This window comes from Rhodococcus sp. USK10, from assembly GCF_019378875.1.
Taxonomy (GTDB): Bacteria; Actinomycetota; Actinomycetes; order Mycobacteriales; family Mycobacteriaceae; genus Rhodococcus_F; species Rhodococcus_F pseudokoreensis.
Genome location: NZ_CP076048.1, coordinates 627,401 through 684,389, shown reverse-complemented (window position 1 = coordinate 684,389; position 56,989 = coordinate 627,401). Strand labels below are relative to the sequence as shown.

Genomic DNA, 56,989 nt, shown 5'->3' with positions numbered 1-56,989 from the left:
GGAGGGCAGTCGTGGTCGAGGACCGGAAGCGGAGACGGCGGGACAGCGCAGTACCCGACGCGGATACCGGGGTGTGCTGTGGTCGAACCGCCCTCGGATCCTGAACGTGTCAACTTCGCCGTCGTCGGCTCGCAGGAGTACGACAACCCGAAGTATCCGTGGTTCTCCAGGGCGAAGGCGGCAGCGATGACACAAGCCGTCGTCAGTGCGTTGCCGGACTCGGTGGACTTGGTCTTCGCCAGTCCACGCGAGTCTCTGGAGTTCGAACCGATCGCCGATTACGACGCGTCCGCCTTCCCCCGGGAGGGGGATGCGGACCTGTTCAGCGGATCGACCGCCGCCCGCGGCTCGCTGATCCGGGACGGGCACGTCGGAACGTTGACGGTCGATGTCCGGGCCTGGGACCGTCCCGTCCCGCCGTGCGTGGCAGGGGCGTTGGATCGACGCGACACCCTCCCGGACGGAACGGTGCTCGATTCGCTGGACAGCTGGTTCGAGATCAACGGGGTTCGCACCCTCGAGCGCACCGTCGTCGCCTACCTTCCCGACGGCACCCGGGTCGTCGCCACGTCCGGCGACGCCGACAACACCGATCCGAGGGTGGGCACCAAGCCCAGCGGACACATTCCCTTGACCCTCGACGAGTTGACCGCGATCGCCACCATCATGCCGCTGAGGGCGACGGCGCAGGTCGTCCCGGCCGTGCCGCTGATGCCGTCCTGCGGGGCGGACACCGATGGGAACGGGCCGGAGTTGACCCGCGAGACGGTGGATCGGCTCGACCGGGCGCCCGAAGCGCGGTGGGCGGATATGCCGAGCAACAGCGATCTCACCCTTGACCGACCGATCGGATCACTGACCGACCGATCGGATCACTCCGGTTGACCGACTTCGGTAAGGACAACGTCTGCGAGCTGGTCACCGTGGAATCTCCCGCCGGGGCCGGGCGCCTGGATATTGCCGTCGTCAGCGGCCGATCCGCGCCTTCTCCGCAGGACGAGTACCTGAACGGGATCGATCCGGATCGCGCCATTACCAGGTTGCCCGACGGATCCACTGTCACCCTTCGCGGTCTACCCATCCAACGGCGGCAGCGCCTACTTCTCCATCACCCTTCCCACCACCCAATAGATCATCATCAGCACCACCCCCATCGGGGGTTCCACCGTGCCGGTGACGTTGGAGCAGATCGAATACCTGGCCACCGCGCCCGAACTCGACTTGGGCTGAACGCCGACGAAGACCATCCGTCACATGCTGTCGAAGATGCGTTCTTCCGGGACTCCGGCGTTCTGTGCTGAGGTGACGGCGTCGAGGAGGTCGTCGGTGAGTTGCTCGAAGGTGGCGGTGCGGACCCGTTCCGGGGGCCGGTCGCTCGGGCGGGTGGTCAGGAAGCAGTGCAGCATCGCGCACGTGTCGCGCACGTGTTCGAGAGCCCGGCGTTGGTCGTCGTTCATTGCAGGTCCGATTGGCGGTCGACGCTCGGCGCCCGCGTGTCGTGCGGTTCCCTGTGGGGACAGGCGTGGTCGACCGCCCGCAGCAGTTCGTGGGTGAGTCGTCGGTAGGTGGAGAGCCATCGGTGGTCGACGGGTTCGTCGCGCAGGTATGCAGTCAAGGTGGCGGTGTTCTCGCCGGTATCCAACCATCGGCGTAGGTCGGTGGTGCGATCCTGGACGTGCTGCAACAAAGAGTGTGGCGAAACGGGCATCGAGTCTCCTCTGGTGCGGAATTCCCTTCGGCGATAATGAATTTCACATGGCGGCGAGCTTCCCGAGCCATTGTTGCCTATACCGGTGTCGGATGCTGGTGTTTCCCGGTCTGTGCCGCCGCTGTCGGGAGTCGGAAAACTTGCCCAACTTCGGTTCCGTCGCGGTGGGACCGGGCGGACAATCGATGGGTACGACATCAAGCCCATGACCGAGAAGGAGTGGAGCCGTGAACCGGACAGACCTCCCACAGACACTGCGGAGATCATCGAAGGAGGTGCAGGCCGCTTTCGCTACGGCACACGAGACTGCCGTTCGGCGGTACGGCGAGGGCGAGGAGGCTCAACGAGCGGCGTACGGGGAGCTCAAACAATCGTTCGAACTCGTGACGGACCACTGGGTGCCCAAGCAGGACTGATGTCGCACCCGTGAGTACTTGTCAACCGCCGGACGTTGACAAGTACTCACGGGTGGAGGTCAGACGACGGCAGACCAGATTTCGTCGACGGACCGATCGGACGCCTCGGTGCGGAGAGCCTGTGCGACGAGCAGGCGTCCGGTGTTTTCGAGGTGCCTGCGCATCGCGGCTTCGGCCTCGTCGGGTTGACCGGCGATGATCGCGTCGATGACAGGTGTGTGCTCGTCGTCGATGTCGGTGAGGGTTCTGGTCTTGTCGGCGGTGTTGGCCCCGAGCAGCCGGGTGGTCTCGCGCAGTGTCTTGACGATCGCGCGGGCCCGGCTGTTGTCGGCGGCGTCGAGGATCAGGTCGTGAAGCCCGAGGTCGTGGTGGGCGAACTCGTGTTCGTCGCCGACAGCCGCTGCGTCCCGCATCAGGCGCTGCTGGTGGAGCAGCGCGTCCGACAAGGCGGGGTCTGATGCGGTCGCGGCCTTGCGGACGGCGGGAAGTTCCAGCGCCAATCGGACTGCGAAGATCTCGGCGATCTCCTTGGGCTGGGGGAGCAGAATGCGGAACCCCTGCCGAGCCTCGAATTTGATGAGTCCCACTTCTTCGAGACGGAGCAGCGCGTCGCGCACGGGGGTGCGGGAGATGCCCAGGCCCTCGGCGAGTTGGTAGACCGAGTACTTCACTCCCGGCTTCATGCGGCCGTCGTCGATGGCGGCCCGCACGGCCGCGATCGCCTGCTCCATCCGTCGTCCCGGGAATGGGGTGAGCGGTTCGAGTTCGAGCGCTTCGTCTGCCACCGGATCACTGTAACAACACGGGACTGTTCGTAGCATGCTAGAAGTTGTAGCATGCTACGAATGATCACCGCTGAATCACTGGCCGCTGAGCTGCGCAGTTCTGGAGTGAGCGATGTTCTCTCCGACGGAACGACCCGCGCCGCCTATTCGTCCGACGCGTCCCTGTACCGGGTGCGGCCGCTGGTCGTCGCGCGGCCACGGCACGCCGACGAGGTCGCGGCGGCGCTCGCGGTGTGCCGCCGGGAGGGCGTGCCGCTGACCAGTCGTGGAGGCGGCACCTCGGTGGCGGGCAACGCGGTCGGGACGGGACTGATCCTGGACTTCAGCCGGCACATGAACCGGGTGCTCTCGATCGACACGGACGCACAGACCGCGACGGTGGAGCCGGGCACGATCCAGACGGTGCTGCAGCAGGCGGTGGCACCGCACGGCCTGCGATTCGGGCCCGACCCGTCGACCTCCACCCGCTGCACGATCGGCGGGATGATCGGCAACAACGCGTGCGGGTCCCGCACTCTCGGTTACGGCCGGACCTCGGACAACGTGACGGGTCTAGACGTGCTCGCCGGAACCGGGGAGTCGCTGCAACTGGGCGGTGCCGGCGAGGTGACGGCATCCCCGGCACTGACTGCATTGCAGCACGTCACCCGCGGCGGCCTGGCGACCATCCGCACCGAACTAGGCCAGTTCGGCCGTCAGGTGTCGGGCTATGCCCTCGAACATCTCCTGCCGGAGAACCGGTTCGACGTGACCCGCATGCTGGTCGGCACCGAGGGCACGCTCGCGGTGGCGACCCGGGCCACGGTTCGGCTGGTGTCCGAGCCCGCCCACCGCGTTCTGGTCGTCCTGGGATACGCCGACATCGCGTCGGCGGGTGACGCGACCCCGCTGGTGCTGAAGTTCGATCCGACGGCCTGCGAGGGGATCGATTCCCGGATTGTCGACGTCGTGCGCGAGCGTCGCGGCCCGGGCGCGGTTCCGCCGCTGCCAGCAGGAGCGGCGTGGTTGTTCGTCGAGGTGGTCGGCGAAGACGTCGACGAGACGATCGCTCGGGCTCAGCAGGTCGGACGCGACTGCGGCGCCATGGACAGCCTCGTGGTCACCGACGCCGCCCGCACCGCCGAGTTGTGGCGGATCCGGGCCGACGGAGCCGGGCTCGCCGGGCGCAGCCCCGCCGGGCTGCCCGCGCACGCGGGGTGGGAGGACGCGGCCGTGCCACCGGCAATGCTGGGCGACTACCTCCGCGACTTCGATGCGCTGATGAACGACTACAACGTCACCGGCCTGCCGTACGGGCATTTCGGCGACGGATGCCTGCACGTGCGCATCGACTGGCCGCTCGACCAGCCCGGCGGCAGCGGCATCTTCCGGGAGTTCCTGTTTGCGGCAAGCAAACTGGTCGCCGGCTACGGCGGTTCCCTCTCCGGTGAGCACGGTGACGGCCGCGCCCGCAGCGAACTCCTGCCACTGATGTACTCACAGGACGCGATGACCCTTTTCGGGGCCGTCAAGCACGTCTTCGACCCCGACAACATTCTCAACCCGGGTGTCGTCGTCGACCCCCGCCCCGTCGACGCGGATCTGCGGGTGCCGGCCGCCCCGCTCGTGCGCCGCCAACTCGCGATGGCCTATCACCACGACGACGGCGACTTCACCCAGGCCGTGCACCGCTGCACCGGCGTCGGGAAGTGCCGGGCCGACAACACCGCCACCGGCGGAGTGATGTGCCCGTCGTATCAGGCGACGCGGGAGGAGAAGGACTCCACCCGCGGCCGTGCACGCGTCCTGCAGGAAATGATCAACGGCACCGCCATCGACGGAGGCTGGCGTTCGCCGGAGGTCCACGACGCCCTCGAGCTGTGCCTGTCCTGCAAGGGATGTTCCTCGGACTGCCCGACCGGGGTCGACATGGCCGCGTTCAAATCCGAAGTGCTGCACCAGAGCTACCAGGGTCGCATCCGCCCCGCCTCCCACTACTCGCTGGGGTGGCTCCCGCGCTGGGCGAAGATCGCCAGCCGCGCCCCCGGTCCGGTCAACGCCCTGATGCGCGTTCCCGGCATCGGACCGCTGGCGTTGTCGTCGGCCGGAGTGGACAGGCGCCGCACCATCCCCCCGTTCGCGAAACAGACGTTCCGATCCTGGTTCAAGGCCACCGAGAACGACCGCGCCACCACCGGCGACCCAGTGCTGCTGTTCGTGGACTCGTTCACCAACTACTTCACCCCCGAGGTCGGGCACGCCACCGTGCGGGTACTCGAGGCCGCAGGGTACCGACCGCAGTTGACCGACAAACAGCAGTGCTGCGGACTGACCTGGATCTCGACCGGGCAGCTCACCGCGGCGAAGAAGATCCTCGGACGTACCGTGGACGCGCTGTCCGGAAGCGCCGCGGCCGGAATCCCGATCGTCGGGATGGAGCCGTCCTGCACCGGGGTCCTGCGCTCGGACGCCGCGGAACTGCTCGGGAGGGCGGCCGCCGATCCGGTCGCCGAGGCCACCCGCACCCTGGCGGAACTGTTGACGGACCGAGGGTGGGAACCGCCGTCCCTCGAGGGCAAATCCGTTGTCGCGCAGCCACACTGCCACCACCATTCGGTGATGGGGTGGAGTCCGGACGCGCAGCTCCTGGAGAAGGCCGGTGCGCAGGTGCAGCGGCTGGGTGGATGTTGCGGTCTGGCAGGGAACTTCGGCGTCGAGAAGGGACACTACGAGGTGTCCGTCGCAGTCGCCGAACAGCAGCTTCTCCCTGCCGTGGCCGGAGCTGACGCCGACACCACCATCCTGGCGGACGGATACTCGTGCCGGACCCAGCTCGCGGATCTGACCGATCGCCGCGGTGACCACCTGGCGCAGCTTCTCGCCGCGCAGCTCGACGCGGACCGTGCGCGGGACTGAACCTCGGGTGCGCGCACGACAAGGGGCGGCGGCAGGAGACGGTGTGTCTCGCATGCCGCCGCCCCGGGTGCTAGTTCGTGACGGGTGCGGGGTGGTTGGTGACGGGTGGGTTGAGTCGTCGGCGGAGTCGGTAGGCGATCAGAGTTGCGATCAGGGCCGCGACGCTGAGGGAGATCTGGGATCGGGTTGTCTCGACGTAGAACATCGAGACCAGGACGGCGACGATGCTGCCGGCGGCGAGAATCGACAGGTACGGGAACAGCCACATTTTCAGGCGGAGCCGGGCGACTTCGTCGGGGATCATCAGGCCGCGGAGTTTGATCTGCGACATTGCGATCATGAGGTAGACCATGAGGATGGTGGCGCCGGAGGCGTTGAGGAGAAACGCGAAGACGGTGTCGGGGGAGAGGTAGTCCAGGCCGATGCAGGCGAAACCGACGAGGGTGGCCAGGAGCAGCGAGTTGCGGGGGACGCCGTGTCTGTCGAGTTTGGCGATGCCGTGCGGGGCGTCGCCCTTGTGGGCGAGGGTGAAGAGCATTCGGGAGGAGGTGTAGAGCCCGGAGTTGAGGCAGGACAGTACGGCGACGAGGATGACGGCATTCATGATGTCGGGTCCGCCGGGAATGCCCATGTGGGCGAGGGCGTCGACGAAGGGGGATTGGCCGATCTCGACGTCGGTCCAGGGAACGATGATGGCGAGCAACAGCACCGAGCCGATGTAGAAGAATCCGATGCGGGCGATGACGGAGTTGGTGGCTTTGGCGACGGCTTTTTCGGGTTCGGCGGATTCGGCTGCGGCGATCGTCGCGATTTCCGGGCCGACCATGGAGAACACGGCGACGACGACGCCGGAGAGAATGACCGTCCAGCCGTTGGGGGCGAAGCCGCCGAGGTCGGTGAGGTTGCTGAAGTCGGCGGTGTGGCCGGGCCAGAGGCCGAAGACGTAGGCCGCGCCGAGACCGAGGAACAGCAGGATCGCGGCGACTTTGATTCCCGCGAACCAGTATTCGAATTCGCCGAAGTTGCGGACCGAACGGAGATTGGTGGCGACCATGGCAAGCAGCAGGACGGTGGCCATCGTCCAGGAGGGCAGGTCGATCCAGCGTTGGAGGAGTTTGCCGCCGATGACGGCTTCGGCGCCGACGGCGACGACCCAGAAGAACCAGTAGAGCCAGCCGGTGGTGAAACCGGCCCAGCCGCCGAAGGCCTTGCGGGCGTAGCCGGCGAACGATCCGGTCGACGGATTGGTGGTGGCCATTTCGCCGAGCATGCGCATCACGAGGACGATGACGACGCCGGTGACGCCGTAGGAGATGAAGGCTGCGGGTCCGGAGGTGTGCAGCAGGGCGCTCGAGCCCACGAAGAGGCCTGCGCCGACGACGCCCCCGATCGCGATCATTGTCAGGTGGCGTTGCTTCAGAGACTTCTGCAACGTCTCGGGCGGTTGTTCGTGAGTGGACATCACACGCTCCAAAGGTCGAGTCGGACACGAGGGCGATCGGGCGCGATCCGTTCTGCGGTGGTCGGACGCTCCGACAGAGGAAGTGCCGAGGCCGGGGCCTGGCGAGATGGCGAACTTCCGTTCGTGTGTGACCAACGTAACGGCGCAACACGTAGCATGCTAGGGACAGCTGCCAGAATTTTCGGCCCCGGCGCTCAGACACTTGTATGGCCGACTCGGAATGATCGCAGTAAGTATTGCCCACGAAATATGCCGTTCACGGAGATGGTGAAGTGACTCTCGATGAAGTGGTCGCCGAGGTGGCCGAACGACTGTCGGCGTCGGTGGTGCTGGTCGATCGGGCCTTTTCGCTGATGGCCTACAGCACCCAGTCGCCGGGCGTCGACAGGGACCGGGTGCAGTCGATCCTCACCCGGAGTTGTCCGCCGGAAGCGCGGGCATGGTACGAGAGTTTCGGCATCGCCGACAGCATGCGCCCGGTCACCACGCCCGAGAATCCGCAGATCGAGGCGTCGTCACGGATCTGCCTCCCGGCCCGCTACGCCGGTTCGGCGTACGGGTATCTGTTCGTCCTACCGGACGAGAACAGCGCGGTGCCCGATCGTGATCTGACTGCCGCGATGTCCCTGGCCGGTCAGGCGGGAGCTCACCTCGCGCATACTTCGCGGGGCCGCGACGATCTGGCGGTCGCCGTCGCCGACCTCCTGGAAGGGGACAGGAAGGCGTTCGCCCGTGCGCTTGCCCGCATCGAAGACTCCGGACTCTTTCCCGACGGCGGCGCGCTGACCGTGCTGGCCGTCGACGGTCTCCTGCCCTCCCCCGGCACGCGCAGTCTGCTGGCGCCGATCGGATCGCTGACCGCCGTCGTGGTGCCTGCGGCGGATGGCGCCGTCGACCCTGTCCGGTCCATCGCCGAAAGCGGTGCGGGCGCCGGAGCGCTGGTCGGAGTGGGAGGGTCTTGTCGAGGACTGCGTTCGGCCCGGCGGAGCTGGCAGCAAGCCAAGCTGGGTGCCCGGGTCGCCCGGCACGACGAGTCGACGGGACCGATCGCCTACTGGGAAGAGCTCGGCATCTACCGGCTGGCGTCGTGCGGGCCCACCGGCGTCCTCGCCGATGCAGTCCTCACGCCGTCGGTGCGGGCCCTGCTCGACCACCGCAACATCGACCTGCTCGCCACCGCCCAGACCTATCTCGACCAGGCCGGCGATACCGGCGCCACCGCCGCGATCCTCGGCATCCACCGTCAGACCCTGTACTACCGGCTTGCGAAGATCGAGGAGGTCACCGGTCTCGACCTGTCTTTGGGCGCGCAGCGACTCGAGTTACACGTCGGCCTCACACTGGGACGCTTCATCGCCGAGCACCAGGGTGCACGGGACACCTCCACCGGCCAGGAGAACTGACTTTCCCTCGGTAGAGTCCTCATCGCGTCTCGGCCGTGGTCACGACGGCACGCACGATTTCGGTGACGGCCCGCACGGTGGGCCGGATCTCCGAGCCGGCGAGCCGCAGGAGCACGATCCGCCTGCCGATCTCCTGGGCGAGGTCGACCCGGACGATCGGTACCGAGCTGTTGAGCCTGATCATCATGTCCGTTACCGGAGCCGCGCCCAGCCCCTCCGCGGCCAGTGCCAGGGAAACGGCGGTGTCGACGATCGCGTGCCGTGCGATCGGTTCGAATCCTTCCTGCCGGCAGGCGATTCGGATGGCGCGACCGAACTGGGTTTCCGCGGGCGGCAGGATCCAGTTCCAGTCCGCGGCCTCGCGCAGATCGATCGTGCACTCGGTGCGGATGCCGTATGCCCCGGAGGAGACGGCGAGTCCGAATCGCTCGCTGCGCAGGGTGATCATCTCGATATCCGGAGTGCGGGGCATCGGCGCATTGGGGTAGTCCAGCCCGAAAGCGACGTCGACCTGTCCGCGCTGGACCGCGGTGGCGGCGTCGTCGACGTCGAGTTCGCGGCTGCTGAGGGCGAGGTGCGGGTACTCGCGCTGCGCGGCGGCCACCACCGGCGGCAGCAGCGCAGCGGCGGTACTGCCGAAGGTGCCGAGCAGAAGGGGCGCAGCAACGTCGTCGTGGACTGCGCGGAGCGCGTCGAGGGCGGTCTGTTCCGCGCTCAGGATTTTCAGGGCGTGTTCGGCCAGGACGACCCCGGAATCGGTGAGGACGACGTTGCGTCCCACCTTGGTGACGAGTTGCGAGCCGACGGCCTTCTCCAACGCTGCGATCTGCTGCGATACGGCGCCCGCGGTGTATCCGAGTTCTTCGGCGACCGCGACCATCGTTCCGCGCCGAGCCAGTTCCCGGAGCGTGACGAGGTGGGCCAGACTCATGTTCATATAGGGATCCTAAACGGTTCTGGCTAGTTTTCTTCGCTGGTGCTATTCAATCCGGCACGCCACGATGAACGAGCGGGAACGAAACGTCGAACTGCCGCACCGTTCGAAAACCCTCCGGCACACCACGACTTCGCCCTCACCCGACCCCATCGACCCTGGAGTTGCACGCATGCCGATCACCCAGCAGTGGGAACTGCGCGCCGAGTTCGCTCGCCGCCTCTCGCACATGTACGGGAAGGAAGTTCCCGCCTACACCACGTTGCTCGAGGTCTCGCAGGCCGTCAACGACGCCGTGCTGTCGCGTCCCGGTGCCGATGCCGAACGGCTGGGCTCGATCGCCCGGGTCACCGCCGAACGCCACGGAGCGATCCGTGTGGGCACCCCACAGGAGATGGCGCAGGTGGCACGCGTGTTCGCGGCCATGGGCATGTACCCGGTCGGGTTCTACGACCTGCGCGAGGCGGCTGCCAGTTCCGTCCCGGTCGTCTCGACCGCCTTCCGGCCCACGGACCCGGACGAACTGGCGCGCAACCCCTTCCGAGTGTTCACCTCGATGCTCGTCCCCTCGGACCGCCGCTTCTTCAGCGAAGATCTGCAGCGGCGAGTCGAGAGTTTCCTCGCCAGGCGCACGCTGTTCACCACCGAACTGCTGGTGCTCGCCGACCGGGCGAGCGAGTACCGGGGGCTGAATTCCGGTGACGCCGAGATGTTCCTGACCCTCGCGACGGCCGCGTTCAAGCTCTCCACCGAGGCCGTCGACCGCACCTGGTACCGCGAGCTCGAACAGGTGTCGTCGGTGGCCGCCGACATCGGCGGCGTCACCAGCACCCACGTCAACCACCTGACCCCGCGGGTCCTGGACATCGACGATCTCTACGCCCGCATGGAGCGTCGCGGCATCGACATGATCGACACGATCCAGGGACCGCCCCGGTGGGCCGGCCCGGATCTGCTGCTGCGTCAGACCTCGTTCCGCGCCCTCGCCGAACCACGGGTGTTCCGCGAGGCGGACGGCAGCGTCGAGAAGGGGTCGCTGCGAGTGCGTTTCGGTGAGGTCGAAGCCCGCGGCATCGCCGCCACCGTCCGCGGCCGGGAGGTCTACGACCGGTTGACCGTCGAGACCGAGCAGGCGGTGCGGGAGGCTGCCGCCGCCGCACCGGTGTCGGCCGAGGCGCGCAACGCGATCGCCGCGGAACTGTGGAATGAGCGGATGCCTGCCACCGAGCAGGGATTGGCCCTGCACGACCTCGCCTACTTCACGTACACGCTGAACACCGGCAAGCTGCCCAACGGGCACGCGCCGTCCCGGTCGCTGCCGGATCTGATCGACCAGGGCTGGGTCCGCCCCGAGCCGATCGTCTACGAGGACTTCCTGCCGAAGTCCGCGGCGGGGATCTTCCAGTCGAACCTGACGTCGGACGGTCGCAAGGACACCACCCAGTCGACGGCCGCTGTCGACGCCGACTGGATGGAGGGAGTCCTGGGCCGTCCCCTGCACGACCCGTATGCGCTCTACGACGGGATCCGCAGCGCATCCCTCGCTCGTGTGGCCACCGAACTGCACATCCGCGGACCCATCGACGTACCTGCACCCATCGCTACCCCACCCATCGCTACCCAGGGAGTCAAGTAAATGAGCACCGCTGTCGCCGACACCATCGCCCTGCCCACCACCGACGAACTGCGCACCCTCGCACGCACCAGCCTGCAACGATGCGGGGTCGACCCGGCCGTGCTCGACACCGCCGGGGTGACGAACACCGTCACCGCCCGCACCCCGGTCACCGGGGACGCCCTGTTCGACTACCCGGCCGCAGGCGCCGCCGACGTCGAGGCCGCGATCGACGCCGCCCACGACGCGTTCCTGCAATGGCGCACCGTTCCCGGACCGGTCCGCGGATTCCTGATCAAGCGCCTCGGCGAACTGCTCACCGAGCACAAGGAAGACGTCGCCAACCTGATCGGCATCGAGGTCGGCAAGATCCGCTCGGAGGCCCTCGGCGAGGTCCAGGAAATGATCGACATCTGCGACTTCGCGGTCGGACTGTCCCGCCAGCTCGACGGCCGCACCATGCCCTCGGAGCGCCCCGGCCACCGCCTGATGGAGACCTGGCACCCGCTCGGCGTCGTCGGTGTCGTCTCCGCGTTCAACTTCCCGGCCGCGGTGTGGTCCTGGAATCTCGCCCTGGCCATCGTCTGCGGTGACGCGGTGATCTGGAAGCCCGCCCAGCTGACCACCCTGACCGCCGCCGCCTGCTCCGCGCTGTTCGACCGCGCCGCAGAGGAATCGGGCGCACCGGCCAACCTGAACGTCCTCGTCTCGGCGAGTGCCGCCGACACCCAGGCACTGATCGACAGTCCAAAGGTGCCGCTGATCTCCGCCACCGGCTCCGAGCGGATGGGGGAGCAGATCGCCCCGCGCGTCGCCGTTCGCTTCGGCCGCGCCATCCTCGAACTCGGCGGCAACAACGCCGCGGTCGTCACCCCGTCCGCGGACCTCGAGCTCGCCACCCGCGGCATCGTCTTCGCCGCCGCGGGCACCGCAGGTCAGCGGTGCACCTCGATGCGCCGCATCATCGTTCACCAGGACATCGCCGACGAGCTGATCGACCGGATCTCCCAGGTCTACCGGCACCTCCCGATCGGCGACCCGTTCGCCGACGGCACCCTCGTGGGCCCGCTGATCGACGGCAAGTCCCACGCCAACATGACCGAAGCCCTCGAGCAGGCCGTCGCGCAGGGCGGGCAGATCCTCGTCGGTGGTCGGCGCAGGCCCAGCAGCGACAATTCGTACTACGTCGAGCCCGCGATCGTGCGGATGCCGACCCAGAGCGAGATCGTCAAGGACGAAACCTTCGCCCCGATCCTCTACGTCCTGACCTACGACACGTTCGAGGAGGCGATCGCTCTGCACAACGACGTCCCGCAGGGTCTGTCGTCGTCGATCTTCACCACCGACCAGCGCGAGGCCGAGCGGTTCATCGCCGCTGACGGTTCGGACTGCGGCATCGTCAACGTCAATATCGGCACGTCCGGCGCCGAGATCGGTGGCGCATTCGGCGGGGAGAAGACCACCGGCGGCGGCCGCGAATCCGGCTCCGACGCCTGGCGCGCCTACATGCGCCGCGCCACGAACACCGTCAACTACTCCCGTGAGCTGCCCCTGGCTCAGGGCGTCAACTTCGCCTGACATCCCCCTTTCGACTCGCACGAGGAGCAACGACGATGTTCGAACTGATCGACGAATGGGGCCCGGAGAAGGTCGTGTGTGTCTCCGACGCGCGCACCGGCATGCGCGGCGTTCTGGTCATCGACAACACCGCCCGCGGAATGGGCAAGGGCGGCACCCGCATGTCCACCACCGTCAGTGTCGGCGAGGTCGTCCGGCTGGCCCGGAACATGACCTGGAAATGGGCCGGGGTCGACCTCTTCTACGGCGGCGCCAAGGCCGGGATCTGGGCCGACCCGAACGCCGAGTCGAAGGAAGCGGTCCTGCGGGCGTTCGTGCGGGCCCTGCGCAACGAGGTCCCCGAGGAATACGTTTTCGGGCTCGACGTCGGACTGACCGAGAAGGACGCCGCGATCATGCTCGACGAGGTCGGTGGCCGGGGCGGCGCCGTCGGCACCCCACACGCGCTCGGCGGACTCCCGTACGACCAGCTCGGGGTCACCGGCCACGGAGTCGCGGAGTCGGCCGACGCCGCCGCGCAGGCGATCGGCCTGTCCACCGGTTCGCTGAGCGTATCCATCCAGGGCTTCGGAGCGGTCGGCGCGGCGAGCGCGAAACGCCTCGCCGAACTGGGCGCCACCGTCGTCGCCGTCTCGACGTCGCGAGGTGGCATCCACAACCCGGACGGCCTCGACGTCGCCACCCTGCTCGACCTGCGCGAACGATACGGTGACGGACTGGTCGACGAGTACTCCGACGCCAAGCCGCTCGCCGCCGGGGAAGAACTCTCGGTGACGGCGGACGTCCTGATCCCGGCCGCATTGCAGGACGTCATCGACGCCGATCTCGCCCGGACATTGCCCGCCAGGATCGTCGTCGAAGGTGCGAACCTGCCGAGCAGCCCCGAGGCGCAGACGGTGCTGCGCGGCCGCGGCGTGACCGTCGTCCCGGACTTCATCGCCAACGCCGGCGGCGTGGTGGCCGCAGCCGTGGCCATGGACGCCCGTTACTCCGGTATCCGTCCCGAACCCGCTGCGGTGTTCGCCAACATCTCGAACAAGCTGCGCGCCAGCACCATCGACACCCTGGAAGCGTCGCAGGCTCAGGGACGTACCACCCACGAGGTGGCGCGCAGCACCGCCCAGGACCGCGTGCGCGAAGCCATGGTGTTGCGTGGACGGGCTCCGCGGAACGCGGCGTTCTAGAAGACGGTCCGGCATAACATAATCACTCTTCAGGAAAGTAGAAGCGACATGAGCAAGGAACTCCCCGAACAGGCGTCCGTCGTCGTGATCGGCGGTGGCGTCATCGGCGCCAGTATCGCGTTCCACCTTGCCGAATCCGGGGTCTCCGATGTCGTCCTCCTGGAAAAGGACGAGTTGGCCTGCGGCTCGACCTGTAAGGCCGCCGGCGGTGTCCGTGCGTCGTTCAGTAACGAGGCCAACATCGCGATCGGACTGCGCGGCCTCGAGGTGTATTCGCGGTTCGCCCAGGACTACGGCCAGGAGATCGACTTCGGCCGCGACGGCTACCTCTACCTCCTCTCGGACCAGACCAACGTCGACATCTTCACCGAAAGCGTGGCGCTGCAGAACCGGCACGGTGTGCCGAGCCGGATGATCACGCCCGACGACGCGAAGAAGATCTCGCCGCTCATCAGCACCGACGGGCTCCTCGCCGCCTCCTGGTCCCCCGAAGACGGCAAGGCCACGCCGGAATCGGTGGTGATGGGGTACGCCGCGGCCGCCCGTCGCCACGGTGCCCGCATCATCCGGCACTGCGCGGTCACCGACATCGAGAGCACGGGCGGCGCCATCACCGCCGTGGTCACCGAACACGGACGTATCGCGACGCGCACCGTGGTCTGCGCCGCCGGGGCGTGGTCTGCGGAGATCGGGACCATGGTCGGGGTGGATATCCCCGTGGTCCCCGTCCGCCGGCAGATCGCGTTCACCGAGCCGCTGTCCGAGTTGCCGGAGTTCTCGCCGTCGCTGACCATCGACTTTCCCTCGAACTTCTATTTCCATCCCGAAGGCAAAGGTCTGTTGCTGGGCTGGTCCGACCCGGACGAGCCCGAGGGATTCAACCTCAGGTTCGAACTCGAGGATTGGCTGATGGGTCTCGGCGCGATCGCCGAGACCCGGGTGCCGGCCGTGCTGGACTACGGCATCAGCACCGGCTGGGCCGGACTCTACGAGGTCACTCCCGACCGCAACCAGATCATCGACCGATCCACCGAGGTGGACGGCCTGCTCATCGCGACCGGTTACTCCGGCCACGGCTTCCTGATGGGACCGGCGACCGGTGAGATCGTGCGCGACCTGTACCACGGTAGAGAGCCCGGGTACGACATCGGTTCGTTCGCCCTGCGCCGCTTCGCGAAGACCGGTATCGGCGCAGGCGAGACGAACATCGTCTGACCCGACGCACCACCGGGACGCCCGTTCCATCCCTCGAGGAAGACTGGGACCCGACCTGCCCGAGCACGAACCGACACCTGGAGCAGTTGTGCCGACCCTCGATCCCGGACCGCCGGCCGAACCATCACCCGCCCGGGCATTCGCCGGCATCGAGGTGTTCGACGCCCGCGAACACAACCTCGCCCACGTCGACGTGTTCATTCCCCGGGATTGCATCGTCGCGTTCACCGGGGTGTCGGGATCGGGCAAGTCGTCGTTGGCCTTCGGCACCATCTACGCCGAAGCGCAACGACGCTTTCTCGAGTCCGTCACCCCGTACGCGCGCCGATTGATGGATCAGGTCGGCGCACCCAGGGTGGGGGACATCACGGGGCTTCCCCCGGCGGTCGCGTTGCAGCAGGCCCGCGGTCACACGTCCGCCAGATCGTCGGTCGGTACCCTCACCCACATCTCCAACGTGCTCCGCATGCTGTTCTCCCGGGCCGGCACCTACCCGCCGGACGCCGACATCCTCGACTCGAACGCCTTCTCGCCCAACACCCCGGAAGGGGGATGCCCGACCTGCCACGGACTCGGACGCACCCACGACGTCGACGTCGACGCCCTGGTCCCGGACCCGAGCCGCTGTATCCGCGACGGCGCCGTCGCCGCCTGGCCCGGTGCGTGGCTGGGGAAGAACTACCGCGACATCCTCGACACCCTCGGGATCGATGTGGACCGCCCCTGGTCGGAACTCCCTGCAGACCAACGTGAGTGGATCCTCACCACCGAGGAGCAGCCCACGGTGACGGTGTCACCGATCCGCGACCCGGGCAAGATGGTGCGCGACTACGAGGGAACGTTCTCGAGCGCCCGCACCTACGTCCTGCACACCTTCGCGACGACGAAGAGCGCAACCCAGCGGGCGAAGGTCTCGCGATACCTGGTCTCCCGCCCCTGCAGCGCGTGCGATGGTAAGCGGCTGCGCCCGGAGGCACTGGCGGTGCGGTTCGCCGGCCTCGACATCGCCGACGCGACCGAACTGCCACTGGCCGATCTGGCCACGGTCCTCGAAGCCGCCGTCGCATCCCGCGATGCCTCCGCAGGCGACGCTACCGACCGAGCATCGGAGGCGTTGGTGGACAACCTACTCGGAGGTCTCCGGGGGTTGTCCGAGCTCGGACTGGGATACCTGAGTCTCGGCCGATCGACTACAACCCTGTCGCCGGGGGAGCTTCAGCGCCTGCGGCTGGCCACCCAGCTGCAGTCGGGCCTGTTCGGAGTGCTGTACGTCCTGGACGAGCCGTCCGCGGGCCTGCACCCCGCCGACACCGAGGCGCTGGTCGCTGCCGTGCGGCGGCTTCGCGCGGCAGGCAACTCCGTCTTCGTCATCGAACACAACCTCGACGTCGTCCGGGCGGCGGACTGGATCGTCGATGTCGGCCCCGATGCCGGGGAGCACGGTGGGCGGGTCCTCTACAGCGGCCCGGTGGACGGTCTCGCGGCGATCGCCGAATCCGTCACCCGCCGATACCTTTTCGAACAATCGGGCATTTACCAGGAGCCCGCACAGCCGAGCACGTGGATCGAACTCTCCGGCATCACGATGCACAATCTGCGGGATCTGAGCGTGCGGATCCCGCTCGGGGTGCTCACCGCGGTCACCGGCGTGTCCGGCTCGGGCAAATCCACGCTCGTCAGCCGTGTGCTCACGGACGTCGTCGCCCGGCACCTCGGCGTCGACGACGAACCCGGACCCGACACCGTCAGCGACGACGCCGACGACGCCGACGACTCCACGGCCGTGATGGCCGACGGCCGCGACACCGCCGAACCGACGGTGGTGTCGTCTCACGGGCTCGGACACATCGACCGGCTGGTGCGGGTGGACCAGACCCCGATCGGGCGGACTCCGCGCTCGAATCTCGCGACGTACACCGGACTGTTCGACGTGATCCGGAAGCGTTTCGCTGCACACCCCACCGCTCGCGAGCGCGGATACAGTCCCGGCCGATTCTCGTTCAACGTCACCGGTGGCCGATGCGACGAGTGCGAGGGCGCCGGTGTGATCACCATCGGCATGCTGTTCCTGCCCGAGGCCTCGGCGCCGTGCCCGGTCTGCGCCGGCGCACGTTACAACGCCGAGACCCTCGAGATCCTGGTCGACGGCCGGTCGATCGCCGACGTCCTCGGGATGACCGTCGACGATGCCCGGGACTTCCTGAACCACGTCCCGGCCGCGAAGAAGAGCCTGGACATGCTGGTGGAGGTGGGTCTCGGATATCTGCGGCTCGGCCAATCGGCCACCACGCTGTCGGGTGGGGAGGCGCAACGCGTCAAGCTGGCCGGCGAACTGCAGCGCGTCCGATCCGGGCACACGCTCTACGTGCTCGACGAACCCACCACCGGACTGCACCCCGCCGACGTGGATCGACTCATGGTGGTGCTGCGCCGTCTCGTCGCGGCGGAAAACACCGTCGTCCTGGTCGAACACGACATGTCGGTCATCGCCTCGGCGGACTGGATGATCGATCTCGGACCCGGCGGCGGAGACAACGGCGGCCGCATCATCGCCTCGGGTCAGCCGGCGATCGTCGCAGAGACGGCTGGCTCCGCCACCGCCGCCTATCTCGGTCGGCACCTCGCACCGTCCGCGGTGTAGGTCTGGGGGAGGGTTCGCTCCATCGGTACCCCGCCCGCCTGGCCATGGTCGGCGAGTGTGGGCCGGTCGATGGGCGCCTGCGGCCGGGTTTCCGAACCTCGGTGCGGACGGAGTTCTGCAACCATCTGCTGTTGCCAGTAGGCTCCGATCGTGGCTGTGAGGACCGCGATGTGCTCATGCGGTCGCCTCCCCGGAAACAAGGCGTGCCTAGAGGAAAAGTGTTCGTTCCCCGAAAGATCGCGCTGGAGTGGATTGGTGTAACTCGCGGCCCCCGACAGCGACGAGCAAGTGTCTCATTTGTAGTCGATCAGGCGGCCGATGTCACGGACCGACCGGTTCCCCCGAACCGGTTTCACCGCCGAGGGCGGATCTATCCGGGATCAGGTTCACTTCTGGCGTGGTGCGGGTTCGCGTTTGCTGCCCGATCCGTCGAGCAGCTCGCTGAGCGTTTCGCCCACCCCCTCGAGTACGCCCTTCGTCTTGGACTTCGTGCTGCCGCTGCCCTTGACGTCGGAAACGAGATCGGTCAGGCCCTTGGGTTCGCTGCCGATCGCGAGCCGGTTCGCCGCTTCGGCGAAGCGCAAGTAGGTGTCAACGCTGGCCACCACCACGCGGGCGTCGATGGTGAGCAGTTCGATCCCGACCAGCGAGACCCGTACGTAGGCGTCGATGACCAGGCCCTTGTCCAGAATGGTGTCGATGACGTCGGCCAGGCTGCTCGAGCTCGGGCCCCCTCCTGCTGTGGTCATCGTTGTCGACTCCCTTCACCCGGACGGCGATCGTCGCTCGACGCACACCGCACCGATCCCGACTACCCCCAACGACGGATCTTCAATCGGTCAAAAGCCCGAAGTGACTGGGTGATTCGGTGCGTGATCGTGCGACGAAACAGGCCGACCGGTCGCTCCACGCTGCTCGATCGCACGAACCCCCGTCGATCGCGCCGGGCGCGAGTTCCTCTTTCGCGGGGAAAAGAAAAGAACAGCCCGATTTTGCCGACGCGGGAAGTATTTTGCCGACGCGGGAAGTATTTTGGCGACGCGGGAAGTTCAGGCGATCGCGCTCAAAGTTGCTCACGCGACGGTCGAATTATTCCGACGCGCAGTGATAGTGAATTTCGAATTATTTGCGTCCGATTCCTTCGGCGGCATGACTTGCCGACGAAATATTCGCACATCGCGATCGGAATGATGGCCAGGCCGTCCCCAGGAGAGCCTGGCCACCGCTTATCGGACCTTTTTGCTGGTCAGCCCAGTCCGATTCCGCCGCCGAAGGTGAGGCTCAGTCACTTCAGGAACGCCTCGAATGCGACGTCGAAGTCGATTCCCGCAGAACCCATCGGAATTCACTCCTCTGCTGGTGATGAAAATTCACGGGATCGTCGATCGCCGCTTACTTCATTTATCGCGTTCGCGATCTCGCAGTGTTTCATCAATTCGGAATATTCTCACATATTGAAATTTGACAACCGTCCATTTTCATCTGAACAATGGATCGAGAGATGGGCGCCATTTCAGGTGAAGGGTTTGTTTCTGGGCCGCGCGACGGACGTCGGCCAATGCCCCCCACGGGATCGGAACGGACCGCGCATGCGGGTGTTCGGGGTCGACCAGCCGAGCCCTCAGGTATGGAAGCGGCAATGGCTGACCGCTTGGGTGTCGGCGTCCCCGAATGGCTTCGGCGTCTGATGTGTCAACGCCGTCCCCGGTCGCGTGACCTTGTCGTGCTCGGGGTCGAAATGGTGTCCAAGCCGGTGCAATCCCGCCTCGAGATAACGCTACCGTGTGGTACAGGTCACAAGTTGGTATCGCGATGTTAGTCGCGAATCGCACCGTGCGCCGTGTCACCTGGGCAAATGCCCGTAGAGTTGGACATGCGTCTAGATGACAGGTGCGGCTCGGTCCGCTAGAACTGATCGTGCATCGACAGTGACGTGACTCACATTTCGCGTCCGGACGGGACCGTCGGCACACCGGCGGCAGATGCACGAGAACGAAGGAGTTACGCGGAATGATCGAGGACAGCACCGAACCATCCCTCACTCCGGTCCCCAGCCCGACGCGCCTGATTCCGCGAAGGCGCCCCGATGGCCGGGAACTGCTCGGTACGGCCAAGGGCATTCTGATTGCAGGCCGCGGCTGCACCGACGCCCAGGCGTTCGACGAACTTCTCGACGTTGCACGACGCCATCACCTCACCGTCCTCGGCGCTGCCCGGAGTCTGGTCGAGTTGGCGGCAGGCCCGTCACCCCGACCGCGCAGGGCCGACACCGCTCGATTCGACGAGTGGGAGCAGCTGGTCGCCCAACTCCCTCCCCGCCGACACGCGCAGGCAAGTTGACGCAACAGGGGGCGGTCGGCGGTATCCAGGCCGATCCCGAAAAGATCACCGGAACGGAAACGAGCCTCCCCCGCGAAACCACGTCGTCGCTCACCGCCGACGCGGTCGTGTGGCCGGACCCGAGTCCGCTCGATTCGTGGTGGAAGCGAGTGGTCATCGACCACGCGACCGCACTCGCGGAGGGCGAGCCCTCCATTTACACCGAAGGTGAATCCTCCACACGGCACGAGTAGGCGTCCGGGTTTCGTCTGTCACTGTCGATCATTGTCTCGCCCGCGTAGGGGGAGGAGTGTGGGAGATGGGGGTTGGACGTCGGCGCCACGCGGCGCCGCCCGAGGAGAAGGATGGCCACCGTGTTTGCACGCTCTTCCACCTTTGATGCGCACCCGTCGTTCATCGACGAGGGGATCAAGCATGTGCGCGACACTGTGATGCCCGCGCTTGCCGACATCGCAGGATCCGCCGGAATGTCCCTGCTGGTCGACCGAGGCTCCGGCCGGTGCATCGCCACCAGTTCCTGGACGGACGACGAGGCTCTGCGCGCGAGCGAAGCACCTGTTCGACAGCTGCGTGACCGCATGGCCGAGGTTTTCCACGCCACCGCGACCGTCTCGCGGTGGGACATCGCGGCCCTGCACCGCGACCACCGCTCACATCAGGGCGCCTGGGTGCGGGTCGCGTGGCTCGACGTCGAGCCGGGTCACCTGGACCGTGTGATCGACGTGTACAAGATGTCCTCGCTGCCCGCCATGCACGAGCTCGCAGGATTCTGCAGCGCGAGTCTGCTCGTCGATCCGGCCGCCGGCCGGATTGTGTCGTCGATGACCTTCGACAACGCCCCGGCGGGCGGTACCGGGGAAATGGCCGAGAGCATCGGAACGTCGGAAATGTGCGAGTCCGGCGCTCGGCTCCTCGAGGTCGGCGAGTTCGAGTTGGCCATCGCTCATCTGCACGTCCCCGAGATGGCCTGACGAGAAGATCATGTGAGGTGGGCTTCGGAAGGTGACGACTTCCGTGTCCCTACGGTCGGAGTGCTCGCTGCCGACGCTCACCTGATCGGGTGACAGGTGCCACCGACAAGTGAGGGCGAACTCCGCGCCCTGTCGGCCGATGCCGGCCTCGACGACACGAGGGGCATGTTCATCGTGTTCCTCGTTGCCCGTCTGCCTTGACGGTCATCGAGCGTCTCCGATTGCTTCGTGCAATATTAGTTATCGCACGAAGCAATCTGGTAACCTCGTCGCATGTCCGCAGACGTGCAGCAGGGTGAGGCCGGCGACGATCTACTTGCTCTCGACCGGCAGGTGTGTTTCGCGCTCGCGGTCGCGAACCGGGCGGTGCTCGCCGTCTACCGCCCCTTGCTCGAACCGATGGGGCTGACGCATCCGCAGTATCTGGTCATGCTCGCCCTCTGGGGAAAGGCCCCTATGGCGGTCAAGGAGATCGGGACCGCACTGCAACTCGATTCACCCACCCTCTCGCCGCTCCTCAAGCGCCTCGAGGCGTCCGGACTGATCACGCGCACCCGCAGTCGGGCCGACGAGAGGCAATTGGATGTCGAGTTGACCGAAGCCGGTGCTGCGCTGCGGGCGGAAGCGCTGAAGATTCCGCCCGCCGTGATCGAAAAGCTCGGCGTCAGCCTGGCCGAACTCGAGGAACTGCACGACGTTCTCACCCGCGTCAATCAGGCTGCGCTCAGAGCGGGCGCGCTCGATCAGTGAGGACAACCATGTCGAATTCGATTTCAGCACAACATGAACAGGTAGTTGTCATGTCGCGAAAGACGCAACGAACACGGCCCGGACCCCTGCGGTGGCTGGGCTACGCGGTAGGCCGCACACTTCCCGACTCCATGCAGGACTGGGTCCGCAACGACCTGGTCGGTGACTGGGCCGTTCCCCGGCACCTCGTCCGCAGCATGGTCCCGTTCGTTCCGGTCTTCGCCGTGTTCTTCCTGTTCCCGGGACCGCTCGGGCTGCGAGCCTCCATGGTCTTGCTCGGAGTGCTACTCGCCGTGTTCTATGCGGTGTCCTATATGGCGCAGAACCGATCTCGACGCCTCGAGAGGCACGGGCTGCCGCCCGATCTGGAGAACCCGAAGAAGGCGTCCCGTCATGACGCCGAAAAGGCGGCGTACGAGAAGCTTCACGGACCTTCCGTCACCTGGGGCGTCGAGCGGCGCGGCGGCGACGAACTCCGCTGAAGACGGTCGATCAGCCCGGGAACGGTCACATGGTGAGGACCATGCGATAGCGCGCCCGCCCTTCCTCCATCGCGGCGTAGGCCTCCGCGGCTTCGCTCAGGGGCCGCTCCTCGATCCGGGCGCGCACGCCGGACAGGACCGCGAATTGCATCGCTTCCTCGACGTCGCGGGCGGTGCCGGAGGGGTGACCGGTGACGTTGACGCCGGGAGTGATCAGCTGCAGGGGACTGATCGGCAGTGGGTCGGGCGTGACACCGACGACGGTGAGCTCACCGAGCGGAAGCAGCCCACCGACCACGGCACCCATCGCCTTCGAGTTCGCCGCCGTCCCCAGGACCACCGACACGCCACCGAGTGCGCGTAACGCTTCACTGACGTCGCCGGCGGTGGAGTCGACGTAGTGATGGGCGCCCAACTGCCGAGCGTCGTCGGCTTTGTCGGCGCCACGAGCGATGGCAATCGTCTCGAAGCCCATCGCCCGGGCGAACTGCACCCCGAGGTGGCCGAGCCCGCCGATGCCCAGGATGGCGACGCGGTCACCCGGAACGGCCCGTGTCTTCCGCAGCGCGTCGAACGTGGTGACCCCGGCACAGCCCAGGGGCGCGGCCTCGGTGAAGGACAGTTCGCTCGGAATCCGGGCGAGCGCGTTGGCGGGAACCGTCACGGATTCGGCGTATCCGCCGGGGTACTGCCAGCTCGGCACCTGCAACTTCTCGCAGTAGATGAAGGTCCCTTTGCGGCACGGAATGCACTGGTTGCAGTGCCCACCGAACCAGCCCACCCCGACGCGGTCGCCGACGGCGTAGTTGTCGACGCCGGCGCCGAGTTCGGCTATGGTTCCGGCGATCTCGTGTCCCAGTGTCAACGGCCACGACATCTCGGGGAACGCGCCGCTGACGAACGCGTGGTCGGTGCCGCACACGCCGCACGCTGAAACGGCTATGCGAACGTGGTCGCGCGGCGGCGATGCCGTTTCGACGTCGACGAGTTTCAGTGGCTCGCCGGGGGCCTGGACGTGAACTGCCTGATGGGTGGGCATCTGCATCATTCCTGTCTGTCGTCGTGAGCGATCGAGACCCACGTTCCAGTCAAGACCCTCGGCGGAACTCCTGACAAGGGTTGACGCAGGCTGTGGGGCGCCTCTTCCGACCTCGCGCATGTCCGGTATTGACACCGGGGGTGCCGGGGGTCACAATTCACGAAGTTGACATGACTGTCACGTCATACTTTGTTCGATTGCCCGAGGAGGCAGGATGACCACGTCCATATCCGACATGCGAGAACTGGGCCGGCAGTTGAGCAACTGGGGGCGCTGGGGCGCCGACGACGAGCGTGGAACCACGAACCTCATCACGCCCGAGCGTGTGGCGGCTGCCGCTGCGCTGATTCGGACCGGCACGATATTCGAACTGGGCATCCCACTCGACGGTGACGGACCCCAGCCGGGAGGCAATCGGATCAACCCGATCAGGCTGATGGCCGAGAACGGGCAGGAGCAGGTGCTCCCCGGAGGCTTCAAATGGGCCGACGACTACGTCTTCATGCCGCTGCAGGCGGGCTCGCAGTACGACTCCCTGTCCCATGTGCACTATGACGATCAGCTCTACAACGGTCATCCCGGTACGGGGGTCACCGTCAAGGGTGCCGACAAGTGCGGGATCCACACTCAGGCGAAGGGGATCGCCGGTCGCGGCGTGCTGCTCGACGTCGCCAGGGCGCGCGGTGTGGAGTGGCTCGAGGCCGGGACGGCGATCACTCCGGACGAACTCGACGCCGTCGCCGCCGCACAGAACGTCGAGGTCGGTCCGGGCGACATCGTGCTGATCCGCACCGGTTGGCGCGCAAAGTTTCTCGCCGACCACGATCCGGCAGGATTCATGGCGGGTGAGCCGGGTTTGAGTCTGTCGTGCGCCACGTGGCTGCGGGAGCGCGACGTCGCGGTCGTGGGCTCGGACAACTGGGCGGTCGAGGTGATGCCCGGCGAGAATCCGGGGGCGTTGTTCGAGCTTCACATGGTGCTGATCCGCGACATGGGTATGACCCTTGCCGAGTTGCTCGACTTCGAGGAGCTTTCCGCCGCCTGCGCCGCCGACGGCATGTACGACTTCTTCTATGCCGGACCGCCTCTGCAGTTCACCCGCGGGGTGGGGTCGCCGATCAACCCGCTCGCGATCCGGTGAGTACCGAGTCCACCACCACCTCATCCGTTCCAAGGAGAAACTGAATGCTGGTCAGCGACATCGTCGAGTACGGCGCGCGCAAGCATCCCGACCGGATCGCGCTGCGATTCGAGGTCGAGGCAGTGACCTACGCCGAGCTGCGTGATCGCAGCCGACGGCTCGCGGGTGCACTGCTCGGTGTTGCCGCGCAGGGGGACCGGGTCGCGATCCTGTCCACCAACTGCACCGAGTACTTCGACTGCTACTACGGTGTGCCGATGGCCGGGATGGCCCTGACCATCCTCAACTTCCGGCTGCATCCCGACCAAATCGCGGCGTTGATCGAGCATTCCGGTGCCACCGTGCTGATCGTGGCCGAAGAGTTCGCCGGCGCCGTCGACCAGATCCGCGGTTCGATCCCGTCGGTGCACACGGTCGTCTCGATCGGGGCCGCCCCGGGGACCGTCGGCTGGGACGATTTCGTGGGCGTCGGACCCGCGCAGGCACCGTCGGTTCGGCCGGCACCGGACGACATCGCGTGGCTGGTCTACACGTCCGGCACGACCGGCACGCCGAAGGGCGTGATGATCAGCCACCGCAACCTGGTCAGCGGGATCACGTCCTCGGCGCTGCAGTGGGCTCTGCCGGAGGACACGGTGTTCCTGTTCTGTTTCCCGCTGTGCCATGTCGGCGGGTACGTGACGTTGCTCAACCACCTGATGGGGAGCACCGTCGGCATCGTCCGCGCCTACGACAACGCGACGTTCCTGCGTCTCGTGGAGCAATGGCAGGTCACGCAGACCGGGCTGGCACCCACGATGATCAACTTCCTGCTCCAGGATCCGGCCCTTGCCGACCACGATCTCAGTACCCTGCAGGCGATCGGGTACGGATCGTCGGCGATCCCGGCGCAAGTGCTGCGGCAGGGACTCGAACGTCTCCGCTGCGACTTCTATCAGGGCATGGGAATGACGGAACTCGCCGGCAACGTGCTCCACCTCGACTACGACGCGCATCGGCGCGCCGCCCGTGGTGAGAGCGAATTGCTGGCGGCCGCAGGCAAACCCATGCGCCTGGTCGACATCCGCATCGTCGACGATGCCATGCGCGACGTGCCCACCGGTCAGGTGGGGGAGATGGTGGTTCGCGGCGACCAGGTGATGACCGGCTACTGGCAGGATCCGGACGCGACCGCGGCCGCGTTCACCGACGGCTGGTTCCACACCGGCGACCTGGTCCGACGCGACGAGGAGGGCTTCGTCTACATCGTCGACCGGAAGAAGGATCTGATCATCAGCGGCGGCGAGAACGTCGCCTCCCTCGCCGTCGAGCAGGCCCTCTATCATCACCCCGCGGTCGCCGAGGCCGCGGCGATCGGCGTCGAGGACGCCACCTGGGGCGAACTGGTCTGTGCGGTCGTCGTTCTCCGTGACGGCGTTACCGCAACCGCAGACGACATCATCACCTCCTGCCGGGAACAGCTCGGCGGATTCCAGGTGCCCCGCCGGGTCGAGTTCGTCGACACCCTGCCCCGGAACGTCACCGGGAAGATCCTCAAACGCGATCTACGCGAACGGTTCTCCCGCACCCCGGTCTAGTCCCACACACCGCGCAGGGCGGCGACGATTCTCGTCGCCGCCCGCCGCGCGCTGCCGAAAACAAGCCAGCTGGAACGTCTTCCGTCCCTGTGCCTTCCCCTCAACGGAGCAACCATGAAACGTACCCTCGCCGCGGGCCTGACCGCCCTGTGCGCCGCCGCGGCCCTGACCGCATGTTCTGGCCGAGATGACACGTCGACCGCCGCAGGTGGCTGTGATCCCGGCATAACCGACGCCGAGATCCATTTCGGCACCAGCCTGGTCCAGTCGATCGCCGGACCCCAGGCGACCGCGGCATCCGCCCTGTTCGACGAGATCAACGCCGCCGGCGGCGTCGCGATGGGCGATGGCAAGTCCCGCAAGATCGTCTACACCGCACTCGACGACGGGTACGACCCGGCGCGCACGGTCGGCAATGTCAGGTCACTGGTCGAACAGCAACAGGTGTTCGCGATCCAGAATCTGATCGGCACCGCGTCGACTCTCGCCGTCGTCGACTATCTCGCGCAGAAGAACGTCCCGCTGGTATTTCCCATGACCGGCACCGACGAGCTGCTCGCCACCCTCGACGAACGGCCCGTGGTGGCCGGCGCGGTCAACCCGCAGACCGGCTGGGAGGTCGCCGAGCGGGCGAAACAGATCCTTCGCGACCACCCGCAAGGCAAGGTCGCGGTGCTCTACTCGAACGACAGCCTGGGCAACGGCAGTCTCGACGCACTGAAGTCCGCCCTCGACGGCAGCGGCACACAGATCGTCGCCGAGCAGTCGTACGAACAGACCACACCGTCCGTGGACTCGCAGGTGGTCAACCTCGCGAGCTCCGGAGCCGACGTGTTCGTCAACTTCGCCACCGCAGGCTTCGTGACCCAGTCTCTGAAGAAGGCCCACGAGTTGAGCTGGACGCCGGAGACGTACATCTACTCCGGCGCCACGGACACCAACTTCGTCCTCGCTCCGGCCGGTCTCGACGCCGCCGACGGCGTGCACTCGTTCTACTGGATCTACGACGTCAGCAGCACCGACCACGACCAGGTGCCGGGCGTGCAGGAATGGCGCGCTTTCGCCGATCGGCACGCCGACGCGTTCAAGTCCTCCGACACCATCGCCGCCACCGGGTACAACACCGCTCAGCTGCTGGTGGCCGCACTCGAACAGATGAAGGGGTGCACCCGCGCCGATCTGCTCGATTCCGTCCGGAATCTGCACGCGGTCACCACCGACCTGTCCATCGACGGTGTCACGTTCGACACGAGCGCGGACTACCCGTACGCGATCACGTCGATGGCGCCGATGACGTTCCGCGACGGCAGCTGGCACTACGACGCTGTGGTCACGCGCAGCGCCGAACGATGACCGCCCGGCCACCGGATGTGCCGACGCTGAAGGTCAGCGACGTCCGGTTGCGGTTCGGAGGAGTCGTCGCCCTCGACGGGCCGTCGTTCACGATCGAGCCCGGACAGATCGTCGGGCTGATCGGCCCGAACGGCGCCGGGAAGACCACCCTGTTCAACTGCATCAGCAGACTCTACGAACCGGATTCGGGACAGATCACCTTCGGGGGCGCCGATCTGCTCGCGCTGTCGGCGGACGGGGTCGCCGACGCCGGGATCGCGCGCACCTTCCAGAACATCGGCTTGTTCCCGACGATCTCGGTGCTCGACAACATCCTCACCGGGGCCTACTCGCGCACCCGGGCGGGCTTCCTCGCCACCGCGCTCGGACTTCCGCGCACCCGCAGGGAGGAGGCCGGCGAACGGGACGAGGCCTGGGCTCTGCTCGAGTCGATGAATCTCGCGCACGTCGGCCGCGAACCGGCAGGTAACCTGCCCTACGGCACCCTCAAACGGGTCGAGCTCGCACGGGCATTGATGCAACGACCTCGCCTGCTGATGCTCGACGAACCGGCGAACGGACTGATCCACGAGGAGGTCCTCGAACTCGCCGACACGGTCCGCCGGTTGCGCGACGAGCGAGGATTCTCGGTGCTGCTCGTCGAGCATCACATGGCCATGGTGATGTCGATCTCCGACCGGGTGGTGGTGCTGAACTTCGGTCAGAAGGTCACCGAGGGCGAACCGGCAGAGGTCGCTGCTCACCCCGAGGTCATCGAGGCGTACCTGGGCGGTGCGGCATGAACCTGCTCACCGTGGAAAACCTGCATGCCCGATACGGCCGTGCGGAAGTGCTGCACGGCATCGACTTCCGGGTACCGGCGGGGGAGGTGACCGTGGTACTCGGCGCGAACGGCGCAGGTAAGACCACCATCCTCCGGTCGATCTGCCAGATGGTCCGCACCAGCGGGTGCATCAGGCTCGACGGTCGCGACATCACCGGCATGCGCAGCGACCGGATCGCCCGGCTCGGTGTGGCCCATGTTCCGCAGGGCCGCGGCACCTTCGGCACCCTGACGGTGGAGGAGAACCTTCGCGTCGGGGGATTCACGACGTCGGCGGCGATCACCGACCGGGCCGTCGAGCACTGGTACGACTTCTTCCCGCGACTACGCGAGCGACGCAACCAGCAGGCGGGCGGGCTCAGCGGCGGTGAACAGCAGATGCTCGCGATCGCCCGCGCGCTGGTGGCCGGGCCGCGTCTGCTGCTGCTCGACGAACCGTCCCTCGGCCTGGCCCCGCGCATCACCCAGGAGGTTTTCCGTGCGCTCGGCCGGATCAGCCAGGAGACCGAGACCACGATCCTCGTGGTCGAACAGAACGCGCACCTCGCCCTCGAGATCGGCACGTCCGCGGTTCTCGTCGACGCGGGCCGAGTCGTCGCCCAACGCCCCGCCGCCGGATTGGCGCACGACGAGTCGGTGCGACGCGCCTACCTCGGCTACTGAGCACAGGAGAGTGGTCATGGATGTATTTCTCCAACAACTGGTGGACGGGCTCATGTGGGGCGCCCTGTACGGCGCGTTCGCGCTGAGCATCGTCCTGGTCTACCGCGCATCGGGAATCGTCAACTTCGCGCAGGGCGAGATGGCGATGTTCTCGGCGTTCTTCGCCTGGCAGTTCCACGCATGGGGTGCGCCGCTGTACCTTGCCGTTCTCGGCGCGATGGCGGTCGCCTTCGTCGGGGGAGCCGCCACCGAACGGGTACTGATCCGGCCGCTGGCATCGTCCCCGAACCACATGCCGCTGGTCATCATCACCCTCGGCCTGATGCTGGTGCTCAACAGCGCCGCCGGCTGGATCTGGGGCGTGCAGAGCAAGGAGTTCCCGGCGATCGTGTCCGGGCCGGTGCTCACGCTCGGTCCTGTCGCGGTGTCCCAGCAGTCGCTGGTCATCGTCGCCGCCGTCGTCGTTGTCGCGGCGCTGCTGTTCGTCCTGTTCCAGCGAACGAAGGTCGGTCTGGCGATGCGTGCGGCGGCAGACAACCCGGACTCGGCGCAATTGATCGGTGTGCCCGTCGGCCGGATGCTCATGATCGGCTGGGGCCTCGCCGCGACCATCGGAGCCCTTGCCGCCTCCCTCGCGGCGCCGCAGCTGTTCCTGCAACCGAACATGCTCGTCGCCTCGCTGATTTACTCGTTTGCCGCCGCGGTCCTCGGCGGCCTGGACAGCCCGGTCGGTGCACTCGTCGGTGGGTTGTGCGTGGGTGTCGCGGAAAACCTTGCCGGCACCTACATTTCCTGGATCGGCCACGACTTCAAACAGGCCGTGGCGTTGGCCCTCATCCTCGGGGTGTTGCTTCTCAAACCCGAGGGTCTGTTCGGTGCACGGAAGGTGGCCCGAGTATGAGAATCGTCGAATTGCTTCGCCGTCCCCGAGCCGAACTCGACCCACCACGGTGGCTGGCGAGAGCGACCGTTGCGGCGGTGATCCTCGTGACGGCGGTGGCGCCGTTGGTGTCGGCGCCGTACGTCAACTTCGACCGATCCATGGTGCTGGTGTACGTGGTGGTCGGGCTGGGACTGAACCTGCTGACCGGCAACACCGGTCAGATCTCTCTCGGCCACGGCTTCTTCTTCGCCGTCGGTGCGTATCTCAGCGCCGTGCTCGTCGAGAATCACGACGTCCCGTACCTGCTGCTCCTCCCGGTCGCGTTCGCGGTCTGTTACGTGATCGGGTATCTGTTCGGCCTGCCCGCCCTGCGGCTCCACGGACTCCAGTTGGCGCTCGCGACCCTGGGGCTGGCACTGGTCACCCCGGCGGTGATCAAACGGTTCGAGCACGTCACCGACGGGCAGGCGGGAATCAACATCGCCGGCGCCGAGCCACCGGCATTCAGCGGCCTCGAACGCGACCAGTGGGTGTACTTCCTGTGCCTGGTGGTGGCGCTGATCGCCTTCTTCGTGGTGCGCCGACTCTCCACCGGCCGGATCGGCCGATCACTGATCGCGATCCGGGACTACGAGGCCGTCGCCACCACGCTCGGCGTCCCGGCCACCCGCACGAAGACGACGGTGTTCGCGCTCAGCGCGTCCTTGGCCGGTGTCGGCGGCGTGCTCTACAGCTTCGTCGTGCAGTACGTCGGCCCCGAGGCATTCGGGCTCCCGCTGGCGATCGCGTTCATCACCATGATCGTCATCGGTGGCCTCGGGACCGTCCCCGGTGTGGTGTTCGGGGCGTTCTTCGTGCAGTACGTGCCGCAGTGGACGGCGGAGATCAACCAGTCGGCTGCGGGCATCACGTACGGTGCGGCGTTGATCGTCTTCATCTTCGTGATCCCGTACGGGCTGATCAGCGTGATCCGGTGGGTGTTGGCGCCGCTGGTGAACAAGATCCCCGGCACTCGCCGCCACAGGGCGGCTGCGTCTTCGGCCGACGAGGATCCGCGGGAGCTGGTCGTCTCCCACTGACGAACTATAGGAGCCCCGAATGCGGGAAGTGCCCGGCGGACGAATCCGCCGGGCACTTCTCGCTTTTCGCGGCTACCGGTTCAGGTGTCGGGGATTGGCCACCCGCAGGCGGGCCAGAACGGCGATCGAGATCGCCCGGCGCACGCCGTCCTTGCGATAGTCGAGCGCCCCGTCGCGAATCCGCGCGGCAAGCTCGGCCTCGGACGTGCATCCGAGCGCACCGAGGGCGCCGTCGAGCAGGGAATCGGCGCCGTTCCCGGCTTCGAGTTCGCGCCCCGCGGTGCGCAACAGGTTGACGCAGATCCGCAGGAGATACCGCTCCCGCTCGTGCGTTCCGTCGAGGGCCGGTCCGAGATCGTCGGTCAGGGTGCCGGCCACGAGGTCGAGGATCTCCGCGACGCTGGGCCGATCGTGCACGGTGCGCCCGGGTGGCGCCGGCGGGGGAACGGGAGCGGCGTCGTCGAGCAGTCCGAGGACGTCGAGCAAGTCGTACTCGGATTCGCAGACCCGGCGTCCGATGGCCGCCAGCTCGAGGGACCGCTCGGCCCCGCCGAGGTGACGTTCGGCCTGAAACCTGCTCAGCACCAACCATCTCAAGGTTCCGAACGTTTCCCACCAGTGCAGTTCGGACAACGACGGTCTCGTCCCGGTGGCTTTCTCGTAGCCGTCCAGGAGTTGGTCGCGGGTGCCTATCCCGGCGACCGGCGCGGCCGCGCCGAACCGCCACGCCCGCACGCACAGCCAGCCGAGGTCCTCGACGGGATCACCGAGGTGAGCGAGTTCCCAGTCGAGCACCCCGCGGATGCCGGTTCCGTCGACGAGGAGGTTGCCGATCCGGAAGTCGCCGTGTACCAAAGCCTGCGGTCGAGACGGCGGACGGTGGTCGCGCAACCATCGCAGACCCACCTCGACCGCGGGCCGGGGTTCGCCGAGGTCGCGGTAGGTGGCCTCGAGCGCGTCCACCCGGTCGGTGGTGTCGAGCACGGCGAGAGAGTCCAGGGGAGTCCGGTGGATCAGGCCGAGGACGTGACCCATGTACTCGGCGAGACGGCTGCGCACCTCGTCGAAGGCAGGGTCCCGCTGCAGTTTCCGGGGGAGCGATTCGCCCTCCACCTTGTTCATGATCAGATACGGGGCGTCGATGCCGGGCGCGGTGTCCCCGGAAGCGAGGACGGTGGGCACCGGGACGCCCGCGGCGGCGGTGGCCCGCAGGCACGCCACCTCCGCGCGCATCCGGGCCGCGTCGCCGTGTCCGGGCGGGTCGCGGCGCAGCACGACGGGCCGGGGTTGCCCGTCCGGGCCTTCGGCGTCGACGGCCCACACCTGCCTGCTGGCGCCACCGGTCAGCTGCCGAGGTTCCCCGACCGTGGCGTCTGTGCCGTAGGCGGAGGTCAGGACGGCGCGGATGCCGTCCGCGAGGGCCACGGGAGCGTCGGTCATCGCCATGGGGCGGCCTCGGGATCGCGCAGCAACCGGCGGGCGGTCGACATGCGGTGTACCTCGTCGGGACCGTCGTAGATGCGAGCGTACCGCGCCTGCCGGTACATCCGCTCGAGTGGGGTATCGGCGGTCAGGCCGAGCGCCCCGTGAATCTGGATGGCCCGGTCCACGACGTCGTGGAGCATGCGGGCGCCCCAGAACTTCACCAGTCCGATGCGCACCCGGGCGTCCTCCCCCGCGTCCATCGCGCGGGCGGCATCGAGAGTCATGAGCCGGGCGGCGTGGATCTGGGCGGCGGATTCGGCGATGTAGCGGTGCACTTCACCCTTGTCCGCGAGCAGCGAGCCGTGGGTGTAGCGGGTGTTCGCGCGCGCACACATCAACTCGTATGCGCGCTGAGCCTGCCCGAGCCACCGCATGCAATGGAATATCCGGCCGGGCCCGAGCCGGTCCTGGGCCACCGCGAAGCCCCTGCCGCGTTCGCCGAGGAGATTGGCGGCGGGGACACGCACGTCGGTGAGCCGGACCTCGTAGTGATCACTCGGGTCGTGCCCCATCGTCGGGATCGACCGGACGATCTCGAATCCGGGGGTGTCGGTCGGCACGATGATCGCGCTGATGCGCTCGTGCCGCGGGGCGGTGTCGGGTTCGGTCCGGGCGAAGACCGAGCAGTAGCCGGCGTCCTTCACTCCGGTGGTGAACCATTTGTGTCCGTTGATGATCCAGGTGTCGCCGTCGAGTTCGGCGCGCGTCTCGATGAGGGTGGGATCGGATCCCGCCGCGTCCGGTTCGGTCAACCCGACGGACGGGAGGAAGTCCCCGGCGACCAGCGGGGGAATCCACCGCTGCCGCTGCTCGGGAGTGCCGTGTTTGTGCAGCATCAGGGTGTCCTGCATGGACACCGAGCCGACGGCCAACTGGCCGAACTCCGAGCGTCCGATGATCTCGTTGAGATGGACGAAGTCGAGGAACGGGACACCCCCACCGCCCAGTTCGGCGGGGTGGCCGAGCGCCCACAGGCCGAGTGCCATGGCCCGCGCGCGCAATTCGGCGATGGCCTCGTGTGCGGGGCCGTCCTCGTTCACCAGAGTGGGTTCGGCGGGGATGACGGCGTCGTCGATGAACGAGCGCATCCGCGCGCACAGTTCGGCGAGCGGGACGGCGGAACGGGTTCCGGTCATGTCACTTCTCCCGTCGCCGGTCGGCCTGCGCGCGCAGGGGCAGGGTGGCGGCGGAGTCGACGTACTCGTCGATGCGGGTGATCCGGCCGTCGTCGACGCGGACGAACAGGCACGCCGGCACCTCCAGCGGTCCGTGGCCGGGTAGCGTGGCGCGCAGGACGTGCTGCTGGGCGAAGCCGCCCGGCAACTCGTGGCGGCGGATGTCCTCGTAGCGCAGGTCCTCGAGAGTGCGCGAGAGCCAGCGCAGCACCTTCAGGTTCTCGGTGACCGTCTGTTCGCGTCCGTCGTCGTTGTGCCAGATCCGCGCGTCCGGTGAGTACAGCTCGGTCAGTGTCGCCTCGTCGCCGTCGCCGACGGCGGCGAAGAAGCGATCAGCCAGCTCGTTCATGGGAAAATCCGTCTCTTCCGTGTGGTGCTGCCTGCGGCGCGGCGGAGTGTTCCGTCGCGGTGTCGGCAGCGAGGTGGTCAATTGCCGGCGGGAGCCGGTCGGCCCCCGGCCGCGCGCAGTCTGCCTGCGAGGGATCTGTCGAGCAGGCGCTCGGCCAGTCGAGCGGCGTCGAGTTCCCTGTCGATGTCGATGCCGGTCGCGATGCCGCCGTCTTCGAACATGTAGACCAGTTCCTCGGTGGCGATGTTGCCGCTCGCGCCCGGCGCGAAGGGGCACCCACCGAGCCCGCCGACGGAGGCGTCGAACTGGCGGATGCCCGAGGCGTATGCCGCCCACGCGTTCGCCAGCCCCTGGCCGCGGGTGTCGTGCAGGTGCAGGCCGAGGTCCACGCCGGGGGCGGCGGCGCGCACCCGGGTGAGTACATCGGTGGTGCGCACCGGCGTTGCCGTGCCGATGGTGTCGGCAACGGACAGCGCATCCGCACCCGAAAGAACCGCACGCCGCGCGATGTCGGCCACGCGGTCCGGTGGGGTGGGTCCGTCGAATGGGCAGTCGAACGCGATGGCGACGATCACTTCGAGTGTGCCGCCCGCCCGGTGAATCAGTTCGGCAATGGGGGTGATCAGCGCGATCGACTCCTCGCTGCTGCGACCGACGTTGGCCCGGCTGTGCCCATCGGACGCGGAGACGACGTATTCGAGGCGGGTCAGGCCTGCCGCGAGTGCTCGCTTGACGCCGCCGAGTCCGGCAACCAGCGCCGAGAAGGTGACGTGTGGCCAGCGGCCGAGTTGGGCGGCGACGGCCTCGGCGTCGGCCAGCGCCGGGACGGCGCGCGGGGAAACGAAGGACGTGACCTCGATGCGCCGGACACCGGTCGCGGCGAGCGCGTCGATCAGCTCCAGCTTGGCGGCGGTGGGAATGGGCTTCTCGATCTGCAGTCCGTCGCGGGGCCCGACCTCCCGGATGTCGACCTCGGGTGGAATCGCGGTCACGAGATCGTGCCCTGCTCGCGCAGTGCGGCGAGCCGGTCGGCGTCGTAGCCGAGGATTTCGGTGAGCACCTCGTCGGTGTGGGTGCCCGGGCGGCTGGGCCCGCCCCAGCGGACGCCGCCCGCGGTATCGCTGAGTTTCGGGATCACCCCGACTCCCTTCACCGGCTCCGGATCGAATCCGGTGTCACCGGGCCCGAGGGAGGGGTCGACGTGGTCGACGAAGATCTCGCGGGCGTTGAACTGGGGATCGGCCATGACCTCGGCGACCGTGTTGACCGGGCCCGTGACCACCTCGAACTTGGTCAGCAGCTCGATCAGCTCTGCGGCGGGGAAGCCGGCCGCCCACTCGGCGATCAGGGTGTCGAGCTCGTCCTGGTGATCACCGCGCGCGGTGTGGGTGGCGTAGCGCGGATCGGTGGCGAGGTCGGGGCGGCCCATCGCAGCGGACAGACGCGCGAACAGCGTGTCCTGGTTCGCCGCGATGATCACCCACAGCCCGTCCTGCGTCCGATACAGATTGGACGGTGCGACGCGGTCGAGGCGGGTGCCGGAGGGTTGCCGGACGTGACCGGTCTTGTGGTAGTCGGGAACGGTGGACTCCTGGATGGCGAGTGCGGCCTCGGTGAGCGCGGCATCGACGATCTGTCCCCGTCCGGTGCGTTCGCGCGCGATGAGCGCGGCGAGGACACCCTGGAAGGCGAACATCCCGGCGAGGCTGTCGCCGAGCGAGAGCGCGATCCGCGGGGGCGCCTGGCCGGGAAATCCGTTGAGGTGCCGCAAGCCGCTGATGCCCTCGGCCACCGACGCGTATCCGGGACGCGCCGCGTACGGACCGGTCTGGCCGTATCCGGAGACCCGGGCCAGGACCAGCCGCGGGGAGATTTCCCGGAGGACGTCGTAGCCGACGGCCCAGCGCTCGAGGGTGCCGGGCCGGAAGCTCTCGACGACGACATCGGCGGTGGCGACGAGGTCGAGGAAGATCCGCCGGCCGGCCTCGGTGCGCAGGTCGAGGTTCACGCACCGTTTGTTGCGGGCGTGCACCGACCAGAAGTATTGGTGACCGCCCTCGGCCTGGCCCCAGTCCCGCAGGGGGTCGGGACGATCGGGGGCTTCGATCTTGATGACGTCGGCGCCCATGTCACCGAGGAGGCGTCCGCAGTACGGGCCTGCGATGAGGGTGCCCAGTTCGAGTACCCGCAGGCCGTCGAGCGCTCCCGGCGGTGTGTCGGTGGTAGCGGACGCGAACGGTGAGTGCGTTGTCATTGTGCGTGCCTTCGGGGAGATCGGAACAACGGCCGAGTCGACGAGATCGATCGGTCGGCCGTTGGTCAGTCGATGGTGAGGGGTGTGCAGGAAGCGCACCGTCGGGATCGTGACCCGGCACGGTTCTCGGTGGGGGAGCGCGCGGCGCTCAGTTCCGGTCGAGACCGAGTGCGCCGAGGCACATCTGGTCGAGGGTGTCGAGCAGGGCCGCCTCGTCGGCGTCGTCACCCTGGATCAACCACAGGTACAGGGTGTGGTCTACCATGGCGGCCATCGCGCGGGCCGCCAGCACCGGGTCGAGAGTGGCGGTGACCAGTCCGTCCTGCTGCCAGCGTGCGATCGCGCGAGAGGTCCGGTCGATCAGCTGACGGCGGTGCTCGTGACGGAGTTCGCGGAATTCGTCGTTGAACGTCGCGACCTGTTCGACGATCGCCATCAGCGGGGCGTTCCGGCGATAGGACTGATAGTACGAGCGGTTCGACGCGACCAGTTTCTCCGCCGGAGACAAGTCGGCGTCGGTTGGCTCGCGGCGGTGCATGTCCTCGAACAATCGAGTGCTCAGCTCCCGGAACACTTCTTCCTTCGACTCGAAGTAGCGGTAGAAGGTGCCGTAGGAGACGTTCGCCTCCTGGGCGATGTGTTCGACCCTTGTGTCGGGGAATCCGACCGTCTCGAACACCTTCCGGGCGGCGTCGAGCAGCGCGTCGCGTGTCTTGCGGCCACGCGCGGTCAGGGTGTCGACAGTGGCCGGCGTGGACGGGGTATTGACAGATGACTTGCTCACAGACAAACTCTCCCAATAGATGACATGACTGTCAAGTCATTTTTGTTCACTTCTCGCGACGACTTCACCACATCGGAAGGACCGCCATGAGCAATCCGAACTCCAAGTACGAACTTCGGGGTATCAACCACCTTGCGCTGGTGTGCTCGGACATGCAACGCACCATCGATTTCTACTCGGGCGTCCTGGGCATGCCCCTGATCAAGACCATCGAGCTGCCGGGGGATCTGGGCCAGCACTTCTTCTTCGACTGCGGCAACGGCAACACCATCGCCTTCTTCTGGCTGGCCGATTCCCCCGAGGCCGCGCCCGGTCTCGCCGCCCCCAAGGGGCTCCCCGACGAGGGTGAACTCGCGAGTGCGGTCGGGTCGATGAATCACGTCGCGTTCGCGGTGCCTCCGGAACAGTTCGACGAGTACTACACCCGCATGCAGGCCGAGGGAATCAAGGTCAGTCGAGTCCTCAACCACGACGACAGCTCCGCCGGCGTGTCCCGGCACGTGCACCCGGGCACCTTCGTGCGCTCGTTCTACTTCCAGGACCCGGATGGCGTCCTGCTCGAATTTGCCTGCTGGACGCGAACGTTCACCGAAGCCGACGTCGCGCACGAACCGAAGACCGCCGCCGACCGGCGCGTACCCACCGCATCCTGACCGCCACCGTCCGAAAGGAAAAGCCGTGCCCCGTCTCCGTGAGGTACCCCGCGCCGAAGTTGCCGACGAGAAGATCCTCTTCTTCTACGACCGACTGTTCGGACCCGACAAGGATCCCGCCGTCGATCACGGCACCATCCACGCCACCCCCGGCGACTGGTGGACCGTGTTCGCCCAGTCACCGGACGTGTTCCGGCACGCCGTCCGCGGATTCTCGCTCTACCGCAACGTCACCCTCGACCCCCTGCTGCGTGAACTGGGGCAGGCCAGGGCCGGGTACGCACGCGGGAGCCAGTTCGTCTTCTCCCAGCACTGCAAGCAGATGCGATCCCTCGGGGCACCGGAGGAAAAGATCGCGGCCCTTCCGCACTGGCAGGTCAGCGACTGCTTCTCCGCACTCGAGCGGGCGGTCCTCGCCTACACCGACGGCCTCGTCTACGACGGCGGCCGGGTGCCGGACGAGGTGTTCGCGGTCCTGAAGGCCCATCTCACGGATCCCGAAATTCTGCAGCTGACCTATATCACCACTCTCTACGACATGCACGCCACGATGTGCCGGGCCCTTCGCCTCGAATTCGACGACCGGCCGGAGTTGATCGCCGAGGTCGAGATACCCGCCGGCGTCGAGGTCCGTGACCTTTCGGCCGACCTGTCCGGAGAATGACGACTCGCTCCGCTGCCCGTCGTCGCTCCTCACGTGGGTAGCTCCGCCCCGGACTGCTCGGCGGCCATGTACTCGGCGTACCAGTCGGGCCAGTTCGGGTCCTCCTCGCCGGTGCGCTCTTCGTGCCGGCCGTGGGCGGCCGCCGCCCGGCGGAGCGCGGTCGCCAGGTCGCGTGCGGAGCCGAACGACGTGGTGGCCGTGTCGATCCGCCCGGGAAGCCTGGTGGTGACCTCCTGCAGCAGCCAGGAATTGCCGTCGGGGTCTCTGAACGACGCCAGGGAGGAGTAGCTGCGGCGGTGGGGGTCCGGCCCGTCTGCAGGCCCGTCCGCGCCGCGGTGGAACACGCTGACCGCGACGCCGGCAGCGACCAGCTGGTCACGGGCGACCTCGATGTCGGAGACGATGAGATATCCCTTGGCCGAACCGGGTGCGGCCGTGGTGAGGTCTGCGCCGAAATGAATCGAGGCGTCGGAGCCGGGCGGAGTGAACTGGACGACGCCGGAGCCGGGCGGTGTGACGTCCTGTCTCCAGCCGAGTCTGGTGTAGAACTCGGTGGCGCGGTCGACGTCCGAGACGGGGAGGACGACGACCTCCAGCTTCATGTCGACGGTCGGGACATTCGTGGTGCCGGTTGCCTCATCGGTGTGAACTTCGTTGGTGCTCATGGGTTTCCTCTCGCGATGTCTCAGGGATCGATCGAACAGGTCGTGCGAATCGCTGCGTCTGTCGTCGTGCGGTGGTCAGAAGACGAATTGCTGGCCGCCGTCGATGTCGTACGTCGCGCCGGTGAGTGCCGTGTTGCTCATGATGTGGACGGCGAGGGCTGCGACGTCGGCAGGGCCGACGACCCGGCCGATCGGAAGCTTCGTCCTCAACTCGTTCCGCCGTTCGTCGAGCCGATCACCGAGCAGCGATGCCGACAGTGGGGTGTCGACGAAGCCCGCGGCGATGAGGTTGACGCGAACCGGCGCGAGCTCGAGAGCGAGGGCCGCCGTGAACGGGGGCAGTGCGGCCGTGGCGGCGGAGGCAATCCCCAGGCCGTGACCGATGCGCCGGCCGCCGGTGCCGCCCATGAACACCAGCGCGCCCCCGGGCCGCATCTTGTTCGCCGCATTGCGCGCGACCTCGAGCCCCAGCACTATGTGCTCGGTGAGCTGCCGGCGCACCTCGTCCGCGTCCATCTCGAGCAGGGGAGCGTAACGCGGGCCGCCTGCCGTCACCAGCACATGGTCGATCGGTGTCGGCAGGTCCTCGAAGAACCTCCGCAATGCGGCCGGGTCGGTGGCGTCGAACGCTGCGGTGCGCTGCGTGCCGACGTCTGCCGCGGCGGCCTCGAGCCGGTCGGGGTTGCGCCCGGTGAGGATCACGTCGGCACCCTCCATCCGGGCGCGTCGCGCTGTCTCGAGCCCGATGCCTGCGCTGCCGCCGATGAGGACCACGGTCTGTCCGGCCAGCTCCGGTTCGCGCTGCACGGAGGCTGCTGTGTTTTCGCTGGTCACGATTTCTCCGATCGGTAGCGTCGGCCACCGATCACCGGGATTCGTCCGCATGGCGCTCTCACGCCGACCGACGATGTCGGCGCGGTCGGGGAGAGCACGTCGCAGTCCGGCATCGTGCGACATCGAGTCGCCGGTCGGCGTCCGCCTATGGAAATGCTTCTACAGTCGTCGTGGCCGGGCAAGGGTGTTGTCTTGCGGTCGCAGCAGGCGCGGCTGGTGGGGTCGCGCAGCCTAGAGCGCGCGTACAGGGGCAGGGCTCGTGTCGATGGCGATGGTCTTTCTTTGCAGCGAAACCTCTTTCACGGGTCCGGCTGCTTCGGCTGGACAATCTCGGTGGCCTTGCTGCCTTGGTCGGGACTTTCTCGCTGCTTCCGATCTATTTCCTGGATGCGAGCCGCGTCATCGAACCCGGCGCTCGCTCCGTTCGCGAGTCCACTGCGCCCAATCCGGTGCCCCATTCGCGCCGGCCAGGACGAGCCCGGCGCCGCCTAGAATGGGGTGATACGGATGCCTTCGCTGCATCGGGCGAGGGTGGTCCGCGGCGGCGGGGCTGCTCGTGAGCCGACCCGTGGGAGGTGGCCATGCAACCGTCCGACCGGATGTGGGCGCTGCCGCGGCGGGCCCGGGTCACGATCGTGGTGACGGTGGCTGTCGTTGCGGTGCTGGTGATCGGTCCGCGTCTGGTCGTGGGGTATACCGATTGGCTGTGGTTCGGTGAGGTCGGCTACCGCCGCGTGTGGGGGACCGTCCTGGTCACCCGTCTGATCCTGTTCTTAGCGGTGACGCTGCTGGTGGGTGCGGTGATCTTCGCGGCCACGGTGTGGGCGTACCGATCCCGCCCACTGTTCGCGGCCGCTGCCGCGGACGCGGCGAATGATCCGCTCGAGCGGTACCGGACGGTGGTGCAGCGCCGCCCGCGGTCGTTCGCGGTGGGAATCTCGCTGCTGCTGGCGCTGCCGTTCGGGTTGCACGCGCAGTCGAGTTGGGAGACGGTGCAACTGTTTTTGCACGGCGGCGGCTTCGGCACCGTGGACGCGGAGTTCGGGTACGACATCGGTTTCTACGTCTTCGACCTGCCGTTCTACCGGCTGATCCTGACGTGGCTGTTCATGGCGGTGTTCCTGGCGTTGCTGATCGGCCTGGGAACCCACTACCTGTTCGGCGGCATCCGGCTGGCACCGAGCAAGGACCACCTCATCGAGGTGTCCCGACCGGCGCGCATCCAGCTCGCGGTGCTTGCGGGCACGTTCATCGCGCTGAAGGGGGCCTCCTACTGGTTCGATCGATACTCCTTGTTGTGGAGCGGCCGGAAGGAGCCCACCTTCACCGGGGCCGGATACACCGACATCAACGCGGTGCTGCCGGCCCGGTTGATCATGGTCGCGATCGCGGTGCTGTGCGCGGCGGCGTTCTTCGCCGCGATCGCGGTGCGGGATCTGCGGATCCCGGCGATGGCCACGGCGCTGCTGGTGCTCTCGGCGATTCTGGTCGGCGGAATCTATCCGGCGCTGATCGAGCAGTTCTCGGTCCGCCCGAACGCCGCCGACCGGGAGAGCCCCTACATCGAACGCAACATCGCCGCGACCCGGCAGGCCTACGGAATCGGCCCGGACCGGGTCGACTACCTCGACTATCCGGGGGTGGGCACGCGACCGCCCCGGGACATTCCCGCCGACGTCACCACCATCGCTAACGCCCGCCTGCTGGACCCGACCGTGCTTTCGCGTACTTTCACCCAGCAGCAACAGCTGAAGAACTTCTACGGTTTCCCCGAGCACCTCGACATCGACCGCTACACCATCGACGGACGACTCGCCGACTACATCGTCGCCGCCCGCGAGCTCTCCCCGAACAGCCTCAGCGGAAACCAGACCCAGTGGATCAACCGGCACACCGTGTATACCCACGGCAACGGGTTCGTCGCCGCCCCCGCCAACCGGGTCAACGCCGCTGTCCGCGACGCCGCCGGGCAGAGCGCGAGCAGCGACAGCGGGTACCCGATCTACGCGGTCAGCGACATCGCCTCGCAGGTGGGCGGCGGCCAGGTGATCCCGGTGGAGCAACCGCGCATCTATTTCGGTGAGGTGATCGCGCAGGCGGACCCGGACTACGCCATCGTCGGCGGACCCGAGGGTGCGCCGCCGCGCGAGTACGACACCGACACCGCCCAGTACACCTACACCGGCACCGGTGGGGTGCCGGTGGGAAGTTGGGTCAACCGGCTGGCGTTCGCCGCCCGGTACGCCGAACGCAACATCTTGTTCTCCGGCGCCATCGGGCCGGGGTCGAAGATCATCTTCAACCGGGACCCGGCCACCCGTGTCGAACACGTCGCCCCGTGGCTGACCACCGACACCAACCCGTATCCGGCGGTGGTCGGCGGCCGGATCGTGTGGATCGTCGACGGCTACACCACCGCCGCCCACTACCCGTACGCGCAGGCTGGCGCACTCGCCGCGCCGATCGTCACCGACACCGGCCGCACCCTGCCCCTCGAGCAGGTGTCCTATGTACGGAACTCGGTGAAGGCGACCGTCGACGCCTACGACGGCACCGTCACCCTTTACCAGGTCGACGACAACGACCCAGTCCTGCGGGCGTGGATGAGCGTGTTCCCGGGCACGGTGCAGCCGCCGGAGGCGATCCCGACCGAGTTGCGCGCACACTTCCGCTACCCCGAGGATCTGTTCCGCCTGCAGCGGGACCTGCTGGCGAAGTACCACGTCGATGATCCGCGGGAGTTCTTCACGACCAATGCATTCTGGTCGGTGCCCAGCGATCCGACCGCCGACACCGGTGGCGAGCAGCCGCCGTACTACGTCCTGGTCGGCGACACCGGCACCGCGGCCCCGTCCTTCCGGCTCACCAGCGCCATGGTCGGCTTCAACCGGGAATTCCTCTCCGCCTACCTGTCGGTGCACTCCGACCCTGAAAACTACGGCAGAATCGACATTCTGCGGCTGCCGACGGACACCCAGACCCAGGGCCCGCGGCAGACCCAGAACTCGATGATCTCCGACACCCGCGTCGCCTCCGAGCGAACCCTGCTCGAGCGGTCAAACCGGATCTACTACGCCAACCTGTTGACCCTGCCGATCGCCGACGGCGGCATCCTCTACGTCGAACCGGTGTTCACCGAACGCTTGACCAGCACGCCCAACGGTTCCACGTTCCCGCAGTTGGCCCGGGTCCTGGTCAGCTACCGCGAACCCGGCACCGGCGGGGTGCGGATCGGATACGCCCCCACCCTCGCCGAGGCCCTCGACCAGGTCTTCGGCCCCGGCACCGGGGCCGTCGCCACCGCACCCGGCGGCGACGCCACCACACCACCGCCTAGCGATGGGCAACCGCCGCCGCCTCCATCGGGTGCCCCGCCTGCCCCACCACCACCGGCTTCGGACCAGCTGACCGCGGCGGTTCTCGAACTCAACGCGGCCCTGGCCAACCTGCGCGAGGCGCAACGCACCGGCGACTTCACCGCTTACGGCGCGGCCCTGGACCGCCTGCAACAGGCCATCGACACCTACCTGGCCGCGGGCGGAACCCCGCACTGACCAGTCCTCTCGGCGAGTTCCGCATCAATGACGTTGTACTGTAAGGATAATCACGGATCGCGCCCGCCTTGCACGGGCGGCTGAAAACTGTCGGACCTGCCCGGCGTCGCGCGTTTGAACCAGTTGCCCGTGTCCCGCGTTAGAACTATTGAGAGAGCCGTAGTGTGCGATCCCGCGTGACCCCAGCCCAGACAGGGAGCTACCGCCATGCAGTCCGACGAACTCAACCAGGAGCAGAGCCTGCAGATCAACCAGATGGCGTTTCCGCGCCGTACGGTTATCGCCGGTATCGGCGTTGCAGCCGCTTTGGCCGCGGGTAGCGCGCTGTTCAGCAGAACTCGCGCGTCGTCGGCGCCCGGCGGCGGCGCCGGCCCAGCTGTGAGGCCCGCGAGTGCAACCGTGCCGACCGGCAACGTTCCCGTCGGTGGCGGCGTCGTGCTCGGCGACGTTGTCGTCACACAGCCCAGCGGCGGTGACTTCCGCGGGTTCTCGTCGACATGCACGCACCTGGGGTGCACCGTATCCGACGTCTCCGGCGGCACCATCAATTGCCCGTGCCATGGCAGCAAGTTCAATCTCGACGGGTCCGTGCACAACGGTCCGGCGTCCGTTCCGCTCGCCCCACGGAGCGTCTCGGTTCAGGGTGACTCGGTCGTCGTCGGCTGAGGTGTGTGACCACTGCGGGCCGGCCGCTGTCACTTGGTTTTCTCGAGGAGTCCCGCATCCGGCCACATCTCTCGCGATGAGGCCATTGCCACCACCGTCCCGACCACTCGGTACGGTCGCGGACGAGCAATATTCCCACATCGTGGAGTCCGTCCGTGGCGCCGAGATTCTGTGCGAAGTCGAAGGGTCGTACAAAACAGGATCCTTCGTCGGTGACTTCGGCGCGGTGTGCCTCGCGGAGACAGGGCATACGTCGTTCCGCAAAGCCTTGTCATAAAGTCGGCCGCCGGACGCGTCCACCACCACCGCGTGGTGTTCGCGTTTGCCCACATCAATGCCGCAAGATGCGGGTACCGGGGCAAGAAGCCATTCCGAAGCGCGCGAGCGTGGGCCCATGGGTGGGGACAACCTGACGGCCTGGCTCATTTCACCGAGTGCGCGGGCTGTCTCGGCGGAGGCTGAGGGAAAACAGGTACCTTCCGCGTATATCGACCGTGACCGTGGTTGGCACATTCCGCGAATCTGTGACTGCAACGATTATCACGGCGAATGAGGCGGCGATGTATCACTACACCTTCTTTTCGAGGTCTCGGTTCCGCCACAGCGAGGTCGGTCCGGTGCGTGTGACGACGACTCCTGTGTTATTGCCTGCACTGCCGGGTTCGGGTGGTTTGGACGAATTGCCGACGGTGCAACAAGGCTTCTCGGGCTTGGCGCAGTGGCTGAACTCGTTCATCGATGAATCGGGATCGAGGAGCCCGTCACGCTGGTCGGTCATTCTTTCGGCGGCGCAGTGGCGATGCAAACTGCTTACGACTTTTCGTCACGGGTGTCGCAGCTGGGTCTCGTCGATTAGATCGGGGGAGGGACATGAGACTGGTCTGGACCGCCCCGGTCTGAGTGCCGAATGTCTAGGGGCGACTGGGAGCTGGATGCGCCGGGCGGGTATCCGATCGGCGACGTTTCCAGGCCGATCCGCACGCAGTGCAACGGCGCCGTATCCAACATCCGGCGGAATCCCGAAGAGCTTTGGTGTGCAGAGAGATTGGCTCGAAGCATCGATCTGACCGAGGAACTGGTGACGATCACGCGTCGAGGGCTACGGGCCTGCAGTGCTCAGAAGTCCACGACTGTTCGGCTACGTACTGTCCGAGGCCCTGAGCGGCCCCGCGAGGGTGCGCCGCCGCCGGCGCCAGGACTGACGAATCATCAACTATCGGATTGCTGCCGAAACTCTCTCCGCCGCCTTGATCACAGCGTCGCGGCTGCGTTCGATGACATCGGCACGGTGAGTGATCAGGTTTATGCACGTGGGGGGTCCGGGCTGCGGTCGAAGTATCGGCACAGCGAGCCCGTAGGTGTCCGGTTCGATCTCGCCGAACGAAGTGGCCCAGCCCGCAGTGCGGGCTTCGGTGATCTCTTGTCGTTCGTCGGGTCGAGGAGGAAGCGTCGCGGACAGGACCACCCCGGCAGCGCCGCGATCGAGCGGTGTGCGGCTTCCCTCCAGAAAGGACAAGTGATAGGACACGGCGGTCGGCACTATCACGGCGATCGCGACTGCTTCGTCTCCCTCGGCTACGAGAAGTGAGACCGTCGCGCCCAATTCGTCCGCAAGGCCTCGCAAGATGGGCAGACTGATGCTGCGTACATGACGATCGAACGAGTTGCCGAGCGCGACCAAGCCGGCGCCAGACCGATACTGTCCATCCTCGCCTCGCGACACAAGGCCAAATTGGTTAAGTGTCATAAGGAGTCGATAAGCAACGGTCCGATGTACCTGCAGCTGGTCCGCTATCTGCTGGACGCTGAGCCCATCCGAGGCGGCGACTGTCTGCAGGGCCGTGAGACCACGGGCAAGAGTTTGCGTCCCGGGCGGCCGGGCGCTGTCGTTGGGGGAGTCCTCGGTCACGTCGCCAACGGTACAGCCCCTCTCCCGCGACCGGCAGATGCATGCCGGCTATGGAGGCGGCGCACCTCGTCTCGAACCCGAGCCGTATCCGAATGGCCCTTGACACAAAGGTGGCCACTCATGAGGATAGTCATATGTCGCACGTAGTAGTGCGTTATTTACACAACAGGATGTGAGGACCGAGGACATGCACGAGAGCATCTGGAGCGACCTTCAGGGTGTGCCGTTCGAGCAGGGGTATCTAGTTGCGGACGGCGTGCGGACCCGGTATCTGCACGCGGGGGATCGGAGCAAACCGGCATTGGTTCTCCTCCATGGCTCAGGAGGGCACGCCGAGGCGTATGTCCGCAACATGGAGGCACACGCCAAGCACTTCTCGACGTGGGCGATTGACATGCTCGGGCACGGATACACCGACAAGCCCGGCCATCCCATCGAGATCAAACACTACGTCCAGCATTTGATGTCGGTCCTCGATGCGATCGGAGCCCCCCGCGCTCACCTGAGCGGCGAATCGCTCGGCGGGTGGGTCGTCGCACGCGCCGCGATCGACCACCCAGAGCGCGTCGAGCGCTTGGTCCTCAACACTGCAGGAGGATCGCAGGCAGACCCTGTGGTCATGAACCGCATCCGTACCTTGTCGATGGATGCAGCGACCGACCCGAGCTGGGACAAGGTGGCCGCACGGATCGTGTGGCTGATGGCGGACAAGTCCAAGACCTACGACGACATCGTCGCGAGCCGACTGAAGGTCTATCAGCAGGAGAACTACCCGGCAGCGATGAGTGACAGCCTCGCCCTTCAGGACCCCGTCATCCGGGAGCGAAATCTGCTCTCCGCCGGGGACTACGGCCGAATCACGGCACCGACCATGGTGCTGTGGACCAGCGACGATCCGACCGCCGATGTGACCGAGGGCCGGCGCATCGCGTCCATGATTCCTGGCGCGCAGTTCGTGGTGATGGATGGATGCGGTCATTGGCCGCAGTACGAGGACGCGAGCGCATTCGACCGGCTGCACGTCGACTTCCTGCGTGGGGTCCGGCCGTGACCGTGAAAGTGGTACGACCGCTGCGCACACGTGATCGTGATTCGGTCGACGTCCTGATCGTCGGCGCCGGACCCGTCGGTCTGACGATGGCAAACATTCTCGGCGGCCACGGTGTTCGTACCCGGGTGATCGACAGTCGCTCAGAACTGATCGACTACCCGCGCGGCGTCGGCCTGGACGACGAGTCCCTGCGTGGCTTCCAGGGCATCGGCCTCGCCGAGGGCATCCTGCCCCACACGGTGCCGAACCAGATCATGCGGTTCGTCAACGGCAAGGGCGGGATGATCGCCGAGATCGCACCGACCGGCGAGCCGTTCGGATGGCCACGCCGCAACGGATTCGTACAGCCGTTGGTGGACGCCGAACTATTGAAGGGTCTGGAACGTTACGAGAAGGTCGACGTCCAGTGGTCACGTCGACTGGAGTCATTCAGCGAGAACTCCGGCGGCATCGCCGCAACAGTCGAGGACGAAGGCGGCGGCATGTCGGTTGTCGAAGCCAGGTACCTCATCGGGTGTGACGGCGGTCGCAGTGCAACAAGACACTTGATGGGTGCCTCGTTCGACGGAACTACCTCTTCGACGAGATGGTTGGTGATCGACGTACGCAACGACCCGCTCGGTGCACCCAACATTTACGTTGGGGCGGACCCGAAGAGGCCGTACGTGTCGGTGTCTATCGCGCATGGAATCCGCCGCTTCGAGTTCATGGTCCTGCCCGGTGAATCGGACGAGCGCGCCGAAGACCCGGAATTCGTCCAGGCGATGCTTGCGCCCTTCGTGCCCAACACTTCAGATCTGGACATCATCCGCCAGCGCGTTTACACCCACCACTCGCGCATCGCGGGCGCCTTTCGGAAGGGACGAGTCTTCCTCGCCGGCGACGCGGCACACCTGATGCCCGTGTGGCAGGGCCAGGGCTACAACAGCGGGATCCGTGACGCGGTCAATCTGGGGTGGAAGCTCGCCGCGGTGATCAACGGCGTTGCTGAGGACGCATTGCTGGACACATACGACGTCGAGCGTCGGGGGCATGCCAGCGCCATGATCGACCTGTCGACCAGGGTCGGAAAGATCATCTCGCCAACCAACAGGACAGTCGCCCTCGCCCGGGATCTGGTGTTCGGCGCGTTGTCCAACGTTCCGGCGCTCAAGCGCTACATCATGGAGATGCGATTCAAGCCGATGCCGCGATATGAACGCGGTGCGGTGGTCCATGGACCTGGCACCGACGCGCGGACCTCACCGGTGGGGCGATTGTTTATTCAACCCAAGGTCGATACACGGCTGCGCGAAGACGTTCGGCTCGACGACGTGTTGGGGCCGTGGTTCGCCATCGCGAGCTGGAACAACGATCCTGTGACCCTGCTCGGACCCGAGCAATTCGAGGTCTGGAAACGGCTGGGCGCCCAATTCATCTCCTTCCGACCCAACACACAGCTGAATTGGCCGGACCAGGATCACCCGGACGTCGAGATCGTCGGTGACCGCTCCGGTGCACTCAAGGCATGGTTCGACGAACACGAGGAGTCAACGCTCTTCCTGCGGCCGGACCGGTGCGTGGCGGGTGCCTGCATCGCGCAGAACACCGCCAGCCTTTCTCGTTCTTTGACCACAGCGCTTTCACTTACCACCGGAGTTCGCCATGCCCCTAGCGCTCTGCTGCCTCTCGCACAGCCCACTGCTTGACATCTCGACACCCAAGCCCGACCTGCTCGCCGAGATCAACCTAGCCCTGTCACAAGCGCGAAACTTCGCGGCCGCATTCGACCCGGACGTAGTCGTGCTCTTCGCGCCGGACCACTACAACGGTTTCTTCTACAAATTGATGCCGCAATTCTGCATCGGGTACGAGGCGTCTGGAATCGGCGACTACGGCACCGAGGCGGGCGAATTCGACGTTCCACGAGAGCTCGCAGAGGGATGCGCACAAAGCGCACTCGATGCCGGGATCGACCTGGCCGTGTCGCTGAAGATGGAAGTCGATCATGGCGCGGTACAACCGTTGGACAAGGTTCTCGGTGGTCTTCGCGCGAAGCCCGTGGTGCCAATCTTCGTGAACTCGGTCGCGGCGCCACTCGGACCCATCGCCCGGGCCCGTCGACTGGGAGAGGCAATAGGCGAGTACCTCGCACGCCGGCCGGAGAGGATTCTCTTGATCGGATCCGGTGGCCTGTCGCACGACGCGCCAGTCCCTACGCTTGCAAGCGCCCCCGCCGACGTCGCCGAACGCTTGATCACAGGCAACGCGATGACGAGCACACAGCGCCAGGAGCGAACCGACCGGGTGATCGCCGCTGCGAACGACTTCGCGGCCGGCACGGACAATCTCCGGCCCCTGAACCCCGTGTGGGATCGTGCTCTGCTCGACCTGCTCGCTACCGGGAATTTGGAGGCCGTCGACTCCTGGAGCAACAAATGGATCGAGGAACAGGCAGGGGGCTCGGCGCACGAGGTACGCACGTGGGTGGCCGCGTTCGCCGCGCTCGCTGCTGCCGGCGGGTATGAGGTGACATCACAGTACTACCGCGCCATCCCCGAGTTCATCGCCGGCTTCGCGGTCACGACTGCGAGGCCGACAGGGGTGTCGATGAAGCCCATCGGGGACACCACGCAGGCGGGGGAGGTGAACTAGTGATGCTCGGTACCGTGAGCAAGGCTGGAAAGGTCCTCGGCCTGTTCACATCAGGTCTGCCCGAATGGGGAGTCAGTGAGGTGGCCAGCGAGTTGCACATTCCCAAGTCCAGTGCGCACGCTCTACTGAGCACGCTCAACCAGATCGGCCTCGTGCGCCGAATCCCCGACGGGCGGTACCGGCTGGGATGGCGGATCTTGGAGTTGAACCGAACACTGCTGGAGAGCACCGACTTCTTGGGCGCGGCCCGTAGCCGCACCCAACAGATCGCCGATCAACTCAACGCCACCATCCATATCGCCGCGCTCCGCGAACACAATGTGATCTACCTCGACAAGGTCACCGGTTGCCGGCGGCCCGAATTCACCGCGTCGGCGGTCGGATTGGCCGCCCCGGCGCACTGCACCGCGCTGGGAAAGGTGCTGCTGGCAAACCTCGACGAGGGCCAGGCCGACGCCCTCGTCGAACGGCACGGGCTGACCCGATGCACGTCGAGGACCATCACCTCGCAGCCGCAACTGCGCGCCGAGCTCGGCGCGGTGCGGCTGCGAGGGTGTAGCTACGACTTGGAGGAGTCCGCCTCGAAGATATGTTGCGTGGCCGCACCGATCAGAGACACTCAGGGCGTCGTGCAGGCCGCGATAAGCATCAGCGCCCCAGCATCCCAGTTTCGACAGCACCCGGTTGTGTTGCGCCGCAGTGTACAGAGGGCAGCAATGGGGATATCGCGAAGTCTGTTCACGTCGGAACATGCTGTCGCGGGTGCAGTATGAGGCCCACCGACACCATCCGTTCGGTGGGTGAGCCGAATCGTCACCCTGTCCAACCGACGCCGGCACCGATCATGCACCGATGCTGCCCAGCGAAACCCGTCGCACTGGTTGGCGACGTCACCTTCCGATCTCTCGTCTAGGAGTGTTCCGTGAAAACGTCTCAAAGGAATTTCGACACAACCGTCGACATCCTCGTAATCGGCTCCGGTGGTGGTGGTATGACCGCCGCCTTGGCAGCCAAGGCGGCAGGTCTCGAGACGCTGCTGGTCGAGAAGGCATCGGTCTTCGGTGGAACGACCGCATTGTCCGGGGGCGGGATCTGGGCGCCGGGTGCAGACGCCTTGCTGCGTGACGGATACACCGGCAGACCTGAGGAGGTTCTCGAGTACCTCGAGACGATCACCGCCGGATTGGTCACCAAGGAGCGTCTGCAGGCGTATGTCGATCAAACTCCCAAGATGATCGACTTCCTCGAACAGCTGAGCGGCCACATAGAATTTGTCTGGAAGCCAGGATATCCCGACTATTATCCGGACCTTCCCGGCGGAAGCGCCCTCGGCTGTACCGTCAACGTGCCTCCGATCGATCTGCGCCACTTGGGCGAAGATGAGGCTGCGCTGATCAAGCCGCTGGCCTTGGCTCCTCGTGGGATCTGGCTCGGGCCGAAAGAACTTCATGACTTCTATCGGATTCGCCAGTCTTGGCGAGGTAAAGCGGTCCTGTTGCGGCTCGCCTGGCGAATGCTCCGCGCTCGAGTCACCGGCGAGCGGATGGTTGCCATAGGGCAGTCGTTGGTCGCCCGGTTGTTCCTGGCCATTCGCGAGCAGGGCATCGACATCTGGCTCAATTCGCCGATGGTTGCACTCGTGGAAGACGAGTCCGGGACAGTGGTCGGGGCCGAGATCGAAAAGGACGGACACACCGTCACCGTGCGCGCCCGCGGTGGCGTGGTCCTCGCTACGGGAGGGTTCGACCACGACTTGCCGATGCGTATGCAGTACGAACCAGTCATCGACGGCGACTGGAGCCTGGGTAACCCTGCATCGACCGGCGACGGTATCAAGGCGGGGGAAAAAATCGGAGCGGCCGTCGATCTCATGGATGAGGCCTGGTGGTTTCCGGCAATTGCCTGGCCCGATGGGCGGCTGCAGTTCATGCTGAACGAACGGATGATCCCCGGACAGTTCGTGGTCAACGGTGCCGGGAAACGTTTCGTCAATGAGGCCGCGCCGTATACCGATTTTGGACATGCGGTCATAGCCGGCCAGCGAACCGGCGTAACCCATATTCCATCCTGGCTGATCATCGACACGAGATCCTGGCGCCGCTACGTGTTTGCCGGCCACCTGCCGTTGCCGAAAATTCCAGGAGCACCGGTACCCACCGGACGTAAGGTCCCACAGGCCTGGCTCAACTCCGGTGTCGTCAAATCCGGCAACACCTGGACCGAACTCGCACAGGAGATCGGCGTGCCGGCCGAGGAATTGCAGCGGACGGCGGACCGCTTCAACATGATGGCGCGTAACACCATCGACGAAGACTTCCATCGCGGGGAAAGCGCCTACGACAACTACTACGGCGATTCCACACTCCCCAATCCAAATCTCGCCGTCGTCGACAAGGCGCCGTTCTATGCATTTCGCATCGTTCCGGGTGACCTCGGCACCAATGGCGGACTGGTCACCGACGAGCACGCGCGGGTCCTTGGCCGGGACGGCGATGTCCTGCGGGGCCTCTACGCCACGGGTAACACCGCGGCCAGCGTGATGGGTCGCAGCTATGCGGGTGCGGGCGCAACAATCGGCCCAGCGATGACATTCGGCTTCATCGCGGCCAAGCACATCGGGGAGACTATTGCGGCGTTCGACGACGATCTTGCGAATCGAGCGCACTCAGACGCCGAGGCTCCCACGCAATGACCGCGCCATTCCGACCGGGCTCCGCGTGGCCCTGTCGCCCGCGCCGTCGCGGCCACGGGCCCGCTGCTCGTGCACATACAAACTGGGTCACCACGGTCCGTCGTACCATTCGAAATATGTGAACGCCACTACTGGATCGATGTGAACGTAACTAGTTTCACTGAGGGGCAACGTACTTCGAAGTCGAGCGAACACCTCTCGACTTCGCCGTCGATGTCTTCACAGCTCGAGATCTTCGACGCGATGTGGTCGTCAACCATGATCGCGCAAGTCCCGCACCAACTCGTACCCACACCCATGAAAGGACGACGAAAGTGATGATCAGAGACAACAGCCGCGCCGTCGGCCGCGGACTCACATGCCCCCACTCACCAAGCGAGGTCCCCCAGTGAAGACATTGGTCATCGGCGCGACCGGCTACGTCGGATCACGCATCGCGCAAGAGTTCAGGTCGCACGGACATGAGACCTATGGCCTGGCACGTAGCCAGAAGAGTAAGGAGGTCCTCTCCGCCGCCGGTGTAATCCCGGTCGAAGGGGATCTGGCTGAACTCGCGAAACTCGCAGCAACTGTCGACGACTTCGACGTACTGGTCTTCGCTGCAACGGTCCCATTCGAGGATGAAAAGGACGTCATCCAAGAACTGCTCACCGCATTCACCCGGCCGGGTCGATCTCTGGTATTCATTTCGGGGTCCGGAGTGGTCTCTACTGCAGCCCGCGATGGAGCCTGGAACGACTACACAGCGGCGGAAGACGACCCCTTCCCGTTCCCGGCCCTGCGAAATCGAAAGATTCGGATCACAACGGAACGTTTGCTGACCGACGCTGCATCCGAAGGACTGCGGACTTTCATCATCCGTCCGCCACTCATCTGGGGCCGGGCCGGCAGTATCCAGATTCCACAGTTCTTCGAGTCTGCCCGCAAGACCGGGACGGTCTGCTATCTCGGTCAGGGGCTGAACCTGTACTCCCACGTACACGTCGACGATGTCGCCACAGTCTCGTACCTGGCGTTCGAGAAGGGGACCCCCGGTGCCGTCTACCACTTGGTGGCCGGAGAAGTGAACTTCCGAGCAATCGCCGAGGCGGTCGGCGAGGTTACCGGCTGCCCCACCCGTAGTCTCGATTATGACCAGGCAGTCGAACTCTGGGGCGCGCCTTGGGTGGACCTCGGACTCGCGGTGAACAGCCGCATCCGGTCGCCCCGCACACGCACCGAACTTGGGTGGACGCCGGCGCACGTCGACGTCATCGAGGACATCCGGCATGGCTCCTACAAGGATGCATACGACACCGCGAAAGCACACGGCGAGGTACAGGGCTACTCCTGGGCCGCACACGGGTAGCCCGATCCTCTACCTCTTTGTGCGCTCTACGCAGATTGGGTTCCGCGAATCCAGAGGAGAGCGCTACATCGTTCCGAACAGCGCGACCGGGCACCGCACGGTGCCCGGTCGCGCTGTTCGGGTATCTCTAGACAACGCACCCAAGGCCGGATCGGGCGAGTTCGCCGCCGTATCGGCCGCAGTCGCGCGGCTACATTCACGTACCCGACACGCGACTGGTTCGGGACTCGGTTCACTGCCGGAATGGACCTGAGACGGTTCCGGGAGCGTCGAGGTCTGTTCGCGGAAAGTCGAAGGTTCGCCACAGTGAGGGCCGACTGATTGCCGACGCATGGATTACCGACGATTTCGCATACCGGTGAAGATCAGACCGACGGCTGCTGTTGAGCCGCTCGAGCGGTCACCGGACGGCGGCGGGACGCCATGTGAACGCAATCAGGCCGGCCAGCAGTGCGGGTTGAGAGGTCCGGGCTCCCGCACTGGTCTTGAGACGGTGGGGTGGAAGCCGCCGGTCACCAGTGGATCCCGGCGAGCCCGCACACGCCAGTGGCCGACCGGACTGTGCGTCCAGGTCGGCCACTTCGGGTGAAAATCATAGGCACGCGATCGCTACTGGATGCGCAAAGGATCTCGACGAGTCTGCTTCCGAATCCACCTACGGCGCGAGTTCTCGACAGGCTGCGATGCCGTCGAATCGCGGAAAGAACGTTTGATGCAAGCGGTGCTTACTCGATTCACGCTGACGGGCGGTCGGTACGTGACTCGTGAGCGACGGTGAAGAGGCGATGTGCGACACGGTCGAAGAGTTCCTCCTCATCCGCTGCGAACAGAGCGGCGACCTCGGGTTCGCTAATTCTCCCCAAAGCCTCCTCGAGCGCTGACTGATCATCGAACCAAATTTCAGTCACGACGTCGAAATCAGGTTCGTAGTTGCTACCGTCGATCGGGTTGCCGAGTGGCTGAATATATCGTCGCTGATAATGGCGGGCGGTAGGAAGGTACTTGTCAGCGAAAGGCGCATGTCCGTTCTCGTATCTCTCGATGAATTCGTCGAGCGTCAAATCGGCCCGCCGTTTCATCAGAGCGACCATCTTGATCATGAATTCCTCTCCTCCAGTTTCACTTACGGCACATGATTAGCGGGCCGTGAGGCCGCCGTCGACAACGATCGCCTGACCCGTTATGAAGGACGCCTCGTCCGAGGCTAGAAATGCAACTACAGAGCCAATTTCCGCAGGCTGTCCCCAGCGCCCCATCGGCACCCGAAGTGTCTGGTTGATGAGATAGTCGCTCTCCGCGGTGGTCGATCGATTTCGTTCTGTCATTTGCGTTTCGACATAGCCAGGGCAGACAGCGTTGACGCGAATGCCGTGTTTGGCATATTTCAATGCGGCGTCCTTCGTAGCTCCGACAACGCCGTGCTTGGCGGGCCCATAACCGGCGGGGCCGATCGATCCGGTGACGCCGGCAATTGACGCGATGTTTATCACGCTCCCACCGCCGTGCCGCCGCAGTACGTCCAAACCTGCGTTCATTCCGCGCCAGACGCCGAGCAGAAACATATCGATATTGCGTTCGAAGTCGTCTGGCTGTCCGTCGGTCGTGACGCCTGCCGAGTTGACGACAACGTCCAAGCGTCCGAAATGGGTCTCAGCTGCCAGGATGCTGGCGGCGATGGAATCGGCATCTAAGACGCTGGCCTGAACGAAGTCGGCCTCTGCGCCGCTGTCGGTGATGTCGCCTACCAGCTCTCTGCCGCGAGACTCGTCCAGGTCGGCAATCATCACCCGGGCCCCGCTGCGAGACAGCGCAAGCGCGACGGCGCGCCCAATTCCGTTCGCGCCACCCGCGACCCAGCAGACCTGGTCGACAAGGCTTGAATACATGTTTGCTCCAGTTCAATCGTCAGACCACAGGACCGATCACTCCGGACCGGCCACGGGGCACTATAGGGATGAGCAGGTCAAATGGTTTCGTAGGTCAGTCCGAATCCATTGCCGCCGGCCCTCAGGCGCCCCCATTTCATTCCCGGAAAATGTGCCGCCGCGAAGGGGAGTTTGTTGTCGTAAATGTACTTTCGGAATCGCTCGACTGCTTCGGAGGCCTTCGCGTGATCATGGTTCATTACGAAATCCCAACCTTCGATCAACTCGCCCTGTGTGTGGACTAGATCCCCGATCAAGAGACCCTTCTCGCCCCGGGAACTCAGCTCGATCACAGTCGTGCCTGGTGTGTGTCCGCTCGCTTCGAGAGCTACGACACCGGGCAGGAGCTCAGCGTCTCCCTCGAAGAGCTCGATACGGTCGAGGACCGGCGCGAATCGCACCGACACAAGGTCTCGCTCAGTGTGGGTCACCGCGACCTCCCAGTCCTCGAGTTCGTAGTCGGCGCGAGAGTAGTGCTCCCAGTCTCGTCGATCAATACGAATGGTGGCGTTGGGAAAGAAGGGTTTCCCGTTGATCGAGGTCCATCCGATGTGATCAATGTGAAGGTGGGAATAGATCACGTCCGTGATGTCGAGGGGACTGACGTCGAGGGCCCACAATGCCGAACGGAGACCTCCACCCGTAAACGGTGGGAGTGTCGGGCCGGGTCCCATCCCCGCGTCGTGGAGGACGACTCTGTCGTCGTAACGTATCAGATACGAACCGACAGTGTTGATCTGGTGACCCGTGCACTGGTCGAGGTACTTTGCGTACGGTGCCCAGTCCTCGTCAGTGGGGGCGTCGTCACCGATATACAACCCATCTTTGGCCAAAACGGCCTCGCCGTCGATGAGGCTGTCGATCCGCATGTCGCCAATCTGCATGGCTGCTCCTGGTATTGGGTTAGTGTTCGATCCGGGTCCGCGAATTCCTACGGCTCGTCGCGAGGGTGGGATTGAGATGTCTGAGCGCGTAGGAACAGTCGACTCGGAGGAGTGGTGCCACGTAGCTGAAACATCGCACTGCACCTGGTGGTGGGGCGGCGAATCGAAGTTCTTACGCTTCGATTCGCCGCCGCGGGCATTGTCGTTCCCGTCCTTCGAGCGGAGGGATCACAGTTCCGTGGTCAACGGTTGCCGTGGCTGGTCCCACCACTCGATGAACGGATGGTCTTCAGTCTTCTTGCCGGCCGGGAGTGACGTCTCGACGCAGTGAGTCGGGAATCAAATTGTTCAAGTCACCCTTGATCAGCAGGGCCAGTCTGCGGGAGGCAGGCCGCACCTGGTTGATGCCCCCTCCGTTGAACCACAGGCCACGCTGGGCAGTCGGTCGCCAAACATTCGCCCACTCGCCCTCCTCGTCCAGGCCTGCAATCTCGCCGACGCGTTCGGCGACCTCTTCACCGAATTG

General features: G+C 66.2%; 53 protein-coding genes (1 of these 53 only partly in view). 32 read left to right on the top strand and 21 right to left on the bottom strand.

Translation table 11 applies throughout. From position 1 onward, the window contains the following. Positions 1–78: 78 nt before the first annotated feature. The gene (locus I1A62_RS10020) at positions 79–885 is read left to right on the top strand and encodes a hypothetical protein (RefSeq protein WP_257890774.1); all 807 of its coding nucleotides are present in this window, start codon (positions 79–81) and stop codon (positions 883–885) included. A gap of 212 nt (positions 886–1,097) precedes the next feature. Here the strand turns inward: I1A62_RS10020 and I1A62_RS46305 are convergent, their stop codons facing one another. Genes I1A62_RS46305 through I1A62_RS10010 form a run of 3 tightly spaced genes read right to left on the bottom strand, consistent with a single transcriptional unit; the run spans position 1,098 to position 1,708 of the window. Continuing rightward, positions 1,098–1,247: a hypothetical protein gene (locus I1A62_RS46305; RefSeq protein ID WP_257890773.1), complete on the bottom strand. Its 150-nt coding sequence runs from the start codon at positions 1,245–1,247 to the stop codon at positions 1,098–1,100. A gap of 3 nt (positions 1,248–1,250) precedes the next feature. Further along, positions 1,251–1,457, bottom strand: a complete 207-nt coding sequence (locus I1A62_RS10015) for a hypothetical protein (RefSeq protein WP_124394028.1) — start codon at positions 1,455–1,457, stop codon at positions 1,251–1,253. Further along, positions 1,454–1,708, bottom strand: a complete 255-nt coding sequence (locus tag I1A62_RS10010; protein ID WP_206011063.1) for a hypothetical protein — start codon at positions 1,706–1,708, stop codon at positions 1,454–1,456. The genes I1A62_RS10015 and I1A62_RS10010 overlap by 4 nt, the downstream gene beginning before the upstream one ends. Positions 1,709–1,935: 227 nt before the next feature. On the opposite strand from I1A62_RS10010, the gene I1A62_RS10005 reads away from it, so the two are divergent. Next, positions 1,936–2,124 carry a ChaB family protein gene (locus tag I1A62_RS10005; protein ID WP_072941588.1) on the top strand — a complete coding sequence of 63 codons (189 nt, stop codon included), beginning with the start codon at positions 1,936–1,938 and terminating at the stop codon, positions 2,122–2,124. A 59-nt stretch (positions 2,125–2,183) separates the two neighbouring features. Here I1A62_RS10005 and I1A62_RS10000 read toward each other — a convergent pair whose 3' ends face one another. Next, positions 2,184–2,909 carry a GntR family transcriptional regulator gene (locus I1A62_RS10000; protein ID WP_219458619.1) on the bottom strand — a complete coding sequence of 242 codons (726 nt, stop codon included), beginning with the start codon at positions 2,907–2,909 and terminating at the stop codon, positions 2,184–2,186. Between the two features lie 51 nt (positions 2,910–2,960). On the opposite strand from I1A62_RS10000, the gene I1A62_RS09995 reads away from it, so the two are divergent. Continuing rightward, positions 2,961–5,804 (top strand): FAD-binding and (Fe-S)-binding domain-containing protein, encoded by a 2,844-nt coding sequence (locus I1A62_RS09995; RefSeq protein ID WP_219458618.1) that lies wholly within the window; start codon positions 2,961–2,963, stop codon positions 5,802–5,804. 70 nt (positions 5,805–5,874) lie between these two features. Here I1A62_RS09995 and I1A62_RS09990 read toward each other — a convergent pair whose 3' ends face one another. After that, positions 5,875–7,266: an amino acid permease gene (locus I1A62_RS09990; RefSeq protein ID WP_219458617.1), complete on the bottom strand. Its 1,392-nt coding sequence runs from the start codon at positions 7,264–7,266 to the stop codon at positions 5,875–5,877. Positions 7,267–7,538: 272 nt separating this feature from the next. Between I1A62_RS09990 and I1A62_RS09985 the strand changes: the two genes are divergently transcribed. Continuing rightward, positions 7,539–8,669 (top strand): CdaR family transcriptional regulator, encoded by a 1,131-nt coding sequence (locus I1A62_RS09985; protein WP_219458616.1) that lies wholly within the window; start codon positions 7,539–7,541, stop codon positions 8,667–8,669. Positions 8,670–8,688: 19 nt separating this feature from the next. On the opposite strand, the gene I1A62_RS09980 is transcribed toward I1A62_RS09985, so the two are convergent. Beyond that, on the bottom strand, positions 8,689–9,606 hold the full coding sequence (locus tag I1A62_RS09980; protein WP_219458615.1) for a LysR family transcriptional regulator: 918 nt from the start codon (positions 9,604–9,606) through the stop codon (positions 8,689–8,691). 169 nt (positions 9,607–9,775) lie between these two features. Here I1A62_RS09980 and I1A62_RS09975 point away from each other — a divergent pair, with 169 nt between their 5' ends. From I1A62_RS09975 to I1A62_RS09955, 5 genes are all read left to right on the top strand, one after another. Continuing rightward, positions 9,776–11,239 carry a VOC family protein gene (locus I1A62_RS09975; protein WP_219458614.1) on the top strand — a complete coding sequence of 488 codons (1,464 nt, stop codon included), beginning with the start codon at positions 9,776–9,778 and terminating at the stop codon, positions 11,237–11,239. Then, complete coding sequence (locus I1A62_RS09970) at positions 11,240–12,796, top strand: aldehyde dehydrogenase family protein (protein ID WP_219458613.1); 1,557 nt, start codon at positions 11,240–11,242, stop codon at positions 12,794–12,796. Between the two features lie 35 nt (positions 12,797–12,831). Beyond that, entirely contained in the window at positions 12,832–13,980 is a 1,149-nt protein-coding gene (locus I1A62_RS09965; RefSeq protein WP_219458612.1) for a Glu/Leu/Phe/Val dehydrogenase, read from the top strand. A 48-nt stretch (positions 13,981–14,028) separates the two neighbouring features. After that, positions 14,029–15,195 carry an FAD-binding oxidoreductase gene (locus tag I1A62_RS09960; RefSeq protein WP_219458611.1) on the top strand — a complete coding sequence of 389 codons (1,167 nt, stop codon included), beginning with the start codon at positions 14,029–14,031 and terminating at the stop codon, positions 15,193–15,195. Positions 15,196–15,283: 88 nt separating this feature from the next. Beyond that, positions 15,284–17,836 carry an excinuclease ABC subunit UvrA gene (locus I1A62_RS09955; RefSeq protein WP_219458610.1) on the top strand — a complete coding sequence of 851 codons (2,553 nt, stop codon included), beginning with the start codon at positions 15,284–15,286 and terminating at the stop codon, positions 17,834–17,836. A gap of 386 nt (positions 17,837–18,222) precedes the next feature. Here I1A62_RS09955 and gvpJ read toward each other — a convergent pair whose 3' ends face one another. Further along, complete coding sequence (gene gvpJ, locus I1A62_RS09950) at positions 18,223–18,585, bottom strand: gas vesicle protein GvpJ (protein WP_124394039.1); 363 nt, start codon at positions 18,583–18,585, stop codon at positions 18,223–18,225. A 1,261-nt stretch (positions 18,586–19,846) separates the two neighbouring features. Between gvpJ and I1A62_RS09945 the strand changes: the two genes are divergently transcribed. The 5 genes from I1A62_RS09945 to I1A62_RS09925 all read left to right on the top strand — a co-directional run bounded on the left by I1A62_RS09945 (position 19,847) and on the right by I1A62_RS09925 (position 22,379). After that, positions 19,847–20,176 carry an ANTAR domain-containing protein gene (locus tag I1A62_RS09945; RefSeq protein WP_012687733.1) on the top strand — a complete coding sequence of 110 codons (330 nt, stop codon included), beginning with the start codon at positions 19,847–19,849 and terminating at the stop codon, positions 20,174–20,176. After that, positions 20,173–20,409, top strand: coding sequence for a hypothetical protein (locus I1A62_RS09940; protein WP_257890772.1), 237 nt, complete (start codon positions 20,173–20,175; stop codon positions 20,407–20,409). The genes I1A62_RS09945 and I1A62_RS09940 overlap by 4 nt, the downstream gene beginning before the upstream one ends. A 111-nt stretch (positions 20,410–20,520) precedes the next feature. Then, the gene (locus I1A62_RS09935; protein WP_124394040.1) at positions 20,521–21,147 is read left to right on the top strand and encodes a hypothetical protein; all 627 of its coding nucleotides are present in this window, start codon (positions 20,521–20,523) and stop codon (positions 21,145–21,147) included. A gap of 273 nt (positions 21,148–21,420) precedes the next feature. Next, the gene (locus I1A62_RS09930; RefSeq protein ID WP_219458609.1) at positions 21,421–21,897 is read left to right on the top strand and encodes a MarR family winged helix-turn-helix transcriptional regulator; all 477 of its coding nucleotides are present in this window, start codon (positions 21,421–21,423) and stop codon (positions 21,895–21,897) included. A gap of 50 nt (positions 21,898–21,947) precedes the next feature. Continuing rightward, positions 21,948–22,379, top strand: a complete 432-nt coding sequence (locus I1A62_RS09925) for a DUF5313 family protein (RefSeq protein ID WP_219458608.1) — start codon at positions 21,948–21,950, stop codon at positions 22,377–22,379. Between the two features lie 25 nt (positions 22,380–22,404). Here the strand turns inward: I1A62_RS09925 and I1A62_RS09920 are convergent, their stop codons facing one another. Beyond that, complete coding sequence (locus I1A62_RS09920; RefSeq protein ID WP_219458607.1) at positions 22,405–23,418, bottom strand: alcohol dehydrogenase catalytic domain-containing protein; 1,014 nt, start codon at positions 23,416–23,418, stop codon at positions 22,405–22,407. A gap of 214 nt (positions 23,419–23,632) precedes the next feature. Here I1A62_RS09920 and I1A62_RS09915 point away from each other — a divergent pair, with 214 nt between their 5' ends. The 7 genes from I1A62_RS09915 to I1A62_RS09885 all read left to right on the top strand — a co-directional run bounded on the left by I1A62_RS09915 (position 23,633) and on the right by I1A62_RS09885 (position 30,937). Further along, positions 23,633–24,559, top strand: coding sequence for a cyclase family protein (locus I1A62_RS09915; protein ID WP_219458606.1), 927 nt, complete (start codon positions 23,633–23,635; stop codon positions 24,557–24,559). Between the two features lie 44 nt (positions 24,560–24,603). Next, positions 24,604–26,136, top strand: coding sequence for a long-chain-fatty-acid--CoA ligase (locus I1A62_RS09910; RefSeq protein WP_124394068.1), 1,533 nt, complete (start codon positions 24,604–24,606; stop codon positions 26,134–26,136). 114 nt (positions 26,137–26,250) lie between these two features. Continuing rightward, positions 26,251–27,489, top strand: coding sequence for an ABC transporter substrate-binding protein (locus I1A62_RS09905; RefSeq protein ID WP_124394069.1), 1,239 nt, complete (start codon positions 26,251–26,253; stop codon positions 27,487–27,489). Further along, positions 27,486–28,271, top strand: coding sequence for an ABC transporter ATP-binding protein (locus I1A62_RS09900; RefSeq protein ID WP_124394070.1), 786 nt, complete (start codon positions 27,486–27,488; stop codon positions 28,269–28,271). The genes I1A62_RS09905 and I1A62_RS09900 overlap by 4 nt, the downstream gene beginning before the upstream one ends. Then, on the top strand, positions 28,268–28,975 hold the full coding sequence (locus I1A62_RS09895) for an ABC transporter ATP-binding protein (RefSeq protein ID WP_219458605.1): 708 nt from the start codon (positions 28,268–28,270) through the stop codon (positions 28,973–28,975). The genes I1A62_RS09900 and I1A62_RS09895 overlap by 4 nt, the downstream gene beginning before the upstream one ends. Positions 28,976–28,991: 16 nt before the next feature. After that, positions 28,992–29,876, top strand: a complete 885-nt coding sequence (locus tag I1A62_RS09890; RefSeq protein WP_206011100.1) for a branched-chain amino acid ABC transporter permease — start codon at positions 28,992–28,994, stop codon at positions 29,874–29,876. After that, positions 29,873–30,937, top strand: coding sequence for a branched-chain amino acid ABC transporter permease (locus tag I1A62_RS09885; RefSeq protein ID WP_219458604.1), 1,065 nt, complete (start codon positions 29,873–29,875; stop codon positions 30,935–30,937). Before I1A62_RS09890 ends, I1A62_RS09885 begins: the two co-directional genes overlap by 4 nt. Positions 30,938–31,009: 72 nt before the next feature. On the opposite strand, the gene I1A62_RS09880 is transcribed toward I1A62_RS09885, so the two are convergent. From I1A62_RS09880 to I1A62_RS09855, 6 genes are all read right to left on the bottom strand, one after another. Then, positions 31,010–32,383, bottom strand: coding sequence for a phosphotransferase family protein (locus I1A62_RS09880; protein WP_257890771.1), 1,374 nt, complete (start codon positions 32,381–32,383; stop codon positions 31,010–31,012). After that, entirely contained in the window at positions 32,374–33,558 is a 1,185-nt protein-coding gene (locus tag I1A62_RS09875) for an acyl-CoA dehydrogenase family protein (RefSeq protein WP_219458603.1), read from the bottom strand. The genes I1A62_RS09880 and I1A62_RS09875 overlap by 10 nt, the downstream gene beginning before the upstream one ends. A gap of 1 nt (position 33,559) precedes the next feature. Further along, on the bottom strand, positions 33,560–33,946 hold the full coding sequence (locus I1A62_RS09870; RefSeq protein ID WP_124394075.1) for a nuclear transport factor 2 family protein: 387 nt from the start codon (positions 33,944–33,946) through the stop codon (positions 33,560–33,562). A gap of 77 nt (positions 33,947–34,023) precedes the next feature. Beyond that, positions 34,024–34,938 (bottom strand): hydroxymethylglutaryl-CoA lyase, encoded by a 915-nt coding sequence (locus tag I1A62_RS09865; RefSeq protein ID WP_219458602.1) that lies wholly within the window; start codon positions 34,936–34,938, stop codon positions 34,024–34,026. Further along, entirely contained in the window at positions 34,935–36,200 is a 1,266-nt protein-coding gene (locus tag I1A62_RS09860; RefSeq protein WP_219458601.1) for a CaiB/BaiF CoA-transferase family protein, read from the bottom strand. The genes I1A62_RS09865 and I1A62_RS09860 overlap by 4 nt, the downstream gene beginning before the upstream one ends. Positions 36,201–36,348: 148 nt before the next feature. Further along, the gene (locus tag I1A62_RS09855; protein ID WP_124394078.1) at positions 36,349–36,984 is read right to left on the bottom strand and encodes a TetR/AcrR family transcriptional regulator; all 636 of its coding nucleotides are present in this window, start codon (positions 36,982–36,984) and stop codon (positions 36,349–36,351) included. An 86-nt stretch (positions 36,985–37,070) separates the two neighbouring features. Here I1A62_RS09855 and I1A62_RS09850 point away from each other — a divergent pair, with 86 nt between their 5' ends. Both I1A62_RS09850 and I1A62_RS09845 read left to right on the top strand, forming a co-directional pair. Next, positions 37,071–37,637 (top strand): VOC family protein, encoded by a 567-nt coding sequence (locus tag I1A62_RS09850; protein ID WP_219458600.1) that lies wholly within the window; start codon positions 37,071–37,073, stop codon positions 37,635–37,637. A 25-nt stretch (positions 37,638–37,662) separates the two neighbouring features. Further along, positions 37,663–38,301 carry a carboxymuconolactone decarboxylase family protein gene (locus I1A62_RS09845; RefSeq protein ID WP_124394079.1) on the top strand — a complete coding sequence of 213 codons (639 nt, stop codon included), beginning with the start codon at positions 37,663–37,665 and terminating at the stop codon, positions 38,299–38,301. Between the two features lie 29 nt (positions 38,302–38,330). Here I1A62_RS09845 and I1A62_RS09840 read toward each other — a convergent pair whose 3' ends face one another. Further along, complete coding sequence (locus I1A62_RS09840; protein ID WP_219458599.1) at positions 38,331–38,966, bottom strand: VOC family protein; 636 nt, start codon at positions 38,964–38,966, stop codon at positions 38,331–38,333. Between the two features lie 75 nt (positions 38,967–39,041). Then, a complete protein-coding gene (locus I1A62_RS09835; protein ID WP_219458598.1) occupies positions 39,042–39,800 on the bottom strand; it encodes an SDR family oxidoreductase in 759 nt (252 codons plus the stop codon). Positions 39,801–40,381: 581 nt separating this feature from the next. Between I1A62_RS09835 and I1A62_RS09830 the strand changes: the two genes are divergently transcribed. The 3 genes from I1A62_RS09830 to I1A62_RS47175 all read left to right on the top strand — a co-directional run bounded on the left by I1A62_RS09830 (position 40,382) and on the right by I1A62_RS47175 (position 44,876). After that, on the top strand, positions 40,382–43,354 hold the full coding sequence (locus I1A62_RS09830; protein WP_124396341.1) for a UPF0182 family protein: 2,973 nt from the start codon (positions 40,382–40,384) through the stop codon (positions 43,352–43,354). Positions 43,355–43,561: 207 nt separating this feature from the next. Further along, positions 43,562–44,020 (top strand): ubiquinol-cytochrome c reductase iron-sulfur subunit, encoded by a 459-nt coding sequence (locus tag I1A62_RS09825; RefSeq protein ID WP_124396342.1) that lies wholly within the window; start codon positions 43,562–43,564, stop codon positions 44,018–44,020. A gap of 742 nt (positions 44,021–44,762) precedes the next feature. Further along, on the top strand, positions 44,763–44,876 hold the full coding sequence (locus I1A62_RS47175) for an alpha/beta fold hydrolase (RefSeq protein WP_124396368.1): 114 nt from the start codon (positions 44,763–44,765) through the stop codon (positions 44,874–44,876). Between the two features lie 357 nt (positions 44,877–45,233). Here the strand turns inward: I1A62_RS47175 and I1A62_RS09815 are convergent, their stop codons facing one another. Next, positions 45,234–45,929, bottom strand: a complete 696-nt coding sequence (locus I1A62_RS09815) for an IclR family transcriptional regulator (RefSeq protein WP_124396344.1) — start codon at positions 45,927–45,929, stop codon at positions 45,234–45,236. A 187-nt stretch (positions 45,930–46,116) separates the two neighbouring features. Between I1A62_RS09815 and I1A62_RS09810 the strand changes: the two genes are divergently transcribed. From I1A62_RS09810 to I1A62_RS09785, 6 genes are all read left to right on the top strand, one after another. Next, the gene (locus tag I1A62_RS09810) at positions 46,117–46,980 is read left to right on the top strand and encodes an alpha/beta fold hydrolase (protein ID WP_124396345.1); all 864 of its coding nucleotides are present in this window, start codon (positions 46,117–46,119) and stop codon (positions 46,978–46,980) included. After that, the gene (locus I1A62_RS09805; protein WP_374710750.1) at positions 46,977–48,668 is read left to right on the top strand and encodes a bifunctional 3-(3-hydroxy-phenyl)propionate/3-hydroxycinnamic acid hydroxylase; all 1,692 of its coding nucleotides are present in this window, start codon (positions 46,977–46,979) and stop codon (positions 48,666–48,668) included. Before I1A62_RS09810 ends, I1A62_RS09805 begins: the two co-directional genes overlap by 4 nt. Further along, on the top strand, positions 48,625–49,614 hold the full coding sequence (locus I1A62_RS09800; RefSeq protein WP_219458597.1) for a 3-carboxyethylcatechol 2,3-dioxygenase: 990 nt from the start codon (positions 48,625–48,627) through the stop codon (positions 49,612–49,614). The genes I1A62_RS09805 and I1A62_RS09800 overlap by 44 nt, the downstream gene beginning before the upstream one ends. A gap of 14 nt (positions 49,615–49,628) precedes the next feature. Continuing rightward, positions 49,629–50,387 (top strand): IclR family transcriptional regulator, encoded by a 759-nt coding sequence (locus tag I1A62_RS09795; protein WP_192582165.1) that lies wholly within the window; start codon positions 49,629–49,631, stop codon positions 50,385–50,387. 149 nt (positions 50,388–50,536) lie between these two features. Further along, on the top strand, positions 50,537–52,306 hold the full coding sequence (locus tag I1A62_RS09790) for an FAD-binding protein (protein ID WP_124396349.1): 1,770 nt from the start codon (positions 50,537–50,539) through the stop codon (positions 52,304–52,306). 388 nt (positions 52,307–52,694) lie between these two features. Continuing rightward, positions 52,695–53,654, top strand: coding sequence for an NAD-dependent epimerase/dehydratase family protein (locus I1A62_RS09785; protein WP_192582166.1), 960 nt, complete (start codon positions 52,695–52,697; stop codon positions 53,652–53,654). Between the two features lie 734 nt (positions 53,655–54,388). Here I1A62_RS09785 and I1A62_RS09780 read toward each other — a convergent pair. From I1A62_RS09780 to I1A62_RS09765, 4 genes are all read right to left on the bottom strand, one after another. After that, the gene (locus I1A62_RS09780; RefSeq protein ID WP_124396351.1) at positions 54,389–54,754 is read right to left on the bottom strand and encodes an EthD domain-containing protein; all 366 of its coding nucleotides are present in this window, start codon (positions 54,752–54,754) and stop codon (positions 54,389–54,391) included. 36 nt (positions 54,755–54,790) lie between these two features. Then, positions 54,791–55,540, bottom strand: coding sequence for an SDR family NAD(P)-dependent oxidoreductase (locus I1A62_RS09775; RefSeq protein WP_124396352.1), 750 nt, complete (start codon positions 55,538–55,540; stop codon positions 54,791–54,793). 77 nt (positions 55,541–55,617) lie between these two features. After that, a complete protein-coding gene (locus I1A62_RS09770) occupies positions 55,618–56,463 on the bottom strand; it encodes an MBL fold metallo-hydrolase (RefSeq protein WP_124396353.1) in 846 nt (281 codons plus the stop codon). A gap of 289 nt (positions 56,464–56,752) precedes the next feature. Next, positions 56,753–56,989 carry the 3' portion of an NAD(P)/FAD-dependent oxidoreductase gene (locus I1A62_RS09765; protein ID WP_124396354.1) on the bottom strand. The gene runs 1,557 nt beyond the window's last position, so only the last 237 of its 1,794 coding nucleotides appear in the window; its start codon lies off the right edge, out of view; its stop codon occupies positions 56,753–56,755.

Excerpts from the sequence above, each read along its gene's own strand:
- I1A62_RS46305 (WP_257890773.1), bottom strand. The coding sequence starts at position 1,247 with ATGGTCTTCGTCGGCGTTCAGCCCAAGTCGAGTTCGGGCGCGGTGGCC.
- I1A62_RS10015 (WP_124394028.1), bottom strand. The coding sequence starts at position 1,457 with ATGAACGACGACCAACGCCGGGCTCTCGAACACGTGCGCGACACGTGC.
- I1A62_RS10010 (WP_206011063.1), bottom strand. The coding sequence starts at position 1,708 with ATGCCCGTTTCGCCACACTCTTTGTTGCAGCACGTCCAGGATCGCACC.
- I1A62_RS09995 (WP_219458618.1), top strand. The coding sequence starts at position 2,961 with ATGCTACGAATGATCACCGCTGAATCACTGGCCGCTGAGCTGCGCAGT.
- I1A62_RS09990 (WP_219458617.1), bottom strand. The coding sequence starts at position 7,266 with ATGTCCACTCACGAACAACCGCCCGAGACGTTGCAGAAGTCTCTGAAG.
- I1A62_RS09980 (WP_219458615.1), bottom strand. The coding sequence starts at position 9,606 with ATGAACATGAGTCTGGCCCACCTCGTCACGCTCCGGGAACTGGCTCGG.
- I1A62_RS09975 (WP_219458614.1), top strand. The coding sequence starts at position 9,776 with ATGCCGATCACCCAGCAGTGGGAACTGCGCGCCGAGTTCGCTCGCCGC.
- I1A62_RS09970 (WP_219458613.1), top strand. The coding sequence starts at position 11,240 with ATGAGCACCGCTGTCGCCGACACCATCGCCCTGCCCACCACCGACGAA.
- I1A62_RS09965 (WP_219458612.1), top strand. The coding sequence starts at position 12,832 with ATGTTCGAACTGATCGACGAATGGGGCCCGGAGAAGGTCGTGTGTGTC.
- I1A62_RS09960 (WP_219458611.1), top strand. The coding sequence starts at position 14,029 with ATGAGCAAGGAACTCCCCGAACAGGCGTCCGTCGTCGTGATCGGCGGT.
- gvpJ (WP_124394039.1), bottom strand. The coding sequence starts at position 18,585 with ATGACCACAGCAGGAGGGGGCCCGAGCTCGAGCAGCCTGGCCGACGTC.
- I1A62_RS09945 (WP_012687733.1), top strand. The coding sequence starts at position 19,847 with ATGATCGAGGACAGCACCGAACCATCCCTCACTCCGGTCCCCAGCCCG.
- I1A62_RS09935 (WP_124394040.1), top strand. The coding sequence starts at position 20,521 with ATGGCCACCGTGTTTGCACGCTCTTCCACCTTTGATGCGCACCCGTCG.
- I1A62_RS09930 (WP_219458609.1), top strand. The coding sequence starts at position 21,421 with ATGTCCGCAGACGTGCAGCAGGGTGAGGCCGGCGACGATCTACTTGCT.
- I1A62_RS09925 (WP_219458608.1), top strand. The coding sequence starts at position 21,948 with ATGTCGCGAAAGACGCAACGAACACGGCCCGGACCCCTGCGGTGGCTG.
- I1A62_RS09920 (WP_219458607.1), bottom strand. The coding sequence starts at position 23,418 with ATGCCCACCCATCAGGCAGTTCACGTCCAGGCCCCCGGCGAGCCACTG.
- I1A62_RS09915 (WP_219458606.1), top strand. The coding sequence starts at position 23,633 with ATGACCACGTCCATATCCGACATGCGAGAACTGGGCCGGCAGTTGAGC.
- I1A62_RS09910 (WP_124394068.1), top strand. The coding sequence starts at position 24,604 with ATGCTGGTCAGCGACATCGTCGAGTACGGCGCGCGCAAGCATCCCGAC.
- I1A62_RS09905 (WP_124394069.1), top strand. The coding sequence starts at position 26,251 with ATGAAACGTACCCTCGCCGCGGGCCTGACCGCCCTGTGCGCCGCCGCG.
- I1A62_RS09900 (WP_124394070.1), top strand. The coding sequence starts at position 27,486 with ATGACCGCCCGGCCACCGGATGTGCCGACGCTGAAGGTCAGCGACGTC.
- I1A62_RS09895 (WP_219458605.1), top strand. The coding sequence starts at position 28,268 with ATGAACCTGCTCACCGTGGAAAACCTGCATGCCCGATACGGCCGTGCG.
- I1A62_RS09890 (WP_206011100.1), top strand. The coding sequence starts at position 28,992 with ATGGATGTATTTCTCCAACAACTGGTGGACGGGCTCATGTGGGGCGCC.
- I1A62_RS09885 (WP_219458604.1), top strand. The coding sequence starts at position 29,873 with ATGAGAATCGTCGAATTGCTTCGCCGTCCCCGAGCCGAACTCGACCCA.
- I1A62_RS09880 (WP_257890771.1), bottom strand. The coding sequence starts at position 32,383 with ATGGCGATGACCGACGCTCCCGTGGCCCTCGCGGACGGCATCCGCGCC.
- I1A62_RS09875 (WP_219458603.1), bottom strand. The coding sequence starts at position 33,558 with ATGACCGGAACCCGTTCCGCCGTCCCGCTCGCCGAACTGTGCGCGCGG.
- I1A62_RS09870 (WP_124394075.1), bottom strand. The coding sequence starts at position 33,946 with ATGAACGAGCTGGCTGATCGCTTCTTCGCCGCCGTCGGCGACGGCGAC.
- I1A62_RS09860 (WP_219458601.1), bottom strand. The coding sequence starts at position 36,200 with ATGACAACGCACTCACCGTTCGCGTCCGCTACCACCGACACACCGCCG.
- I1A62_RS09850 (WP_219458600.1), top strand. The coding sequence starts at position 37,071 with ATGAGCAATCCGAACTCCAAGTACGAACTTCGGGGTATCAACCACCTT.
- I1A62_RS09840 (WP_219458599.1), bottom strand. The coding sequence starts at position 38,966 with ATGAGCACCAACGAAGTTCACACCGATGAGGCAACCGGCACCACGAAT.
- I1A62_RS09830 (WP_124396341.1), top strand. The coding sequence starts at position 40,382 with ATGCAACCGTCCGACCGGATGTGGGCGCTGCCGCGGCGGGCCCGGGTC.
- I1A62_RS09825 (WP_124396342.1), top strand. The coding sequence starts at position 43,562 with ATGCAGTCCGACGAACTCAACCAGGAGCAGAGCCTGCAGATCAACCAG.
- I1A62_RS09810 (WP_124396345.1), top strand. The coding sequence starts at position 46,117 with ATGCACGAGAGCATCTGGAGCGACCTTCAGGGTGTGCCGTTCGAGCAG.
- I1A62_RS09800 (WP_219458597.1), top strand. The coding sequence starts at position 48,625 with ATGCCCCTAGCGCTCTGCTGCCTCTCGCACAGCCCACTGCTTGACATC.
- I1A62_RS09780 (WP_124396351.1), bottom strand. The coding sequence starts at position 54,754 with ATGATCAAGATGGTCGCTCTGATGAAACGGCGGGCCGATTTGACGCTC.
- I1A62_RS09775 (WP_124396352.1), bottom strand. The coding sequence starts at position 55,540 with ATGTATTCAAGCCTTGTCGACCAGGTCTGCTGGGTCGCGGGTGGCGCG.
- I1A62_RS09770 (WP_124396353.1), bottom strand. The coding sequence starts at position 56,463 with ATGCAGATTGGCGACATGCGGATCGACAGCCTCATCGACGGCGAGGCC.